Here is a 40795-nt window from a genome sequence, read left to right as displayed (position 1 = left end):
CGAAGGCGTGCAGGCGCGACATCAGCCAGGCGGCATGCCAGCCGGCTTCCCGGTCCTGGTCGTAGAGGGCACCGAGTGCCGCTGCCGGCGGGTAGTCGGGCGCCAGCGGCGGGCGCAGCCGCTGCACGCGCCCACCTTCCTGATCGATGAAGACCGGCGCGTTCTCCCGTCCCGTACTGTCGCGCATCGCAGCGACGAGATCGCGCACCTGCTCCACCTCGGCGATGTTGCGTGCAAACAGGATGAAGCCCCAGGGGCGCTCGTCGCGGTAGAAAGCCGCTTCGTCGCGCTCGAGCCGGGTGCCGGCGGCCCCGAGAATCATCGCCTTTGATTCGCTCATGCCAAAAGCATAGCCGGATCTGCCCGGATTGGACACGCCCGGTCCTGCCGGCCTCCCCGCCTGAGGGACAGCACTACTGCGAGACGAAGCAGTTTCCGCCGGCGGATTTCAACTGGCTGCAGAGCCGGACGGCTTCGTCCTTGGAGGAGGACGGGATGCGCACCCGGTAGTATGTCCCCTTCCCGGCAATGTCGGCCTTGACGATGTTGACGCCCCTGCCCTGCAGAAGATTGCCGTAACGCTGGGCCAGTTCCTGGTAGGACTGCTGCGCATCCTGCGCGGAGGGCTGGGAGGCGATCTGCACCGACCAGCCGGAAGCGGCCGCCGAGGGTGGGACCGGCTGCGATTCAGCGGCCGCTACCTGCGTCGGCGCCGAATTCGATTGCGCGGTCTGCGAAGCCTGCCCACTCGGCTGCTGCTGTGTATTGGCGATGTTGGCCGGGCGCGAGGGTGGAATGGGAGCCGAACTCGGGATCGGAGCGTCCGTCGTCTCGGGAGCGTCCGTCGTCTCGGTTGCGCCGGCGGTGTCCACCGCCGCCGTCTCGGCAGTGTCGGGCGCATTGCCCTCCGCCGCCGCACTTTGCCCTCCGGCAGGAGCCGATTGCCCTCCGGCAGAGGCCGAGGCAGTCTCCTGCGGCTCGGGCATTTCTCGTGGCACCATCGTGCCGTCGGGCCGCACCACCAGGGAGCGGACACGGCGCGGCGCGAGTGCCGCGACTTCCGTTTCGCCCGCGGCGGCTTCCTCGAGCGAATTGTCCAGACGGTCCTCGCGCTTGTCCGACCCGCCCTCCACCACGGCGGGGGTCGCGCCGGACGAACCCGTCACGCCCGGGAGGTCGAGCGGTTCCTCGGCGGTGGAGACGAGCTCCGCCTGCGCCGGAACGGCATCGCCCGCTTCCTCTCCGGAAACGCGCTTGTAGACCTGGTTGTCCTGATTGGGAATGACGGTCCCGCCGGGATCCTCCGGCTGCACCTTCACAGGCTCGTTGTCCGCCTTCACCAGCACGGGACCGGAGGATTCGCCGCCATTGAACGTCAGCGCGAAAACCGTCACTCCGCCGAGGATGACGACACCACCCGCCACGGCGGCCGCAAGGAGCGCCCGCGATCCGGAACGGCCACGTTCGGTTTCGACGGGAGGTTCGATCCCCGGCGCTGGCGCCAATCCTGCCCCGACAGGTTGTTCCGGCAGATGCTCCCAGTCGCGGGAATAGGTCTCGGTGAAATCGCCGTTCAGGTCTTCCGGATAGGGCGCTTCGGCCGGCCCGGAAGCGTTGGCCGCCGTGCCGGCGACCCCCAGCCCCGCCGCAATGCCGGCAGCCAGAAATTCGTCAAGACGTTCGTCCTCGGAAGGGGAAGCAGGCGCGGCATCGATCGCCGCCGCCTCGGTTTCTTTCCAGTTCGCCTCCGAAACTTCCGGCAGATCGCCCGTCTCGCCGAAGGCGCCCGCCAGCAGTTCGTCGATCTCGTCGAGTTCCGCCGCCGGCTTCACCTCCTCGCGATGGGGGACGTCCGGAACGTCGAGCGTGTCGGCAACAGCGACCGCCTCCTCGGGGACGTCGACGGTCTCGATCTCGGGGGGCAGTTCCGCAGCACCCGCATAAGGCAGCGCTTCCTGGGGATCGTCCGCTTGCGTGGAAAGTTCCTCGACATGCGGCTTGTCATTGCCGCCGAATATATGCTCCAGCGACCAGTCACCGAACGCTCCACCAGAACTGTCGTCGGTGGATTGGGGCAACGGCGCAGGCTCTTCTGCCTGTGCCGTATCCTCCTCCCGCCCGGTGGGAAGCGCCAGTTCCGGCGCCAGACGATAGGTCGCGGTGGCGGCATCGGCGGCGGTGAAGATGCTTGCCGGCAACGGCTCGGGATCGGTCTCGGCGGTCACGTCTTGCCGTTGCGGCGCCTCCGCCTCCTGAAAAGACGCGAACGACAGAGCCGCCTCCAGCGAAGCGGGCTCGGCTCTGTCGGCGAAAACTTCGTCACCAGCGCTTTCGGGAGAAGTGAAATCGGAATCGAGCGCGGCGAAATCCTCCTCGCGGATCACGAAGGGCTCAACCTCGCCATCGCCCTCCCCGAATCCCTCCTGCCGCGGCGCGCTCGCATCCGGCGCGCCAAAACCATCCTGAGGAAATTCCGGCTGGGCGGGAACGGACGCTTCATCATCTGCCGAGAAGGCCTGATCCAGGCCTGCCTCGAGGGCGGCATCCAGTTCGGAATCGGCAAACCCCGACATCTCCGCCTCGGCTTCCCGTGCGGGTTCGGCATACGCCTGCGCGGACGCAACATCTTGCGGCAAATGCGGCTCGACCGGCTCGATTTCGGAAATGCCTGACTCGACAGGCTGTTCTTCTTGCGGCACAGCAGGATGGAGGGTAAAGGTCTCGCCCTCCTGCGGTGCGTCGGGTTCGTTCTCGTCGAGCCCGCCCATCAGTTCGTTCTCGAGCTCGAGCGCGAGATCGTCCGCCGGCTGCTCCTCCGCTGCCGGGCGTGACTCCGGGCGCGGATTGTGCCCCATGATTCGCGTCAGTTCCGCGAAGGGGTCGTCCTGGGTCAGATCGTTCCGATCCGCCGCGTTCGAATAATTGCTGTCAGCCATGCCTTTTCCCACACTCGGTCGGACGCCGGCGACGTCACACTTGAAGTTGGCCCTATCAGCGCATTGTGGGCAAAAGGTGACAGTTTTCCGCCTGCGATTTCAGCGCATTTCTGCCGGCGCATCCACCCCCACGAGCGCCAATCCAGAACTCACCACGTCGCCAACGGCCTGCACCAAACCCAGCCTAGCGCGGGTTAACTCTGGATCGTTAACTTTAACAAATCGTAAGTCGTCTGTCTCGGTGCCCCGGTTCCACTGTGCATGGAACTGGCTGGCGAGGTCGTAGAGGTAGAAGGCGACGCGGTGCGGCTCCAGCGCCTCGGCAGCACTTTCGATCAGACGCGGGTACTCTGCCAGCTTGCGGATGAGCGCGATCTCGCCCTCGTCCTTGAGCCGGTGCAGCGCGCTGCGCATGGCCTCGCGATCGAAGTGGTCGACGCCGAGTTGCTCGCGTGCCTGGCGGAAAACGGAGTGGCAGCGTGCCGAGGCATACTGCACGTAGAAGGCAGGATTGTCCTTGGACTGCTCTGTCACCTTGGCGAAATCGAAGTCGAGCGGCGCATCCGATTTGCGGTAGAGCATCATGAAGCGCACGGGATCGCGCCCCACCTCGTCGATGACCTCGCGCAGCGTGATGAACTCCCCTGCCCGCTTCGACATGCGCACCGGCTCGCCGCCGCGATAGAGCTTGACGAGTTGGCACAACAGAACTGTGAGCTCCAGTTCGCCGCCGGAGATCGCCCGGGCGAGCGCTTCCAGGCGCTTTACATAGCCGCCATGGTCGGCCCCCAGCACATAGATCAGCTTCTCGAAGCCGCGCGCGTATTTGTCCTTCATGTAAGCCACATCGGCGGCGAAATAGGTGAAGCTGCCGTCGGACTTGATCAGCGGCCGGTCTATGTCGTCCCCCACCTCCGTGGAGCGGAAGAGCGTCTGCTCGCGATCTTCCCAGTCCTCAGGAAGCTGCCCCTTGGGCGGCGGCAGCTTGCCCTTGTAGACGTGCCCCTTCATGGTCAGGTCGTTGATGGCCGAACGGATCGCCCCGCCATTGCCGGCATGCAGCGAGCGTTCGGAGAAGAAGACGTCGTGGTGCACGTTGAGGGCCGCGAGATCGTCGCGGATCAACGCCATCATGGCATCGATGGCGCGGTCTCTGACGGTGGCCAGCGCGTCCGCCTCGGGCATTTCGAGAAGTTTCGTTCCGAACTCCTCGGCGAGCGCCCGGCCGACCGGCACGAGATATTCGCCCGGATAGAGGCCTTCGGGGATCTCGAGCACGTCCTCGCCCAGCGCTTGCCGGTAACGCAACATCACCGAGCGTGCCAGCATGTCGATCTGCGCACCGGCGTCGTTGATGTAGTACTCCTTGGTGACGTCGTACCCGGCAAAGGACAGGAGATTGGCCAGGGCATCGCCCACCACGGCACCGCGGCAATGGCCCACATGCATTGGGCCGGTGGGATTGGCCGAGACAAACTCGACATTGACCTTGTGCCCGGCACCCACCTGCGAGCGGCCGTAGTCGGTGGCCAATCCCAGCATTTCGCCGAGCCGCGCCTGCCAGAAACCGTCGCCGAGCCTGAGATTGACGAATCCGGGGCCGGCCACGCTGGTTTCGGCCACGTCCGGATCCTCGGCAAGGACCGCCGCCAGCCGCTCGCCAAGGGCGCGCGGGTTTTCGCCCGCGGCCTTGGAAAGAACCATCGCGGCGTTGGTGGCTAGGTCGCCGTGGCTGGGATCGCGCGGCGGCTCGATGGTGACACGCGAGAAGTCGAGCGTCCTGCCTTCCTGGGCCTCGAGGCCGAGCGCCTTCACGGCGTTGAGGACCCGATCGGAAAAATCGGCGAAAATGTTCATGGGGAGATGTCCCGGATCAAGATACCATCGGCTGGGCGCACGCCGCCGCAAGCCGCCTGCGGCCTATCGCAAATCCGGAGAACGGTCAAACAGGCGCTCGTGTTCTTTCAGGGCGTAGGTATCGGTCATGCCGGCCAGGAAATCGGCCACCGCACGCGCCTTGATGCGCGCCTCCGCCCGGTCGAGTCCTTCGCGCCACCCCTCCGGCATCTTGCGCGGATCGGCGAAGTAGGCATCGAACAGCTCGCGCACCACGCGGTCGGCGCGGCTGCGTACGGCCAGCACGTCCGGGTGACGGTAGAGATTGGCGTAGAGGAAGGATTTCAGTTCCTTCTCCTGCGCCGCCATTCGGGGAGAAAATGCGACGATTGTGCGTCCGGCATCCCGCACCTCGTCCACTGAACGAGGATTCAGGACGCCGAGATTGGCGCGCACCGTCGCGATCACGTCCTCGACCATCAGCGTGATCTGCCGGCGCATCAGCTCATGGCCCGTGCGTACCGGATCGAGATCGGGATAGCGCTCCTTGACCGCGTCGAGGATGCGGCCGGGCAGCGCCACCGTGCACAGCATGTCGAGCGTGATCAGCCCGGAGCGCAATCCGTCATCAATGTCATGCGCGTCATAGGCGATGTCGTCGGCGATCGCCGCGCACTGCGCCTCCAGGCTCGCGAAGCGGTCGAGCTCGAGATCGTGCAGCGCCGAATAGGCGCTTATGGCGCGCGGCACCGGCCCCTCCAGCCCGTTGCCGTCCCTGTCGGTCAAAGGTCCGTTGTGCTTGACGAGACCTTCCAGCGTCTCCCATGCGAGATTGAGCCCGTCGAATTCGGCATAGCGCCGCTCCAGCCGCGTCACGACGCGCAGGGATTGCGCGTTGTGGTCAAAGCCGCCCCAAGGCGCCATCTCGTCGTTCAGCGCCTCCTCGCCCGTGTGGCCGAAAGGAGTGTGTCCGAAATCGTGCACCAGCGCCACGGCCTCGGCCAGGTCCTCGTCGCAGCACAGCGCGCGCGCCAGCGCCCGGGCGATTTGCGCCACCTCGATCGAGTGGGTGAGTCGGGTGCGGTAGTGATCACCCTCGTGGGCGATGAAGACCTGGGTCTTGTGCTTCAGGCGGCGAAAGGCGGTGGAATGAATGATTCGGTCGCGGTCACGCTGGAAAGGCGTGCGGGTCCGACTTTCGGGTTCCGGGTGGAACCGCCCGCGCGAGCGTGCCGGATCGCAGGCGTAGGCCGCGCGCGGCCGGTAGCCGAAGCCGATGCCGTCGAGATCTGCCGGGCCTGCCATGTCTGCCGCTTGTTGACTTGCCGTCTCAGCGTTCATACCTATGATCCGTGTGTGAAAGCAAGGTGACCTCCCATGGGCATTGATGCGAAGACCGATATGAAGGGCGTCGATCTCACCGAGGCGGCGGCCAAACGCATCGTGCAGATTCTCAAGGACGAACCCGGCAAGATGGGGCTTCGCGTGTCCGTGGAGGGCGGCGGCTGCTCCGGCTTCTCCTATAAGTTCGACCTCGTGGAGAGCCGCAACGACGACGACTCCATCATCGAGAAGGACGGTGCGACGGTGCTGATCGACGAGCTCTCCCTGGTCTATATGGGTGGCTCGGTCATCGATTTCGTCGACGATCTGATCGGCCAGTCCTTCCAGATCAGGAATCCGAATGCCGTCGCATCCTGCGGCTGCGGAACGAGCTTCTCGATCTGAGCATCCTCAGCCCGGGCACCGGAAGCAACGCTTTCGCCTTTTCATTCAGCAACTTTGCGATCCATTTTCCCATGGAACTTCGGAACCGCGCCCCCGCACAGCGGTTATACCGAAGAGGAATACCGAGGAGTTTGGACCGATGCTGAAGAGAATGCTCAAAGCCGCCGTCTTCGCCGGTGGGATTCTCCTTCCCGGCGCGGCTTTGGCGGTGCCGGCCATGGTGACGGCGGATCTCAACGTGCGGAGCGGGCCGGGCACGCAACATCAACGCATCGCGACGATCCCCAACGGCTATCGTGTCGACGTGGACGGCTGCCTGCGCGGTTACAACTGGTGCCGCGTCGATTGGGCCGGCCCTTCTGGCTGGGTGTCGGGCAACTATCTCGCCTATCTCGAAGGCGGTTATCGGCAACCTTTGCCGCAAGTCGGCGTCGGGATCGGCGTTCCCATCATTCGTTTCGAGATCGACCGGGACCGGGATCGGTACGATCGCCGCTGGCGTCACCGCGACCGGTGGGACCGTGACCGGCGGCACCGGGACCGGGATTGGCGGCGGGATCGCGATCGTCATGCCGGGTGGCGTGACCGCGACCGTGGCCGGGACCGGAACCGGAACCGTGGCCGGGACCGCGAAGACACGCCGGACTGGCTCAGGGATTGGGTGCCACCCTGGGAGCGGGACTGAGGCGAAAGGACCGCCCCGGCGGTCCTTTTTCAATCGGTAACCGCCCGCAGTTCGTCCAGGTTTTTCGCGTTTGAAAGAAAGAGCGCGATGGGCTGCAACGTTTTCACCCGCGCGAAGGCGATGGTGATAGCCATCGTCATGGGAACGGCGAGAAGCGCACCCAAAAGCCCCCACACCCAGGTCCAGAACATCAGAGCCACCAGAACCACAAGCGGCGAAAGCGACAATTGCCGTCCCTGCAGCCTCGGGTCGACATAGTTGCCCATCACCTGCTCGATGACGATCAGCCCGGCGGCAATGATCAACGCCGTCGCGGGATCACGTTGAAGAAAGGCAAGTCCCACCGGCAGGGCCCCGGCGATCAAGGAGCCGATCGTGGGAATGAAGTTCAGCAGGAAAGCCAAAAGCCCCCACACCAAAACGAAATCGAGCCCCCACCACCAGATCCAGGACATATACAGAAGCGCCGTTGCAACGCCGAGCACCGTCCGCACCACGAGGTAGCGGCGGAACCGGGAGGCCGTCGCCTCGACCACGTGGTATAGTGTCCGGCCTTCGGTTTGTGATGTTGCGGCTGAGACTTTCGCCATAAAGGACGGCGTCTCCACGAGCATCAACAAGACCAGAAAGAAGAGCAGGGTCAAAATCCCACCGGAACTCCAGATCGACTGCACGACGGTGGTCGCAAGCGACATCAGCGGATCGATCAGGCGTTCGACGACCGGCGTGTCGCCACCGCCCTGCTCTTCGGCAACGGCCATCCACTGGCCGATCCGATCGGCGAATTGTTGCAACGCGGTCTGATAGCGCGCGAGCCCGGTTGCCAACTGGCGCGCGGCAAAGAGAATGCCCAGCGAGAATAGCGCGAAGACTGACACCATGACCGCCAGCGCGGCCGCATGGCCGATCCACGCGAGCGGGCGCGGCATGTGCCGGCTGATCCAGGTGTCGACCGGCCAGATCGCAAGTGCGGCAAAGAAAGCCATTGCGAATGTCGAGGTGATCCACGCGGTCTGACGCAGGGCTGTCACGATCAGAATGGTTGCGATGGCAAAGAGCAACCAGAACGCGGCGCCCGGCGCCTGCGGTCCCTCCGGCCCTCCACCGGCCCTGGTGGTCGCCTCTGTCAACGCCTACTCCTCTCCGGAGGAATTACCACGCCAGCGCTCGTCACTGCTGCCGGTCTGTTCGGTGACGCCAAAGCGCTGCACCTGGGCGGACCGCGGAAAGCGGTCGGGCAATTCCGCCGCAAGGAGTCCCTGGAGCAGCTTCATCGCACGCTCGATGGTGCGGCTGCGGCCCATCTCGCCACTGCCGGAAGACGGACAGGCCAAACGCACCGAGACCGTCTCACCGCCATCCCCGACAAAGACGACATTGGCCCAAACGCTGTTGTCGCCTTCCCGTGCGATGACTGTATCGACGATACGCAAGTCCCTTCCTCCGCTCGCATGGTCTCAACTGACGAATGGCTGCCGTCGTTCCAGGCGTTGCTCATTCGTCTTGCGGTGTCGTGGGACGCGTCTCCTCCGTCTCCATCGGAGCGCTGTAGCGGGCATCGGGGCCGCCCGAGGTGGTATCGGGAGCGGTGCGGTAGCCGAAGTCGAAGAACAGGAAAAGCGCGAGAACAACCACCACCACAATCGCCGCTGCGACCAGCACCCGCCTGTCCATTCCCCAGCGCCTCGGCCCGCGGTCGTTGGCCATCTTCTCGTCCTTCCTTCTCGTCAGCCGGTGGCCGGCCTGTCCCGCACCTCCGTCTCGGGCCGGTCCTCTCCCGGTTCGGTTTCCTCATGCCAGCGACCTTCACCGTCCTGGTACTGGATGAACGTGTCGCTGCCGGCACTCTCATGGGCGGCCGCTGCCTGACGGGCGGCGCTGTCAGCCTCGCGCCTTGTCGCGAAGGTTTCGGAATAGACGTCGTCCACCTTGTAGGCCCAGCCACCATCGTGCTCGACCACCTCATAGGTGACATGCACCGGCGCTGCGCCGCGCGGTCCGCCTTCCCCGCGCATGTCGGAAAGAAGCGCCGACCGCCCGTGGCGCTCCTTCCGCCACTTGAGGAAACGATAGAGCCCGAAGGTCCCGAGTGCGAGCAAAACGAACCGCATATCCTTCTCCTGCCTGGGGCCTGTCTCATTCTGGCCGCGCAGTCCAACGCCGGCGGGGAACGACATGTTCCCTTCCGTGTCGGTCGTCTGGCGGGAGCGTGTCGGATAAGCGGTTTGACGGCCGGGGCGATTGGATTACTGTGCGCGGCACTGCCGGCATACGAGGTCAATTTTCATGAAGATCGCCACCTGGAACATCAACGGCGTGAAGGCGCGCATCGAGAATCTCCTGCACTGGCTGGGAGATGCCGATCCCGACATCGTCTGCCTGCAGGAGATCAAGTCGGTCGACGAGCAGTTCCCGCGCGAACCGATCGAGGCGCTCGGCTATCATGTCGAGACGCACGGACAGAAGGGCTTCAACGGCGTGGCGATCTTGTCGAAGCTGCGTTTCGACGAGGTCAGCCGCGGGCTTCCCGGCAATGACGGCGACGAGCAGGCGCGCTTCATCGAAGGCGTGTTCTCCACCGCCTCGGGCGCCCTGCGCGTGGTCTCCCTCTACCTTCCAAATGGAAATCCCGTCGCCAGTGAAAAGTTCGCCTACAAGCTGGGTTGGCTGGATCGGCTCGAGCATTGGACGAAGGCGCGGCTCAAATTGGAGGAGCCGCTGGTGCTTGCCGGCGACTACAATGTCATTCCCCAGCCTGATGATGTCAGGAACGCCGAAGCCTGGCTGGACGATGCACTGTTTCAGCCGGAAAGCCGGCAAGCCTTCCGCAGGCTTGCCCATCTTGGCCTGACCGACGCGGTGCGCGCCGTCACCGACGATCCGGGCACCTACACTTTCTGGGACTACCAGGCGGGCGCCTGGCAGAAGAACAACGGCATCCGCATCGACCATCTGATGCTGTCGCCGGAAGCGGCGGACAGCCTCTCGTCCGCCTCCGTCCAGAAGCACACCCGCGCCTGGGAAAAACCGTCCGACCACGTTCCGGTGGTTGCGGATCTGGCGCTTGCGGCCGCCTGACCCGACGCTTGATCGTCCGGGCTTACTTCAGGCCGTTTTCGCGAATGTCGTCTGCAAGCGCGATCGCCGTGCGCCGGTCGGCTTCGCCGGCAAGCGCGAAAGCCCGTTCCTGCATGTCGCGGATCCAGGGCACATCAGCCGGCGCGGCATTTTCGAGAGCACTCGTCAGCAAGGCCAGCCCGCGGACGATCTGCTCGCTGTTGCCGCTCTGAAACAGGAGATTGCCGAGCGTCGCCTGGGCGCCGGCATGCCCCTTTTCCGCCGCAAGCTGAAGCCAGCGCGCCGCCTGTTGGACATTGCGGGTGCCGCCCTCGCCCGAGAGCAGCATCTGGCCGACCTCGTACTGCGCCTCACGATTGCGGTAGGCGGCCGCGGCACGCATGAAATATTCCTGGGCGGCGGCGGGGTTGGCCTCCACGGGTGTATCCGGGATTCCGTTCTTGAGATAACGGCCGATGGCGACCAGCGCATCGGAGATATAGGTCTCGTCCCGGCTTCCGGGGTGCACCTCGTGCTGGATCACCGCGGAAAAGAACTTGAAGGCCTCGTAATGGTTACGTGGTACCCCGTCGCCTTCGGCATACATGCGGGCGAGCTTCCAGCGCGCACCCACCTGGCCGTTTTCGGCGGCGTAGCGATAGGCTTCCACCGCTTCTTCCTTCTTGCCCTTCTTGTAGGCCGAAAAGCCGAAGCGGAAGACGTCCCAAGGGCTGCGCTCGGATTCCTTGACGACGGCCTTCTCGTCAAGGGCCGCCGCCGGTCCCACGGCCCCGAACAGCACCAGGGCAGCGACCAGGAGGCTTCCGGCGAATTGCTCAGATGTCCGCATAGCAGTGCGTCTCTTTCTCGCCCCCCGGATGCGTAACGGCGCCGTGGCGGGCGGAGCCGACCGTCTGCGCGTATTTCCAAAGCGCCCCCGACCGGTAGTCCGTGTCACGCGGTGTCCAGCCTTTCAGCCGTGTAGCCAATTCCTCATCCCCGAGCGCGACATCGATCGTGCCGGCCACCGCGTCGATGGTGATCACGTCGCCATCGTGCAGAAGACCGATCGGTCCGCCGATCGCGGCCTCCGGCCCCACATGGCCGATGCAGAAACCGCGTGTCGCGCCGGAGAACCGGCCGTCGGTGATGAGCGCCACCTTGTCGCCCATGCCCTGGCCATATAGGGCGGCGGTGGTGGCCAGCATCTCGCGCATGCCCGGGCCACCCTTGGGACCCTCGTAACGGATGACCAGCACCTCGCCTTCTCGATAGCGGCGCTCGTTGACGGCGGCAAAGCACGCCTCTTCCGAATCGAAGCAGCGCGCCGGGCCGGAAAAACGCAGGTTCTTCATGCCGGCGACCTTCACGATCGCCCCGTCGGGCGCCAGGTTGCCCTTCAAGCCGACGACGCCGCCTGTCGGGGTGATCGGTCGGTCGGCCGGACGCACCACATCCTGCGCATCGTTCCAGCGCACATGCGCCATGTTCTCGGCCAGCGTACGGCCGGTGACGGTCATGCAATCGCCGTGCAGGTAACCGTGCTCCAGGAGCGTCTTCATCAGAAGCGGAATGCCGCCGGCCTCGAACATGTCCTTGGCCACGTATTTGCCGCCCGGCTTCAGGTCGGCGATGTAAGGCGTCTTCTTGAAGATCTCCGCCACGTCGAAGAGGTCGAAGGCGATCCCCGCCTCATGGGCGATGGCCGGCAGGTGCAGCGCCGCGTTGGTCGAGCCGCCGGAGGCAGCGACCACGGCGGCCGCGTTTTCCAGGGACCTGCGGGTGATGATGTCGCGCGGGCGGATCTGCTGGGCCACCAACTCCATCACCTTCTCGCCCGAGGCGTAGTTGAAGCGGTCGCGCATCTCGTAAGGCGCCGGCGCACCGCAGGAATAAGGCAACGCCAGACCGATAGCCTCGGCGACGGTGGCCATGGTGTTGGCGGTGAACTGGGCGCCGCAGGAGCCGGCCGACGGGCAGGCCGCCTGTTCGATTTCGGTCAGCTCTTCATCCGAAATGCCGCCCACGGAGTGCTGTCCCACGGCCTCAAAGACGTCCTGCACCGTGATGTCGCGGCCGCGATAGGAGCCCGGCAGGATGGAGCCGCCATAGATGAAAACCGAAGGCACGTTGAGCCGCACCATCGCCATCATCATGCCCGGCAGGGACTTGTCGCAACCGGCGAGACCGACCAGCGCGTCGTAGCAATGACCCCGCATGGTCAGCTCGACCGAGTCGGCGATCACCTCGCGCGAAACCAGGGAGGCCTTCATGCCCTGGTGTCCCATGGCGATGCCGTCGGTCACGGTAATGGTGGTGAATTCGCGCGGCGTGCCATGGGCCGCCGCCACGCCCTTCTTCACCACCTGTGCCTGGCGCATCAGGGAAATATTACAGGGAGCCGCCTCGTTCCAGCAGGTCGCAACACCGACCAACGGCTGCGCGATCTCCTCCGGAGACAGGCCCATCGCATAGAGATAGGACCTGTGTGGCGCACGCGTCGGTCCGACCGTCACATGACGGCTGGGGAGTTTCTGCTTCAAATTTGCCCATGCGTCCATGATCACCTTCACCGCGAACGGCGGCTTCCTGACACGCTAATGGTTTCGTTGCGCGCCGAGGTGAATTTCGGTGCGCCTGTTTTATGGCGGGAAGTTGGCATTTCCGCCCCCGCCGCTTTCTACACCGTTGCATCTTTAGAAACTGTTGCCTTTGCAACACAGTTGGCAAATGACAGTTTTAGAGGGGTTCTGCGCGTGCGAACGGCCGGCCTGAAGACGCAGGCAAGAGAGCAGTTCCAGGAAAAGTGGAAGCCGGTCTTCCGTCCGGAATTGGCTGGAATAATGGTTGGATCAGTTCACCGTTTTCCGCGAAACGGTGAACTGATCTAAGGAAAAACCCGGCGTTGCCGCCGGGTTCGGCTCGGGCGCGTTCGAGGCTGATCTACCAGCGGACGGCGTATGAGGCCGAGAAAATGGCCGCCCAGCCCGAATCGACCGCGGCGCCCGTCTCGAGCCCTTTCGTGATGTCGACCGCGGCCAGGTGCGAAACACCGGCACCGAGGCGCAATTCACCGCCCATTTCATCCTGAAAACGGGCGCCGGCCGCAACCAGCCACTTGTCGCCACGCAAGTCGTATCCCGTGCTCACGCCACGATCCCATTGGACGCTGAGGGAACCCGAGATGTTTTCGGTGAAGGTGTGCCCGATCCCCGCGGTGATGGTCCATCCGTCACGCCAGTAGTACTGGTTCAGGCTGTCGAGGCTGCCGAGTCCGAGCGCGCTGGCATCGACCACAAGATCGAGCGTTTCGTTGACCGACCAGTCAGTCCATTTGACCGACCCGAAGGCAAGCCAGCCGGGGGCGATCCCCGACTGCAGCTTCAACTCGACGCTCTGCGGCAGTTCGCCGGAACCATAGGCCGGCAGGCTGCCCGGGAAAAGCGGTGTGTTGCCCGAACCGGTGGCGGAATGCGTCGTACCCGAGCGGTAGAGAAGCTGTGCGCGGAACGCGATATCGGGAATTTCATAGCCGACGCCGGCACGCCAGCCATAGGCCCGACTATCCAGGCCGACATTGACGGGAACCGCCCCGAGAACGGGCAGCGTGGGCATGGCCTCCAGCGAATAGTCGAAGCTTTCGAGGAAAGCGCCGCCCAGGACCGACAGCCGGCCTCGGCCCATATCGAAAAACACCGCGCAGGTGGCCCCGAACTCGGACACGGTGAATACCTCCGAGAGCCTGCCGCTCACGCCGTAGGGAACGTCATAGCTCGAGGATGCGCCGTTCGAGTGGGTATAGGTGCCGGCGCAAGCCAGGTTCTCGGAAAACCCGAACTTCACCGCTGCCGTGGGAATGACGTATGTGTCGAGATAGTTTTGGCCCACGACCCCGCCGCTCGTGCTCCCCCCGGGGTTGGCCGTGTATTCTTGCCTCGGCGCGGCAATGATCGCGCCGGCGCGGAAGCTGAAATTCCCCTCGTCATACAGGATATCCGTGTCCGCCGTGCCACGGGAAAATCCCCCGGCCTGCGCACTGGCCGCAACGAGCGCGACCCCCAAGAAGGAATACCCGAAACGGCTGAAACGCATCCGTACCTCCCGTGTCTCGCCATTCGTGGAGACAGGATAGCAAGGGTCTCTTGCCGCACAATTACCATGAGTCGGGTCCGGCTCGCCGAAGCGGTGTCTTTACTTTAACGTAAGCCCCGTTTCCTGTTTCGAGCACGGCCTCCCGCCGCGGAATAAACACAAGTTTGAAGGAATTACATATATGAATCAGTTAGTTGAAGAGAAACCACGTAAGCCGCAGAAAGATTTGTTGTGAAAATGTCACAATCAGCAAGAAAGTCGCTCGCGCATGGGCAGACAGCGCCCGGGACGAGGGGAAAAAGCGCAGGGCCGACCCGGCGAATCGCGTTTCGGGAGAGGAATCGGTCTCAGCCGGCCTCCCGAACCCGCGCCAGCGCGGCCTGAAGGCGCGTCCGCGTCTCCTCGAAGTCGGTCAGTTTCTCACGCTCGCCGGCGACGACCTCCTCCGGAGCGTTGGCGACGAACTTCTCGTTGGCGAGCTTCTTCTCAAGACGCCGGATCTCGTCATTCGTCTTGGAGACCTCTTTTTCCAGCCGGGCAGCCTCGGCATCGAGGTCGATCAGCTCGCCCAACGGCAGGCAGAAGGTGGCTTCGCCCAGGAGAATCTGCGCCGAGCCCTTGGGCGGTTCGCCCGCGAAGCCGACCTCACCGACACGCGCCAGGCGGCGGATCGCGGGCTCGTGGCGGGCAAGGCGCGCGCGCGTCGTTTCGTCAGCACCGATGGCGACCAGGGGGGCGACCGCCGCCGGCGGGATATTCATCTCCGAGCGCACCGAACGGATACCGGAGACCAGATCGACCAGCCAGTTTATGTCGGCGGCCGCCTCTTCGTCCTCGAAATCGGGCATCGGCCAGCGGGTCAGCGCCAGCACGTCTTCCCGCCCCGCCTTGCTGCCGGTTAGCGCCCAGAGCTCCTCCGTCATGAAGGGCATCATGGGATGAAGGAGCTTGTAGATTTCGTCCAGAACATGGGCCGCGCAGGCGCGCGCCTCCGCCTTGGCCGCCTCGTCTTCGCCGGCGAAGACGGGCTTCAGGAGTTCCAGGTACCAGTCGCAGAACAGGCTCCAGACGAAGCGGTAAGCCGCCCCGGCCGCATCGTTGAAGCGGTAGGAAGTGATGCCCTCCGTCACCGTCAGCGCCGCCCTTGTCAGCTCCGTCAGTATCCACCTGTTGATGGCGAGCCGCGCGTTTTCCGGCCGGAAATCGGAATCGCGCTCGACGCCGTTCATCTGCGCAAAGCGCGTGGCGTTCCAGAGCTTGGTGCCGAAATTGCGGTAGCCGGCGATGCGCGCCGGGTCGAGCTTCACGTCCCGGCCCTGGGCCGCCATGATGGCGAGCGTGAAGCGCAGCGCATCGGCGCCATATTCATCGATCAGTTCCAGCGGATCGATGACATTGCCCTTGGACTTCGACATCTTGGCGCCGTTCTTGTCACGCACCAGCGCATGGACATAGACGGTGTGAAACGGCTCCTCGTCCATGAAGTGCAGGCCGACCATCATCATCCGGGCAACCCAGAAGAAGATGATGTCGAAGCCGGTGAACAGCGCCGAGGTCGGGTAATAGGTCTCCAGCGCTCTCGTCCTGTCCGGCCAGCCGAGGGTGGAGAAAGGCCAAAGCGCCGAGGAGAACCAGGTGTCGAGCACGTCCTCGTCGCGGGTGAGGATCTCGCCGGGGGCGAAATTCTCCAGCTTCTCCTCCACCCAGGCCTTCCACGGTCCCTCATGGGAAATATAGTGCTGGACGGCTGCCTCGAGCGCCGTCTCCTCGTCCTTTTCCACGAAGACCTGGCCGTCGGGGCCGTACCAGGCGGGAATCTGGTGCCCCCACCACAATTGCCGCGAGATGCACCAGGGCTGGATGTTCTCCATCCATTCGAAATAGGTCTTTTCCCAGTTCTTCGGCACGAACTTGGTGCGTCCCTCGCGCACGCTGGCGATCGCCGGCTTTGCGAGAGTCTTGGCGTCGACATACCACTGGTCGGTAAGGAAGGGCTCGATGGGCACGCCGCCGCGGTCGCCGTGCGGCACCGTATGGGCATAGGGCTCCACCTTGCCCAGATGTCCGCCCTCCTCCATCATCTCGACGATGCGCTTGCGCGCCTCGAAACGGTCGCGCCCGTGGAGTTCCCCCCAGAGGCGGAGCTGCGCCTCGCTCGGCTCCAAGCCTTCCAGGAAGTCGTCATTGTCGAGGATGTCGATGGCCGCTGCGACGGTCATGATGTTGATCGCGCGCAGGCGATGACGCTTACCGACCTCGAAATCGTTGAAGTCGTGCGCCGGCGTGATCTTGACCGCGCCTGTCCCCTTCTCCGGGTCGGAATATTCGTCGCCAACGATCGGGGCCTTCCGCCCGACGATAGGCAGGATGACGTTCTTGCCGATCAGGTGTTTGTAGCGCTCGTCCTCCGGATGGACCGCGACCGCGGTATCGCCCAGCATGGTCTCGGGTCGGGTCGTGGCGACCGTCAGGTAGGTCCGCTGGTCCTCGGGGTCGAATCGCAGCCCCTCGATCGGGTAGCGGAAGTGCCAGAGATGGCCGTTGGTCTCGACCTGCTCCACCTCTAGATCCGAGATCGCCGTCAGGAGCCTGGGGTCCCAGTTGACCAGCCGCTTGTCGCGATAGATGAGCCCTTCCTTGTAGAGCGTGACGAACACTTCAACGACGGCGCGCGAAAGCCCCTCGTCCATGGTGAAGCGCTCGCGCGACCAGTCGCAGGAGGCACCCAGGCGCTTCAGCTGATTGATGATGACGCCGCCGGACTGCTCCTTCCACTCCCAGACCTTTTCGATAAACTGTTCGCGGCCCAGCTCGCGCCGGTGGATCTGCTGCTCCATGAGCTGCCGCTCCACCACCATCTGCGTGGCTATGCCGGCGTGGTCCATGCCCGGCTGCCACAGCACGTTCTTGCCGCGCATGCGCTCGAAGCGCACCATGATGTCCTGCAGCGTGTTGTTCAGCGCGTGGCCGATATGCAGGGAGCCGGTGACGTTGGGCGGCGGGATGACGATGGTGAAGGGCTCGGCCTCCGGTTCGGCACCGGCGCCGGCGGCAAAGGCGCCCGCCTCTTCCCAGCGTTCGGCGATTCTCTTTTCAACGCGCGAGGCGTCGTAGGTTTTCTCGAGCATCAGGATATCCGCGCTTGGCCAGCGTAACTTCGCTGTCCGGTGTAAAGCTGAAGGGTTTGGGCAAGTCAACCGCGCTTTCCAAAGCGACGCGCCGCTGCTCAGTTCGGCGCCGACGTGCGCTTGCGCTGCAGCAGGATGAGTTCGAAGCCGGTGTCGGGATCGGTGCGTGAGCCGTCCTCTTCAAAACCCGTGCGCCGATAAAAGCGCCGCGCGCCCTCGTTGCGCGCAAAAACCTCCAGCCGCAGGTCTCCCTTGAGCGTGACCGCGTGCGCGATCAGTTGTCGGCCGATTCCCTTCCCTTGCGCTTCCGGCGCGATGAAAAGCCCCCCCGACTTCCGCGGCCTCGTCCGTGGAAAGCAGCCCGAGAAGCCCGACCACCTTCCCATCCCCGTCGGTGGCCACCCAGTTCTCCGCGTGAACGAGATAGACGTCGCGCAGGAGGCGCAGCCGTTCCCCCTCGCCTTCGCCGGGAATGAAGGGGTGCGCGGCCTTCGAAGCCCGGCTCCACAGATCGGACACCTGTGCCTCGTCACCCGCGCGGTAGCGGCGTATTGCGATTTTCATGGGGATCGAATGCTACGGCGCGCTCGCCTCGGCCGCGAGGCGAGCGCAAAAAGTCAGCCGCGGGCGATGCGCTCGATCTCCTCGCGCACCAGCTTCTCGACGATCTGCGGCAGATTGTTGTCCAGCCATTCCTGCAACATCGGGCGCAACATCTCTTCGGCGGCCTCCGTCAGGTTCTTGCGCCGGGTCGCTTCGAACGCCTCGCTGAGTTCACCGAACGCCGCGGCAACCTTGCGCCCGGTATCCTCCGACAGCATCGACGGCCTGGCATCGGCCTCCTCTTCCGTCCGCGCGGCGCGTTCGACCGCGTGCGGCGCGTGCTCGGACAAGCCTTGCCGGGACGGGATATCCCGGTGGAACGCCCCGCCACTGTAAGGCGCTTCCGGCGCTTCGCTCGAGCGCATCGGGAAGGCGGAATGGTCGGCGGACGGCGCGTCGTCCTCGGCGGGCGATCCAGCATCCGCCTCCTGGTCAACCAGCGCGTAAGGCTGCGCCGATGTCGCGCCGGTCTCGGGCGTTGTGTCTTCGCGCCACGAACTGTCGAGGTCCTCGGTCGCCTCTTCAAAGTCCTCGCTCACCGCCGTGCCGGCGGGCGGGGGTTGTGCGTTGGCCGCAGCCACTCTCAACTCGGCGTGGAAGCTGTCCACATCTGCGGCGGTGTTCGCGGGCGCATCGGAAGCGGCCTGCCCTCTCTCCTCCTGCCGGCCCGTTTCATTGTCCTCAATGATGCGCCGGATGGAGGCCAATATTTCTTCCATCGAGGGTTCACGCTGCGCGCTGCTTGCCTGTGCCATTCTATAATATCCGCCGCTTCTGTTCCGCCGCAGTCCGCTCGACGCGGACGTTCGCTGCGGCCGGGGGGCCCTTACGAATCAAGGCAAGGGTAGCGGAGGGACCGTCGGGTGAGAATCCCCCAAGCCGGATTTGACATCTTTTCGCACAGGATTGCCGGTGACAGGCCGCGCGGGTGTTCAGCGCCCGTCCGGCGTACGCAGGCCGAACCACTTGTCCTTGACGGCGTTGTAGTGCTCTTCGGGCTTGTAGCTCGCCACGTTCAACCCCAGCCGGGAAGACGAGAGCCGGCCGATGGCCGAAGCAATGGCATAGCTAGCCGAGACCACGTTGCTCTGGGCGGTTGCCAGATCGATCTGCGCGTTGATGACGTCTTCTTGCGCATCGAGCACGTCGAGCGTGGTGCGCTGGCCGACATTGCGCTCCTCGATGACCCCTTCGAGGGCGAGTTGCGCCGCACTGACCGTTTCGCGGTTTGCCGCCACGCTCTCGACTGCCGCCCGATACTGCGCCCAGGCGGACGTGACGGCATTGCGCACCTGATCGCGGCTGACGTCGACATTGATGCGGGCCCGCCCCAGCGATTCCTTCGACCTGCGCACACGCGCCGACGTCTCCCCCCCCTGATAGATCGGGACGGTCAGACTGAGCCCGATGGTGGCCGAATCGGTGGTGTTGTCGGCACCGGGCGTGGTGGTCGGGTCGGTGTAGCTCCTCTCCACGCTGGCATTGGCCGAAACATTGGGCAGGAGTGCCCCTTCCGCGGATTTGACGGCGAAGGCCGCCGCGTCGACCTCATGTTCCCTGCCGGCGATCGCCGGGTGCTCGGCAAGGCCGATGGCCAACGCCTGATCCAGGCTCGACGGCAGAAGCGACGTGAGCGGTGAAGGCATCTGCAGGGCACCGGGCTCCTGCCCCACCAACTGCCTGTACTGAGCTTCGCTCGCTTCGACCGCGGCACGTGCGGCGGAAAGCTGCGCCTGGGCCGCCTGCCGGCTCGCCTCGGCCTGGGCAAGATCGGTCCGCGTGCCCTCGCCCACCTCCAGGCGCGAACGGGCGGCCCGCACCTGCTCCTGCAGGAACTCGAGATTCTGCTCCCGCAAGGCCGCGATCCGGCGGTCGCGGATAACGGTCATATAGGTGTCAGCGGCGTCGAAGAGCGTGTTCAGTTCCTCGTTGCGCAGCCCCGCCACCGCCGCGCGCACCTGCGCCTCGGCGGCACGCACATTGTTGTGTGTCTGAAATCCGTCGAAGATCGGCTGCCGAAGACTGATCCCGAAGCGGCCGGCCCTGATCTCATCGCCTTCGCGATTCTCGATGCTGAAACTGCCGGTCCCCTGGATCCGCGGGCGCAGACCGGACTTGGCGATCGCCACATCCTCGTCGGTCACGCGGACCCCGGCGCGGGAGAGATTGAGGCTGGAATTGTTCTGATAAGCCATGCCCAGCGCTTCCATCAGCGTCTCGGCGCCGGCCGGTACGGATGTCAGAGCGATTGCGGAAGCAGCCAGCAAAGGCAAAATGCGACGACGAAGGAATGACACGACCAATCTAAACCCCTGTTCGCGTGCAGATTCCGACCGGCCCCTCAGGCTGCCGACGTCCCACGCGGATTGCCTTTTGGCCTCAGCGGCCATGAGCACCCCTCCCCGAATCGCACCCCCGTGATGCGAATCCGGCAGGACAGCACGTTACATCATCCGTTCGATCAAATCCGTTGCGCAAAGGCAACAGACCCGACATCAAAATACAAACCCCTCCTCACGCCTGAAACCGGGCAGCGGCTGCACCGCGGCATTGAACTCCGCGCGCGAGGAAACCACGCCGTCCTCCTTGAGGAAAAGATGTGCCCGGGCGGCATTGCCGTAGCCGATCACCGCAACCAGCCGCCCTCCCTCGCCAAGCTGGTCGAGAATCGCCTCGGGCACATATTCCACGGCACCTCCCACGAAGATCACGTCGTAAGGTGCTTCTTCCCGATAACCTTGCTCCAGCGGCCCGGTAACGGTCGTGGTGTTGACGCAGTCGAGCTCGGCGAGCCTGCTCGCCGCCATTTCCGCGAGCGTCGGATCACATTCCAGTGCCACCACGAAACTGGCGACCTTCGACAGGACGGCCGTGGAGTAGCCGCTCGCCGCGCCGATATCGAGAACGAGGTCGGACTGCCGGACACCGGCAAGCTGGGCCAGCCGGCCGAACTGGGCGGGCTCCATGAGGTAGCGCGCGGGCGCGCCACCCGCCGGCGCTGCGATCTCCAGATCCTCGTCCATATAGGCCAGGTTGCGGCGCCTTCCCGGCACGAAAAGCTCGCGGGGTATCTCGCGGAAGGCCTCCAGGAGCGCGACATTCGTCACGTCACGCGTACGCAGCTGCCCTTCGATCATCTTGGCGCGCTGCAGGGAAAAATCGGCGTTCATCACCCTCGTTCCCGTTTCCGGCGCGCCGACGCGCACCCCTGATCGTCGAACCATATGCACGGAAGGTGAACAGACATCGACCCGCCTCCCACCCGCGCACAACTCGGCTGCGATGTGGCAAAATTCTTTCCGATCGTCAATCAGCGACTTGCAGGGTGTGCCCGCCCGGCTCTGCGAATCCTTCTTTGCCCATTACCCGGATCTTGCGGAAACCGGCATCGGCTGATGCCGCATCAAAGGTCCATTCAAATCCGCAACGTCCGATGAAGCTTGCCCCTTTTCACGCCTTCCGCCACCTCGCGGTGCTCGTTTTGGCGGCGCTCGCCCTGCCCTCGGCTTCACCGGCCTGGACAGAGGAAACATCCGCGGCCTATCCCTACCTCCATCAGGACCTGACGAGCCCCCGAGCCACGCTTGAAACGTTCAGATCCGCGGCGGCCGAAGCAGGCAGCTTGGTGATCGAAGCCCATCGGCTGCGCCTTGAGGAAGGCGGCCTGTTCGCATCCCGGCAGGCCAAGGCGATGGCCGAGCGGGCGGAAATCCTGATCGACACCGCCGCCCACGCGCTGGATCTGTCTCGGATTCCGCCGGCGATCCTGGCGCACACGAAGGTGGAAGTCGTGCTGCAGCTCGAAGAGGTGCTCGACCGCGTCCCGCTACCCGAGACGATGGAGTTTCCGGATCTCCGGGCCGTGCGGGAAGCCAGTGCCGCCGGTCGGCCTCTCCTGCACTGGAGAGTGCCGGATACCGGCATTCTCATCGTGCAGCAGAACGAGGAGAGCCATGCGGGCGAGTTTGCCGTGTCCGCCGGCACGGTCGATCGCATTTCCACGATCTACAAGGCCGTCCATTCCCTGCCGAGCCGATCCGGGAGCGCTGACGCTTACGCCCTCTACAGCCTCTCGCCCGGGCGGATCCTGCCGCCGGTCTGGTACGTTTTCATTCACGATGGACCGGAATGGCTGACCGCATCGATCGCCGGCAACGCGGTCTGGCAATGGCTTGCACTGGTCTTGTGGACGGCAGCGGCCGGGCTGGCCATTGCACTGGCCGTAAAATGGCGCTGGCGACACACCGGGGAAGAGGAGGAGGTGTCCGTCTGGGGCACTTTGCACCAAGCCGTTCTGCCGCTCGTGCTGGCCGTTCTGGGAGCCCTCTTCCTGACCGCGGTTCTCGACCTCGTCAGCCTCACCGGCACAGCCTACTTCATTGCCGATGCGGCCACACAGCTTCTGATCGCCGCCAGCCTGGGCTGGCTCGCGGTGATTGCGTGCCGGACGATCGCGGAGCTGATCATCAAATCGCCCTCGATCCTGCCGGGCAGCCTTGATGCACATCTGCTGCGGGCCGGCTTCCGGGTCCTGGGCCTGGCACTGGCGGTGCTTCTGTGGAGTCACACCGCTGCGGCCATAGGGATTCCACTGTTCGGGGTTCTGGCCGGTCTCGGCATCGGCGGGCTGGCGATCGCGCTGGCGGCCCAGCCGACGATCGAAAACTTCATCGGCGGCGTGATCCTTTTCGCCGACCGTCCGGCCCGTACGGGTGACTTCTGCCGTTGCGGCGACATCCTGGGCACAGTGGAGGAAATCGGCATCCGCTCCACTCGGATCAGAGCGCTCGACCGCACCCTCGTCAGCATTCCCAACTCGGAATTCGCGAAGGAAAGAATCGTCAACTATACCCGCCGCGACCAGCACATGTTCGACACGGTCATCGGCATCCGCCTGGACACCACCGACGGTGATTTCCAAAACCTGCTCGCCCGGTTGCACCAAGTCTTTGAGGACCACCCTCTCGTCATACCCGACATGAGTTGGGTACGCTTCAGAGCAATCCGCAGCGACCGGCTCGAAATTCACCTGCGCGCCAACCTGCGGATCGCCGATTACGACACGTTCCTTCTGGAAAAAGGGAAAATGCTGCTTTCGGTGAAACAGTGCGTGGAGGCCAGCGGCTGCGCGTTCGCGCTGCCCGCACGCAGGCTCCACCCGGCCGACCCCGGCGGCGCGATCATCTCGCGCCCGGAACGGGATACGCCATAAAATTAGGAAATCCGTTGAACCCGGCCGCAGAGAATTTGGAGGCCTCGCCCGGGGCTCAGATTTCTTTTCTTCTCAGCTGGTTGTGAAGCAGTGTGGCTACAACTTGCATCACCGCAGATCAATGACTTACGCGCGGTACTGCCACACCAAGATGAGCGAATCCGGGTGCCAACGGCTTGCCCCCACCCCCCTCGGCTGATTGTCGACCGAGGGAGGGTGAGGAGCCCCCCGGATCTGCGAGCCGCAGCGCGGGCATCTCAGCCGCGTGTGCAGACGTCCGGAACTCGTTAGGAAGAGTCTGTGCGGCAGCTCTGCGCCTTCATATCGGTCATTCCGATCGCCCTTGCGAACAACCAAAAGCGGACATGCTGCTGCGGATCCAAGAGCAACATTGTGCCATGAGGAGCCGAGTGGCCTCATGCGCCCCGCTAGTAAATTGCCGCAATGTTTTCACCACCAAACCAGCCGGATATTGTCTCCAAGGCGCCATTTGACAGCTCCTGCGTAAAAAGCAGCGCGAGCCGCACTTTCGGTCGGGAGCACGCAACGTAGAAAAGGTTCCTGTTGTCCTCGAACCCTTTTCGCTCCTTCTCATTGAGGGTATTCTGACCGGGCACGTTTTCTAGCATCTTGCCGAAATTGTACTTGTTCCACCCGCGCCCCACGACCACGAGCACATTCTCAAACTCGGCGCCCTTGACGCCATGCTTGGTCTCAAAGGGTGAATACCCTTCAAGGTAATTCGTCACAGATACGATCTCCTGATACGGAATCTCATGCAGCTTCTCCAGCTCTCGCAGGGATCGGGGCATATCTTCGCCCGCCGAAGGATCAAAGGCTTCAAGCCGCAGCTCCAATTTCTCGGCACTATCGCCAAGTCTTGGAATTTGAGAGTCGCGCAGATGTTTGACCACGTCGCTGACGGTGCCGGTCTCACGCAATTCCATCAAACGGGTCATGGAGCCGGACCATCGCTTTTTGTCTCCCGCCTCCAACAAATAGCTCTTGTTCGCCCCCAGCGCGGCAAACATTTCTCCATATCGCTTCTCTACAAATGCCCGGCACGCGGGCTCCAGATGATCGACAAAGAAGGCAATGTGGGCCTGCTCCTTCTTCGTGAATGCGCTCTTGTCCTGGAACACGGACGGCAGGCTGCCGTAGCCCTGCTGTTTGCCCAATGACCGGTGAGTGAGCATCAGGATTTTCGTTTTGTCGCTCGAAAGGTCCCATCCGCAGTCTACAAGCCGCGCTTTGACTTCCGAGAGAGCATGATTGGCCTGCTCTTCGGGCAGGTCACCGCCATAGTGCGGTCCCGACAATCGTTGGCCCGTCCACCCGTTCGTGTGGAATACGTGCACCTCGCCAGGCGCTTTCGGATCGACGACAAACTGTTTGAGCTCGGGCCTCATGCGGTTGAGGCAATCCACGATAGGCTTCACCGAGCGAAAATTGGCCTCCTTTCCGATTTCGGTGATTGTTTCGTCGGAGAGCTCGCCGCAGCCGTCTCCATAGATCTTCTGCCAGTGATCACCAAAGAATCCGAACAGCGGAGGTCCATCTTTCCCGAAGAAGTGCTCACGGAGCGTCGCCACCCAATCGGCATTCGTATCCTGATACTCGTCGATCAGCATGATCGGATAGCGATAGCGGAAGATGTTGCGGAATTTCTCATAGCCGAGCAGCTTAATCGTCAGCGGTAGAATGTCGTTGTGATGGAGCGAAACTGCATCGTCGGAGATGCCACGGTATCCGAGAGTATATTCGATAGTGCGCGTGCCGACACCTCCATGTTCATGAAGGCGATCGGCCCAGGGATCCCCCGCCCACGCCTCTAGTTCCGGAAGATGCGCGCGCAGGTGCGACTGAAAACTCGATATGACAGACCAGCAGAACCCATGAATCGTGTCGCAGTGGATCACCGGGCTGCGGTCTGTGCGGAGCTCGATCTGCGCCTTTGCCACGTTCGTAAAGGTTATGCAGGCAATGCGCTGGTTGAGACGCGGTAGCCGCTTGCCCTGCCGCTCGATCAGAAACTGCAATGCCTTGATCAGCGAGTAGGTTTTTCCAGCTCCCGCACCGGCCTCCAGCTTGAAGCTTATTCCCTTTTCAATGGCTTCGCGGACCGCGGCGAGAGCCTTTTCGCTCGCTTCCTCCGCCGGCGATAGAGTAGACTGCTCAGTCATGGCATGCAGCCTTTGCGACGTCTGACTCATCTCCACCGGTATCCGGACACGCCAAAGACCCGGCGAGCCATTTCAGGCCGTCGGCTATATATTTCGGGATGATCCAATCTGTATCGTCGATTGCATATTGGAGTGCGAATGCGGACTTCTTGTAGGCTTCGGCTTTGGTCTTCGCATCTCCGGCAATGGCGTCCGGTGTATCGCCGCTCACCCCAAATTTTTTGGCATTTGCCAGAAGAAATGCATCTTCGAATGTCCTGCCGCACGGGCCGTCGGATACCTCGCGACATTGATACGCGATTGCGACGCGCCCTTTGATCCGTTCGGTCTCCGGCTTTGCAAGCAGGTCGGTTGGAACACAGGGGCCACCCCCAAACCACTCATTGATGCAGGCGTTGCTGGTGGCCTTCGCCTCATGAACAAGGCATTTTGATCCGCCCGGCTCCAGAACTGGGTCGAGATCGGTGACTACCAGAGTCTGGAGTTCTAGAAAATTCAGCAGAGCGAAGAATTTGTGGGCGTAGGCACCGCCAACTTCCATGATCGTGAGATATTGGCTGCGAAGCTTGGCCACGGCCGCTTCCGACTGATCATGCTTTTCGATCATGACCGGCAGCATGAGCCGTTCGCTTGTCCCCTCAATGAGAATGGCTTTGTCGGCAAAGAAGAGGTCGCAACGGGTGAGGGTCAGATATTGATGCAGAAAGTCCCGGTCGGATGACGAAATGCTGGATGTGCCCTGTCGCAAATCCTTGATCTTTGTTTTCCAGACCTCTCCGCCTTCGCTTGCGGGAGACGGCAGGAAATAGCGGATCGCTTCGAAGCGCGCCTCGTTCGCCACGTGGGCTGAATGTGTGGAAATAAGAAACTGGACCGGCCACTTCGGATCGTCCTTATGCTCGCTGTTCAGCTTCTCGACAAGCGCACCGATTTGACGAATAAACACCTCCTGCATCTGTGGATGCAGATGGGCTTCGGGTTCCTCTATGAAGATAAGATGGCCCCCGCTCGCCCGCGCTTGGGCGCGAAACTCGCGATAAAAGCTCACGATCTGGAGGAGGATGAAGATGAGGTTTCTCATCCCAAGCCCGTTGTAAGTCTCCGGGAGGAGAACGCCATTGTGCCCTTGATACCGAATCTTAGTGTGATTTGTCAGGAGACGCTGGACGTCCAGTCGCGTCTCGGTGGTCAGTTCGGAACCGCCAAGTCCGGGATAGCCGAATGTCTGGAAGGTGGGCAGCAATTGTTGCAGTTGCTCGCGAAAATCCCCATCGATGCTGTCCTGAATTGTACGAACCGCATCCTCAAGCTGACCCGCTATCTTACGTTCCTTTTCATCTGCGGTTTCAAGCGATGCCGTGCTAACCAGGCCTTCCAGTACTTTGGCGAGAATATCGCTTTCCTTCGTCGTAATGTCGTCCAGCCCGCGCTGCGCATTGATGAAGCCCGTGTGCAGGAGATTTCTGACCTGCACCTGTGAGCTTTCTTTCCGGTTTGTCGCATCGTGGGGGTCCTCCGCCCAAACCCGGATGCCGTAAAATCTGGCGATGCGCTCCGCAATTTCCCGAAAGAAGGAATTTCTCGTCTCGTCCGACACCGCTTCGACCGGGAAGTCTTCAAAAAAACTATCGACCGCTCCATCGGCTGGCTCGAAGCGCATGACTGCGAGAGCCTCGTCGCAAGCCATGTCGAGATCGACCACGAACTCGCCGAGCGGACCAAGCTGCGGTTGTGCGGGGTCATATTGGAAGAACATGCGCATCTCGATGAACGGGAGCAACGCCCGGACTTCATGCTCCTCCTTGCCGTCCTTCATTGCCTCAAAAGCGGCACAGAAGCCGTCGTAGGATTCGGTCGAAAAGTCCTGCAAAGAGAAGGCCGCAGCCTTCTCCGAAGTGAACCTGCGGATGACCTCTGTTAACGATGTTTTACCACTGTTGTTGCGGCCGACGACCACGGTCGTTTGATCCTCGAAGACAAGCTCGACGTCTCGCAAAAGGCGGAAGTTCTTTATCTTTGCGCGCCGCAGCTTCATAGCCTCACTAATTGCACCTCGGCATGCTGGTGAAAGTCCGTGTTCCGACCGCATTACTATTCCCCCCTATGAACCCGAAAATTGGTTTAGTTGCACTCATTCTTCGGTCAAAGTGATAAATTCTGGTCGGCTCGCGCAAGTAGGGAGAGGCTTACCGCGAGCGACAGAAGCTCATCTAAGCCTGCCTTTATCATCACAGATCGGCGAGTTGGTCCGAGAGGTCCTCCTCGGGCTTGTCCGGTTTAGTCGACAGGAATTCGTGCAACGCTTTTAGCTTGGCCAAGAGTTCGTCGAACGTGACGATCAGCACATCTCGTTGACTTCCGCGGTAGATCTCGAACGACCTCTTCAAGTCGTGCGTTTCCGGCAGCCTGCCGATGATCAGGATGCAGGGAACCGACCAGGCCTGAATGTGGGGCTGGTCGTCTGCTTCCTTCTTTGCCGCGATACCCTTGATCAACCTGAGCTTCTGGTCGAGGAGCTGGTTCACTCCACCCGACAAGTCAGTGGATGGGCCATAAAGTGTCGGCGGGCGGTAAGGGTCTTTTGTCAACAACGGGGTTTCGGTCGTTTTGATCTCGACGATACCCAGATTGCCTAGCATACCCGCCTCTAGGAGGTAGTCCGCATATTTCTCGCCGGCACGCTTGAGGCCCATGCCTCCGACAGATGCCTGGTCAGTGTACATAATCACAGGCAGGCCGAAGAGCATTTTCAACACGAAAGGGTTCTGGACGAAATACTTCTGCCAAAATCCCTCCTTTCGTCCGTTGAGAAGTTCCTTTGACATGTCCTCTATAAGAACTTGCAGCGAGACGAGTTCGATCTTCTCGCTCAACTCAAACAGCTGCACGGGGTCGTCCTTGGCGATCTTGTCGACCTGACGGATAACCGTTCGGACGGCTGCAGCAGTGTTGGAATTGCGGGAGCGTGGGGTGCCTTTTTTGACGAGGGCAGACCGCACCGTGTCTTGCAAGTCTACGGCTGGTCGCTCGAAATCATCGGGCTCGAAATTCGGTACGACGGATGGCAGGAGGCGGTTGCGGAGATAGCTCACCTTCTCCCCGTTCGCGAACCTCACAGCTGCCTCATGAGCACGATTAATGTCCAGCCGTACGTCGTGGTAGATATGCTCCGGCAGCCGGATCTCTTCTCCGTTGATCGAGATCTCTTCGTCGTTGCAGATGGTAAGCTCGGCGGCACCTTCCACTTCGTCGAACGCACTTATGATGTAGCGTATCCGGGAATCGACACCGAAGCCTTCGAACGGCCCGCGGTGGAAACCGGTGGGCAGGTCGAAGAACATTCCGAAGCCGACCTGAAAATCCATCGGCGGCTGGTCCTCGAAAGATATACGTTTAATAGACCGGTATTTCATCTTGGTGAAATTGCTCTGATTGGACCGGAGCCATATCGGGTAGGTGGTAAGTAACCGCGTGGGGAAATCGTACTCGGCAATCAGAAGAGGCCAATGATCGTCAGCGAAGTTGACGCCTGAGGCCTTGCCCCGCTTGAATGCCTTTTCGCTCAGGTAATAGCTCAGGTATTGGGTTCCCTCATCTGGAGTGAGCTCGATCACCAAAGACGAACCGTCCTCAGGATGAACACCGGCATCCACTATCGTTCCGCCGTATGCGGGCTTGTCCTGTAGTTTCCAAATCTCAGGCACGCGCTCACCTCTACCCCAAGTCTTCGAAGCAAAATGCCCGACCCCAACAAGGATTTCAAAATAATCCCTTCACGGGCACTCGAACGGTAGCTTATCGCGCCGTTATTCTGAAAGCGGAAGTGCTGCTGCCGGCCCCACATACGACCTTCAGTGGCTCGCAGTCGAGCGTGAGCAAGTAGTGGTCTGCGCTTCAGCCGGGAGAGCTACCGCCGCTTTCCAGGCACGTAGGGCTGGCCTGGCGCTCCCGTCGGCGGCGACAGCCGCAAGCCGATGTCCTTGCTTCCGCACTTCGAACAGCAGAGCTTCGGCACCAGGTCGTTGCGCATCCAGCTGTGGTCCCGGCCGAGGCGAGCGGCGAGCGCGTTAAGATCGAGATCGGCATTGTGGTTGCAGCCGAAACGGTAGCAGTATGCTGTGAGGGTATAGTTGCCCTCGATGACATCGCCGATCGTGCTGACGGTGAGCGGCATGTCACTTCAGCCGTTGTTGCATCCAACCGACAACGCGCCTTTCCTTAAAGATCGGCTTGTCGATCGAAACACGCGGAGGCCGATCCCAATCGACCTCAACGAGCGAGATGCGCGTCTTGGGACGGCAGCGCGTGCATCGGAATTTGAGCGTGATCGGATCGCGGCCGCCGCCTAAGAGCATCATGAGGTCAGTGGCAAGGAAGTGCCGGACATTCCCGCACGGGCATTCCGCACGCACGAGCATGCCGAGCCGGGCTGCCTTTCCCAAGGTGTCGATCGGTTGGGCCATGAGAACGAATTAGGAACAAATCCCCATTGCCGTCAAGCAACCGCCGTGGCAATCTTCAGCCCATGTGCAACCTCTATAACGTCACGACGGCCAAAGAGGCCATCATCCGCTGGACGCGCGCCATGCGCGACAACGCCTCGTGGAACGAGCCCTCGCTGCAGATCTACCCCGACCAGCCGGCGCCGATCGTGCGCAATGCGACCGATGGTGAGCGAGAGCTGGTGCGTGTGCGCTGGGGTTTGCCTTCATCCAGCCAAGCCCTGTTCCAGGCAGCGAAGAAACGGGCCGACAAGCTCCGCGCCAAGGGCAAGGAAGTGGATTTCGACGAGCTTCTGAAGATGGAGCCTGACCGCGGCACGACGAATGTCCGGCGTGTCGAGAGCAGGCACTGGACACGATGGCTGGGCGTGCCCAACCGCTGCGTCGTGCCTTTCACCAGCTTTGCTGAGCCCGACCCGGCAAGCGCCAATGGCGGTCCGATCCCGAACGCCTGGTTCGCGCTGGATGAGAGCCGGCCGCTCGCCTTCTTCGCCGGCATATGGGTGGCGGACTGGACCTGTGTCCGGAAGGTAAGGGATGGCCTCATCACCCTCGACTTGTTTGGCTTCCTGACCACGGAGCCGAACGGCGTCGTCGCGCCGATCCACCAGAAGGCGATGCCGGTCATTCTGAGCACGCAGGAGGAAGTCGAGACCTGGCTGACGGCGCCGTGGGAGGATGCAAAGGCACTGCAGCGGCCGCTCCCCAATGAAATGCTGACGATCGTCGACGCGCCGGCCCTTCCGGAGGACGAACCGGCATCTGCCCAGGGATCCTTGCTGTGAGCGACAGTCCGAACGGCCCCGAGGCGCCTTCCTCCGTCACGCCGGCCGGCATCGTCGAACACTATTGTGAGCATCCGGACTGCACCGCATGGGGCGGCTTCGGCTATTCGCGCGGCAAGGATCAGGCGTCGAAGTGGTTTTGCCGCGATCACAGGTCAGCCGGTGAACGTTACATCGGCAAATCATGAGCGGCCGCAGTGAGTGAGGAGCGCTGTCATGCCGGAGTTCAAGATCCCCGACACCTTCGATTTCGAAGTGGACGTTGAGCCATACAACGGCGACCTGGTCGGCATTCTCTCGTTCGTCACGCACGACAGCCGAGACCGGTATCTGATCGACAGAGAGGACGCCGAACGGCTCGTTGCCACACTCAACACCTTCATAGAGGGCCGATTCCGGTTTGCCCGGCGCCAGGACAGCGACGGCTTGTGGGAGGTCTATGAGATCGCGAACGGAGCAACCGTTATCACGGAGGGGCCTCTGACGGGGCTCGACGAGCATGAAGCCCGAGAAGTGATCGATCTCCTCCACGAGGGCATCGTGGAGCCTGGCGGCTGAAATGAATGCGATCCGTGCGCCCGAACCGAATGATGAGAAATGCCCGGTCTGCAAGGGAAGCTTCTGGGTCTGCGAAAACCATCCGCTGCTATCGTGGCCGGATGAATGTGAGTGTGGTGCGGCGGCTCCTTGCCCGATCTGCAATATTGCCGAGCCGCCGCGGCTTTCTCCCGGTTTTGAACCGGATGAGCAGAAAAGAGGCCCCCGCCGGCTGACATGGAGAGCGAAGTTGAGTTCGCGCAGGTATGAAATTGTGGTAAAGTCTCCAACATCAGGTTTCGCGTGGTAAATGAGCGCACTGTCGCTTTCCCATTACACCGCTTCGACTTCTCTTCAGGGGAAACGGCCTAAGGAGCAGGTCTATGCCCAACCCAATCCCGCCGGATCATGAATCTTCGTGGACACCAAAAGTTCGCCAGCTACGCTCCAAAGCAATAATGGATGTTGAGCAAGCGAATTTCCTGGTTCGAAGAGTTTCTGCTGAAGAGCGCGAACCGTACGAAAAACAAGCGCATTTGCAAAGTCTTACTCCACAGCATCTGGACGCCTTATTCCCAAAATCAGTCGAACCGATAAAGGTGTTCTCATTAGATACGCGCTTCCGCTTCCAAGATAGTCAAAGAAATTATGATCAGAACGCATACTGTTCTACTATGTTAATACCAATTACGCCGAAACTGATTGATTATTTTCGTCGCTATTTTTATCCAGACAATATAAAAGGGGGCGTTCCGGGGGAGTACAGAGGTAATCCTGCTTTTAAAAAGGAAAAAGAGGAAATTACAGTTGTCATTCGCAAGGCGGGCTGGAGCGACTTCTGGGAGTTGATAGACGATATCGAATATACACCCGGATTTATGCGTTACGGTAATTGTACTGGATTCTAGAGTTATGGTATTTAATTGCAAACGCTAGCGGGTTGAAGGCACTACTGATCAATTCAGGAAGCTACGATTTTGAATATAGGTAAGGTGAAGCTGGAGTGGGAACGATGAGCGACGCCCTCCAAGACACCGCCCGCATCCTATGCCGCTACGAAGGCGGAAAGGAATGGGAGGATGCGAGCCAGAATGAGCGCGATAAGTGGCTCAAAGCAGCCAAGGAAGTGCAGGACATTATTAATGCGCCTTGGCCGACGCATCTCACAAAACGCGGATTACACTAGTCGGGCTGGAGTTGCTGAGCAGATCCTCAAGAATCAAAAGAGCCCCGCCGGCCGGAGCCAGCGGGGCGACAAAAGCAGCGCAAATTATTCCCAGAATTATTCCTAAGGCGGTGGCCGCCCCGTCAGCCAGGTGTAGGCAGCACCAAAGCCCGCGGCGGCAGACAGTACGACGCCACCGATCCGAAACAACCAATAGCCGAAAGTGCCGGCGCCCCGAACGCGCTCCCGCATCTGAAGGTACTCTTCGCTAGTCGGCCGGATCGTCGTCACTTCCTTCTCGACCGCTTCAAGCCGGTGGCCGATGTGGATCAGATCGCGCGCCGTCGCTTCCTGGACCTCATAGACCTTTTTGCGGCTCTCACTTGCGGACTTCATCTCATCGACGACAGTCGCCAGCAACCGCTCGATCGAGTTAAGCCGCTCGTCGAGCCGCGCTACCTGTGCTTCTGTGCTGCCTGGCATTCAACCCCGCTCCTCGTGATCCTGCTGCTTGATGTCGTCGTACCAATCGGCGCAGCGGATGACGCGGGCATTGGCCCGACCAAGAGCGCGATCGGTTTTGATGAGTGCCACGTCGAGCCGGTCGCCCACTATCACGCCAGAGTGCTCGCGCACGCGGCAGTCGGCAGGTTGGTCGGGCAGTTGTCGCGCCGACTCGATCGCCTGTTCCACGAGGCCAGCGTCGGCCTGCCTCTTTCCCGCCGCCGCCATGCGGTCCTCAGCGGTTACGCAGCCGCTCAAGAACATTGCGGTCAACGCTGCAATCGCCGGCCACAGGGCGAGCGAGGATGTCATCGATTTCATGGGAAAGTTCCTGCTTTTCCTGCACGGTCTCGGCAAGGCGCTCGGCGTAAAGCCTGTTTGCCCGTTGCGCCGCGGCAAGGCGCCGCTCGCGTTCGTCGGCGATGGCGGATAGTGCGGCGACTTCCGCCGATGCGGCAGCAAGCTCTTCGGCCGCCACAAGCTCCGTTACGGCGTTATCGACGGCCTCCCGCACAGCGGAGGACTTATCGAAATGAAACCATGCGCCGGCGGCGAGGAACGCCCACAGCGGCAGGGTGATGCCGAAGGTCAGGATCTTGCCGAGGACGGCGATGGCCTTCGCGCCATATGCTGCTAGCCACGCGGGGATCATCCCACCCTCCCATCGAATTCGTCGCCGTGAGGCGCAGCCACGTCTTGCGGCCAATGGGACGGCCGATAGCTGCGAGGGGGCTGCGCCTGCCGCCAGGCTTCCTTGTCGTGCTCGAGCTTGTAGGCGCCGGCGACTGCGAGGATCGCCGAAGGCCAGATGATGACAAGCACCGCAGTCATTGCCTGGACCATTTCAAAGCCGGCCCACATCGCGCCGAGCGTCAGGCCGAGGGCGATCGCGATCAGCGCCCAGGCCGCCTCGCGCTTGCCGGTCTTGCCATCGTTGGGGGTGACGCCAAGGAGGCGCAGGAGATGGACGAACATCAGCGCGTCGCCACCAGGTCGCCGGCGCCGGCAGTGGCGCGAACCGGAGGGTAGGACTTGAACGGGAACGACTTCGGCCACCGGAAGGCGATGAAGTCGTCGAGGTCGAACCAGGTGTAACGGAGAGAGTTCGACTGGTTGCCGCCCAGGAGCTTCACCCGCCGGCGCGCCGCGTCATACTCGGCCACCGTGCCGACATGGCCAGCATTGGCATTCCATCGAATGACGCCGAGGGCGCCGACCTTCGGCCCCCCGGCATCGATGCCGAAGTCCGCCCAAGCCTGGGCCCAGAACGGATTGTTCGGCACCGGCTCATAGGGCAGCGTCTTGACGATCGCCGTCTCAATCGCATCGCCACACCAGGGCAGCTTGGCGGGGTTGCCCAGAAACTTGCCGCCCCTCAGCCACATAGAGAGCACCGCGTTGTCGCGCCTCTCGTGGAGGCCGACACGCCGATGCAGCTCCGCCATCCACGGCGGCATTATCTCCTGCGGCGCGTGGCCAGCCTCCTTGCTCGGACGCCCGGGCGCCATGCGCAGCGCTTCGACGGTCTGAGCATCGGCAACGCCCGACTGCTTGAGATCGTTCGCGCGCTGAAATGCGACGAGCGCCCTGCGTGTCTCGCCGCCGATCGCGCCGTCCTGCGCAACGCGGAATCCGTGCGCGCTCAAGCGGCTCTGCAGCCACTCTGCAAAGGTCATGGTATTCCCTCTCGATTTTCGGAGAAATCAGGTCAGCGGAGGCGCCAATGCATGGCGTCGATTTTCTGTCCGCTAACGCCTATGGCCACTGGAACGGCGGCAGTTCGGCAATGAAGCCGTCGACCGTCGGCGCCGCGCGTTCACCGGTCGTCACCTTGTCCAGCTCGCCCAGCGCATAGCCCCACACCTGATCGCGCCAGGCGACGAACGCCTGTGCCTCGGCGGCCCAGGCGACGTTGGTGCTGCTGACATAGGTTGTGAGTGTAAAGGCGTCGTCGTACTGCCGCTCTTGTGCCTTCGCGTCCAGATGCGATTGAACGGCGCGACGGAAGTCGTCAACGCTTGGGCCGACCGGTGCGGCCGGCGGGTTGATCGTTAACTCCACGAGTGCTGGGATCTCGGATTCGTCTAAGGTGCTGACGTAAAACACGCGAGGTTCAGCATCCGAGTCAGACGGTAGAATCTCCGTTATCTTGTAATGTTTGCCGAGCGCGCCGTAGTCCGACACGAGTTCTTGAGTGTAGTCCATCATGCCGCTGTCCTTGTCTGGAGTCCCAAGAAGCCAAACGGTGCGGCATTCGGACCATTCACGAAACCATAACCGTTCTGCGCAGGTGCGTATGTCCAGCTTGATCCGCTGCCTACATCTCCGACGCTCCCGATGACAGTAACGTTTCCACCACCACCAAGAGCAACCTGTACGCCACCTGTATTATGATTGTTCACGATCATAAGACCTGAAAAATTGTTGAATATGAGTGCGGCACCCGCTCCAACACTATAAGGAAAATCCCCCGTGCTTATAGCGGCAGCATTATTAGTCCATGCTGTCGGCTGCACTTTAAGAGTGCCAATTACTGTCCCACCGCTCTTTGGGAGAGGGTCAATATTTCCCGTATGCCAAAAGCCGTTCCACGCCTGCCAGGACGGCGCAGTAGTTCCCACGCGGAAGGCTATTTGAGCCGTGTCGAAGTCAGACACGATTTGCAATATCGTGTCACTTCCTCCCCCTCTACACACTATCAACTGACCAAAGTCATAGCCCGGCGGACCATTCGTGTAGTTGTTAATACGATAGAATCCGGAATTGGTGACGGTATCCAGGTCCGTCGTTCCGGGGAGATCGGCAGTTACGGGTGCGCCGATCGTCCCGCGCATCGCTTCTGCGTCAGCGTCGTCGAGCAGCGTCCGCGCGAACGCTGAGAGGACCGTCAGATCCATCGTGCCTTCACCGGTGAAGTACGGCAGCTTATCGGCCGCGCCGGTCAAGCCAACCAGCGCATCCAGATTTGCGCCGTTCACCGTCTCCATCGCACCTGGACCGGTGCCGCGGAGATAGTTCCCCTCGGCCAGCGTCAGCCCTGCCAGCGCATCCACATTGCCGCTCTGCAGCAAGCCGAGAATCGTCTGCACCGCCCGCCGGAACGCCACAAGGTAGGGCGTGAACATCACCTCGTAGGGCGCGGCGGTCTGATCTGGGCCAGCCCAGGGATAGGCGAGCGTCACCTGGCTGTTGGCCTCATCCAGCGCCTTCACGCGCGTCGGCCTGCCCACATGCGTGCCAAAGAAGTCGCCCACGCGCAGGACATTGAAGAGGCCGCCATAGCTCTGGAATGTCACCACCGTGTCGCCATTGTCGATGGTGGCGGTTCCTGTGTCGAACCAGCCGGGACCGATGTCAGCCGCCATTGGTACTCTCCTCGTTTGCGTCGATCGTCTGGGCGCCCTGCCCGTCCGCAGCCGGCGCATCGCCGCACCGCTCGCGCAGGCGGTCGATCAGTTCGCCCTGCTTGGCGATCATCTCCTTCTGCGCCTCGTCGAGCGCGCGCAGCCGCTGGATCTGCTCCGTCTGGAGGAGCAGTTGCTTTTCGAGATTGGCGACATGCAGATCCTGCAAGCCGCGCAGCGTCGACAACCCCTGTGCCATAGCCGCAGAGCTGATCGACGCCTTCTCAGGCGTGTCGGTCATGGGAGGTCTCTTGGTGTTCAGAGGTTAGAGGTTCTTCGGAATCGCGAAGATGTAGTAGTGGATGCCGATCGGCTTATCGTCGTTGGAGTGATCCGGCACAATCTGCCCCTCGTCCAGACGGTATCTGTAGGGATGACCCAGCGCGAGATGGAACTTGACGGACGTGTCCGTGACGAGTGCGACGGTCCCGTCGCTGCACTGAATGTCCTTCTGGATCCCCGAGATCCCCGACTTCAGAACAGCCGCCCAGGGCTCTGTAACTTGACCGTTAGCGCCGCCCTGACGCCGAACGTAGTACTTCACGAACGGGTAGAAGTCTCCAGGATTCGCGAAGCTGACGGTCTTTGCGCGATCTCCGTAGGCCTGGGAAGTAGCGGACTCCACGAACGCATCCTGATGAAGATAGCCGCTCGACACGATCGACGGATACGCGAAGCGCGTGTCCAGCAGGATGTCACCGCTCAGCGGGTTGGCATCTGACGATCCCGGACGCTTCAGCTGCTGGTGGCCGGAGGGAAGGTTGCGAAACACCTGTACGCCGCCGCTCGTGGTACGTCCGTCGTCGGCGCAGATCATGTAGCGAACGCGCAGCGTCTGGCTTCCGCGATTGAATATCCGAACACGATCCCCGTAGATCACGTACGACATCTTGAAGAACTGGTCTCCGATGCTGTCGTTCGTGATGGCCTGCGGGATGGTCAGGGCCTGACCGTCCCTCCACACCATATAGTCCATATACGTGCGATCGGTCAGCTCTACGGGTGTCAGTACATCCGAACTCCCGCTCGCCGCGACGACCACTTCCCCGGCGCGCACCACCTTCATTGGGACGCGAGTGCTGTCTATGATGAGACCGTCGCGCCCCACTGTGTCAGCATCCACGCCGCCGCGCCCGACACGCACGAGAGTTGGCGAAATTAGCGTGTTCCGCGTTCCCGGCGCACCGGCCGGCACGGCAGGAATCGACTGCGTGTAGCACGGAAGATCCATGACGGTGAAAAGCGATGGGGTGGTGTCGGAGCGAAAGTAGTCGATGCTGCTTCCACGCCGCTTGTCGGGCCATAGTCGCATCGCGACAGGCTCGGCGTAGTTGTGCCCGCCATCGATCCCTGAGCGCAAATCTGTGACATAGGTCATCCACGCTCGGTTGTATCCGCCCCTTCCCCCAAACTCGTCCTCCGCGGTCTGCCAGTACCGAGCGGCGGGACCCTCTATCTCCGTGCCGAGAGGGTAGGCGCGTCTGGACTCGGCAATCACCGGATACGAGCGGTTGATGATGCGATTCGGGTATACCCAGACCGTCTGCAGATCACCGCCCCCTCCGGAGCGAGATATGACCTTGAAGCATTCGTCCGGGCCGGAGCCGCCAGGATAGAACGTCAGGGCACCGACCGAGGCGCTGCCGTCCCAGCCGGCATACTCCCAGTGATCCAGGTGGGCAATTTCGCCGGTCTCCGAGTTGAACAGGAACTTGCCGTAGTCTGTGTTCGGCGTCGCGAGCGCATCATCGGCGTTGTTCGCCATGACCTTCACAACGCCGCCAACACCCGGCTTGTGTCCGATGAAGAGCTTGGACATCAGTTCCTGATTTCCAGAGAGGCGTTGTTGCCGTCGCCACGGATGTCGAGCTTGCCATTGTTCGACCGAAGGCGGTCGAAGAACAGATCACCGATCCGGGCATTTGCGAGGTAGGCGGTCCCGTTCTGGAAGACGAAGGGCGTCGTGTCGTTCGTGCCGTCCGTGACGACGAACTGCTGAGCCACGAACACAGCTCGGGTCAACGATCCGTTGGTGTCGAGATAAAAGGCCGCGGTCGACCAATCGTCACCGGATCCGGTCTTCACTTCGACGCCCCAGCGCGCCCATCCGCCGCCGGGCGACGCCTGGGCCTGGCCGCGCACGGTCACGCTTGCGGCGACATCGCCGACTTCTGTCTCGAGGAGTTGGATGGATTGGGCGTTCGCCTGAATTTCGCCGTCTACCCTGGAGATTTCCGCTTGGAGGAGCTGGGTGACGCCAGCGATGTCCTCGTTTACGGTCGCCTCAAGCCGGATGAGTTGCTGTGAAAGCGCCCGTGTCTCGCCACTGAGGATCGTGATCCGCTCGCTGTACCGCGCATTCGACGCTGCCAACTCGCGCCGGATCTCCTGCTTGTCCTCATACGCGTTCTCGGCATCCGAGATATCCATTTCGGCGTTGGCAAGTGCTTCCTCGAGCTCCTCGCGCGTGTTCCAGCTCGTCCACTCCAACGCCTCGTCTACGAAGTCTTCTATCTCGCCATAGTCGACATCATCCGACCCGAGCTTGACGGGCGGCGTCATTACGGCAAACCAGAACGACCATTCTTCGCGCCGGCCGCTGTAGGGCACATAAATGCCGCGCGCCTCGTACAGCGTGTCCGGCAGAAACGTGCCGTTGAGCACAACCGAGCGGATAGGGTTGGCCGGATCCGGGTCGCCATAGGGGATCTCGCCGTCGAAGATGTGCACCCCTGTCGCCGCCAGGCGCACCTGCACGCGCACGGCGCGAACATCATCCAGGTCGCCGTCGAAAAAGACCTCGATCGAAGGCCGGCGCGCCTTGCCGTCCGCGTCGAGGATCGTCGCCGGCGCCACCTGCCATCCCGTCATCAGTTGCGCCGGCGGCCGCACGGGCCCGATCACGCCGCCCACGCCGGTCGGCTGCTCGTCGGTCGCGGGGTTCCAGTCGTAGTCCGCCGGGTCGATTTCCTTCAGCACGACCAGCTGGTTCATGCCCGCCTCGCCGACGATCTGGTCCACCCGGAACTTCTTGTTGATGTAGCCGTTGCGCGCCGACGTCCAGGAGACGACATCGTTCTGCTCGAGAAGCCAGGCCTCCGGCGGCAGATAGAAGGAATGGACCCGGAAGCGCCGCTCCTCCTCGATCATCGGCTTCAAGAGCCGCTGCACCTGTACCGCATAGGGCACCGCGGCGAAGTTCACGCCCGTGGCGAGCCGCCGGTCCCCGTCTTCCGCTTCGAAGGCGGCGGAATAGCGCGCCGGGGCATCCTTCGTGCCCCATGCCTCATCGGGCTCGGGATAGGTCGCCTCCACCCCGTTATAGGTTTCGTCGAGCGAGGGCCAGGGCCGGAGGCTCTGGCCTTCGGTGACGACGATATCCTCGTCGGTGAAGGAATAGACCGCCGCGCCCGGCGCGCCGACCTGCATCTTGAAGATGCCGCCCGCCTCGACCACACGGCCGGAACACGCCTTCTCCATCTCTTCGATGACGGAGAGCGGCTCGAGGCTGCCGCGAATCTCGTAGCCCGCCCGGAACTGCGGCTCCAGCGTGCCGTCCTCGCGCTCGACCAGCACGTCGCATTCGTTGGCGGCCGCCATCCAGTTCGCCGCCGGCAGGCGGAAGGCGGGCAGGTTCTGGCCGCCATACATCCATTCGCCCTGCCCCGGAACGCCGTAATAAACGCCGCGGATGATGTTGTAGATGATGACGGCGGGGTTGCGCGTCGGCTCCCAGGTCGAAGGATCGTGCCAGCGATGCGGGCCGCTACCGCCCACACTCGAATCCTTGCGCACATCATAGAAGGCGACGGGCGGCGGCATGCCGATCCACTGCACCTGCCCGGGAAAGAGATCGCGGTTGAACTGCGCCGTGACGATGAGGATCGGGCAGCCGCGCCCGATCATGTCGCTTTTCCACGGCCGCTCGGGATCGTTGCCGAACTTGTCGAGAAGGAAGGCGTCCGCCGCCTCCTGCGTGCCGTCGAGATACTTCACCCACAGGTGGTTGTTGCTGGAGCCCGTACGGTATTCCAGCACGGGAAAGCCCTGCTCGTAGGAATCGTCGTCCCAGTCGATCGTGCACAGCTCGCCGTTCACCCAAAGCTCGGGCGCGCCGGGCGCCGGCAAATCGCCGATCTGGATGACGTCCGTCAGATAGGCGTTCGGCGTCTTGTCCTCACGCCCCCATACCCCGATATATTTCCGAGTGCCGGCACTGGCGTAGTCGCCGACGATGAAGCCGATCGGCGCATCGTCGCCGACTTCCACGTCAAGCTGGACCCCCGGCGGGATCGGCTCCTCCTTCTTCATCAGCGCCCGTTCGAGCAGGCTGACGCCGACCTTGACGGCGACCGCCAGCGCCGTCTTCAGCAGGAGCGCCCCGAACCCGGCCGCGCCGATCGCGCCGGAGATCGCCGAGGCGATCGCGCCGATCGCG

General features: G+C 62.4%; 40 protein-coding genes and 1 pseudogene. 10 read left to right on the top strand and 31 right to left on the bottom strand.

Going from position 1 to position 40795, the window contains the following annotated elements; genetic code table 11:
• The 4 genes and pseudogenes from ACFP9U_RS08915 to ACFP9U_RS08900 form a co-directional block, all read right to left on the bottom strand.
• Positions 1 to 340: pseudogene (locus ACFP9U_RS08915) on the bottom strand (beta-hexosaminidase); the annotation flags it as partial.
• A gap of 73 nt (positions 341 to 413) precedes the next feature.
• Positions 414 to 2936 (bottom strand): SPOR domain-containing protein, encoded by a 2523-nt coding sequence (locus ACFP9U_RS08910; RefSeq protein ID WP_378620724.1) that lies wholly within the window; start codon positions 2934 to 2936, stop codon positions 414 to 416.
• A 99-nt stretch (positions 2937 to 3035) separates the two neighbouring features.
• Positions 3036 to 4793 carry an arginine--tRNA ligase gene (argS, locus tag ACFP9U_RS08905; protein WP_378620722.1) on the bottom strand — a complete coding sequence of 586 codons (1758 nt, stop codon included), beginning with the start codon at positions 4791 to 4793 and terminating at the stop codon, positions 3036 to 3038.
• Positions 4794 to 4856: 63 nt separating this feature from the next.
• Positions 4857 to 6077 carry a deoxyguanosinetriphosphate triphosphohydrolase gene (locus tag ACFP9U_RS08900; protein ID WP_378620720.1) on the bottom strand — a complete coding sequence of 407 codons (1221 nt, stop codon included), beginning with the start codon at positions 6075 to 6077 and terminating at the stop codon, positions 4857 to 4859.
• A gap of 72 nt (positions 6078 to 6149) precedes the next feature.
• Here ACFP9U_RS08900 and erpA point away from each other — a divergent pair, with 72 nt between their 5' ends.
• Positions 6150 to 6500: an iron-sulfur cluster insertion protein ErpA gene (gene erpA, locus ACFP9U_RS08895; protein WP_378620718.1), complete on the top strand. Its 351-nt coding sequence runs from the start codon at positions 6150 to 6152 to the stop codon at positions 6498 to 6500.
• A 139-nt stretch (positions 6501 to 6639) separates the two neighbouring features.
• Entirely contained in the window at positions 6640 to 7185 is a 546-nt protein-coding gene (locus tag ACFP9U_RS08890) for an SH3 domain-containing protein (protein WP_378620716.1), read from the top strand.
• 29 nt (positions 7186 to 7214) lie between these two features.
• Here ACFP9U_RS08890 and ACFP9U_RS08885 read toward each other — a convergent pair whose 3' ends face one another.
• The 4 genes from ACFP9U_RS08885 to ACFP9U_RS08870 all read right to left on the bottom strand — a co-directional run bounded on the left by ACFP9U_RS08885 (position 7215) and on the right by ACFP9U_RS08870 (position 9296).
• Positions 7215 to 8315, bottom strand: coding sequence for an AI-2E family transporter (locus tag ACFP9U_RS08885; RefSeq protein ID WP_378620714.1), 1101 nt, complete (start codon positions 8313 to 8315; stop codon positions 7215 to 7217).
• Positions 8316 to 8318: 3 nt separating this feature from the next.
• On the bottom strand, positions 8319 to 8618 hold the full coding sequence (locus tag ACFP9U_RS08880) for a hypothetical protein (RefSeq protein WP_378620712.1): 300 nt from the start codon (positions 8616 to 8618) through the stop codon (positions 8319 to 8321).
• 61 nt (positions 8619 to 8679) lie between these two features.
• Positions 8680 to 8892 carry a hypothetical protein gene (locus ACFP9U_RS08875; protein WP_378620710.1) on the bottom strand — a complete coding sequence of 71 codons (213 nt, stop codon included), beginning with the start codon at positions 8890 to 8892 and terminating at the stop codon, positions 8680 to 8682.
• Between the two features lie 20 nt (positions 8893 to 8912).
• Entirely contained in the window at positions 8913 to 9296 is a 384-nt protein-coding gene (locus ACFP9U_RS08870; RefSeq protein ID WP_378620708.1) for a DUF2188 domain-containing protein, read from the bottom strand.
• Between the two features lie 175 nt (positions 9297 to 9471).
• Between ACFP9U_RS08870 and xth the strand changes: the two genes are divergently transcribed.
• Positions 9472 to 10263 (top strand): exodeoxyribonuclease III, encoded by a 792-nt coding sequence (gene xth, locus ACFP9U_RS08865; protein WP_378620706.1) that lies wholly within the window; start codon positions 9472 to 9474, stop codon positions 10261 to 10263.
• 22 nt (positions 10264 to 10285) lie between these two features.
• Here the strand turns inward: xth and ACFP9U_RS08860 are convergent, their stop codons facing one another.
• Together ACFP9U_RS08860 and ilvD are read right to left on the bottom strand one after the other, a co-directional pair.
• Positions 10286 to 11092: a tetratricopeptide repeat protein gene (locus ACFP9U_RS08860; protein ID WP_378620704.1), complete on the bottom strand. Its 807-nt coding sequence runs from the start codon at positions 11090 to 11092 to the stop codon at positions 10286 to 10288.
• Complete coding sequence (gene ilvD / locus ACFP9U_RS08855; RefSeq protein WP_378620702.1) at positions 11079 to 12803, bottom strand: dihydroxy-acid dehydratase; 1725 nt, start codon at positions 12801 to 12803, stop codon at positions 11079 to 11081. Before ilvD ends, ACFP9U_RS08860 begins: the two co-directional genes overlap by 14 nt.
• A 39-nt stretch (positions 12804 to 12842) precedes the next feature.
• Here ilvD and ACFP9U_RS08850 point away from each other — a divergent pair, with 39 nt between their 5' ends.
• Positions 12843 to 13133 carry a hypothetical protein gene (locus ACFP9U_RS08850; RefSeq protein ID WP_378620700.1) on the top strand — a complete coding sequence of 97 codons (291 nt, stop codon included), beginning with the start codon at positions 12843 to 12845 and terminating at the stop codon, positions 13131 to 13133.
• A 52-nt stretch (positions 13134 to 13185) separates the two neighbouring features.
• Here the strand turns inward: ACFP9U_RS08850 and ACFP9U_RS08845 are convergent, their stop codons facing one another.
• The 6 genes from ACFP9U_RS08845 to ACFP9U_RS08820 all read right to left on the bottom strand — a co-directional run bounded on the left by ACFP9U_RS08845 (position 13186) and on the right by ACFP9U_RS08820 (position 21235).
• Positions 13186 to 14334, bottom strand: coding sequence for an outer membrane protein transport protein (locus ACFP9U_RS08845; RefSeq protein WP_378620698.1), 1149 nt, complete (start codon positions 14332 to 14334; stop codon positions 13186 to 13188).
• 347 nt (positions 14335 to 14681) lie between these two features.
• The gene (locus ACFP9U_RS08840; protein WP_378620696.1) at positions 14682 to 17462 is read right to left on the bottom strand and encodes a valine--tRNA ligase; all 2781 of its coding nucleotides are present in this window, start codon (positions 17460 to 17462) and stop codon (positions 14682 to 14684) included.
• A gap of 98 nt (positions 17463 to 17560) precedes the next feature.
• The gene (locus ACFP9U_RS08835; RefSeq protein ID WP_378620694.1) at positions 17561 to 17848 is read right to left on the bottom strand and encodes a GNAT family N-acetyltransferase; all 288 of its coding nucleotides are present in this window, start codon (positions 17846 to 17848) and stop codon (positions 17561 to 17563) included.
• Between the two features lie 231 nt (positions 17849 to 18079).
• On the bottom strand, positions 18080 to 18820 hold the full coding sequence (locus tag ACFP9U_RS08830) for a PopZ family protein (protein ID WP_378620692.1): 741 nt from the start codon (positions 18818 to 18820) through the stop codon (positions 18080 to 18082).
• 177 nt (positions 18821 to 18997) lie between these two features.
• Positions 18998 to 20362 (bottom strand): TolC family outer membrane protein, encoded by a 1365-nt coding sequence (locus ACFP9U_RS08825; RefSeq protein ID WP_378620690.1) that lies wholly within the window; start codon positions 20360 to 20362, stop codon positions 18998 to 19000.
• A gap of 198 nt (positions 20363 to 20560) precedes the next feature.
• Entirely contained in the window at positions 20561 to 21235 is a 675-nt protein-coding gene (locus ACFP9U_RS08820) for a protein-L-isoaspartate O-methyltransferase family protein (RefSeq protein WP_322450839.1), read from the bottom strand.
• Between the two features lie 263 nt (positions 21236 to 21498).
• On the opposite strand from ACFP9U_RS08820, the gene ACFP9U_RS08815 reads away from it, so the two are divergent.
• Positions 21499 to 23277 (top strand): mechanosensitive ion channel family protein, encoded by a 1779-nt coding sequence (locus ACFP9U_RS08815; RefSeq protein ID WP_378620688.1) that lies wholly within the window; start codon positions 21499 to 21501, stop codon positions 23275 to 23277.
• A 428-nt stretch (positions 23278 to 23705) separates the two neighbouring features.
• Here the strand turns inward: ACFP9U_RS08815 and ACFP9U_RS08810 are convergent, their stop codons facing one another.
• The 5 genes from ACFP9U_RS08810 to ACFP9U_RS08790 all read right to left on the bottom strand — a co-directional run bounded on the left by ACFP9U_RS08810 (position 23706) and on the right by ACFP9U_RS08790 (position 29923).
• A complete protein-coding gene (locus tag ACFP9U_RS08810; protein ID WP_378620686.1) occupies positions 23706 to 25460 on the bottom strand; it encodes a UvrD-helicase domain-containing protein in 1755 nt (584 codons plus the stop codon).
• On the bottom strand, positions 25453 to 27495 hold the full coding sequence (locus ACFP9U_RS08805; RefSeq protein ID WP_378620684.1) for an ATP-dependent nuclease: 2043 nt from the start codon (positions 27493 to 27495) through the stop codon (positions 25453 to 25455). Before ACFP9U_RS08805 ends, ACFP9U_RS08810 begins: the two co-directional genes overlap by 8 nt.
• Before the next feature lie 193 nt (positions 27496 to 27688).
• Positions 27689 to 29164, bottom strand: a complete 1476-nt coding sequence (locus tag ACFP9U_RS08800; RefSeq protein WP_378620683.1) for a Shedu immune nuclease family protein — start codon at positions 29162 to 29164, stop codon at positions 27689 to 27691.
• A gap of 203 nt (positions 29165 to 29367) precedes the next feature.
• A complete protein-coding gene (locus tag ACFP9U_RS08795; RefSeq protein WP_378620681.1) occupies positions 29368 to 29634 on the bottom strand; it encodes a hypothetical protein in 267 nt (88 codons plus the stop codon).
• A 1-nt stretch (position 29635) separates the two neighbouring features.
• A complete protein-coding gene (locus ACFP9U_RS08790; protein ID WP_378620679.1) occupies positions 29636 to 29923 on the bottom strand; it encodes a hypothetical protein in 288 nt (95 codons plus the stop codon).
• A 62-nt stretch (positions 29924 to 29985) separates the two neighbouring features.
• On the opposite strand from ACFP9U_RS08790, the gene ACFP9U_RS08785 reads away from it, so the two are divergent.
• The 5 genes from ACFP9U_RS08785 (at position 29986) to ACFP9U_RS08765 (ending at position 32470) form a co-directional block, all read left to right on the top strand.
• Complete coding sequence (locus ACFP9U_RS08785; RefSeq protein ID WP_378620676.1) at positions 29986 to 30747, top strand: SOS response-associated peptidase; 762 nt, start codon at positions 29986 to 29988, stop codon at positions 30745 to 30747.
• Entirely contained in the window at positions 30744 to 30935 is a 192-nt protein-coding gene (locus ACFP9U_RS08780) for a hypothetical protein (RefSeq protein ID WP_378620674.1), read from the top strand. The genes ACFP9U_RS08785 and ACFP9U_RS08780 overlap by 4 nt, the downstream gene beginning before the upstream one ends.
• 28 nt (positions 30936 to 30963) lie before the next feature.
• Complete coding sequence (locus ACFP9U_RS08775) at positions 30964 to 31305, top strand: hypothetical protein (protein WP_378620672.1); 342 nt, start codon at positions 30964 to 30966, stop codon at positions 31303 to 31305.
• Between the two features lie 362 nt (positions 31306 to 31667).
• On the top strand, positions 31668 to 32192 hold the full coding sequence (locus ACFP9U_RS08770) for a hypothetical protein (RefSeq protein ID WP_378620669.1): 525 nt from the start codon (positions 31668 to 31670) through the stop codon (positions 32190 to 32192).
• Between the two features lie 104 nt (positions 32193 to 32296).
• Positions 32297 to 32470, top strand: coding sequence for a hypothetical protein (locus tag ACFP9U_RS08765; protein WP_378620667.1), 174 nt, complete (start codon positions 32297 to 32299; stop codon positions 32468 to 32470).
• 102 nt (positions 32471 to 32572) lie between these two features.
• Here ACFP9U_RS08765 and ACFP9U_RS08760 read toward each other — a convergent pair whose 3' ends face one another.
• The 10 genes from ACFP9U_RS08760 to ACFP9U_RS08715 all read right to left on the bottom strand — a co-directional run.
• Complete coding sequence (locus ACFP9U_RS08760; protein WP_378620665.1) at positions 32573 to 32932, bottom strand: hypothetical protein; 360 nt, start codon at positions 32930 to 32932, stop codon at positions 32573 to 32575.
• A complete protein-coding gene (locus ACFP9U_RS08755; protein ID WP_378620663.1) occupies positions 32933 to 33181 on the bottom strand; it encodes a hypothetical protein in 249 nt (82 codons plus the stop codon).
• Positions 33182 to 33188: 7 nt separating this feature from the next.
• The gene (locus ACFP9U_RS08750; protein ID WP_378620660.1) at positions 33189 to 33605 is read right to left on the bottom strand and encodes a hypothetical protein; all 417 of its coding nucleotides are present in this window, start codon (positions 33603 to 33605) and stop codon (positions 33189 to 33191) included.
• Positions 33602 to 33928: a hypothetical protein gene (locus ACFP9U_RS08745; RefSeq protein WP_378620657.1), complete on the bottom strand. Its 327-nt coding sequence runs from the start codon at positions 33926 to 33928 to the stop codon at positions 33602 to 33604. The genes ACFP9U_RS08750 and ACFP9U_RS08745 overlap by 4 nt, the downstream gene beginning before the upstream one ends.
• On the bottom strand, positions 33928 to 34629 hold the full coding sequence (locus ACFP9U_RS08740) for a peptidoglycan-binding protein (protein ID WP_378620655.1): 702 nt from the start codon (positions 34627 to 34629) through the stop codon (positions 33928 to 33930). Before ACFP9U_RS08740 ends, ACFP9U_RS08745 begins: the two co-directional genes overlap by 1 nt.
• 79 nt (positions 34630 to 34708) lie before the next feature.
• Positions 34709 to 35161, bottom strand: a complete 453-nt coding sequence (locus ACFP9U_RS08735; RefSeq protein ID WP_378620653.1) for a hypothetical protein — start codon at positions 35159 to 35161, stop codon at positions 34709 to 34711.
• Positions 35158 to 36318: a pyocin knob domain-containing protein gene (locus ACFP9U_RS08730; RefSeq protein ID WP_378620651.1), complete on the bottom strand. Its 1161-nt coding sequence runs from the start codon at positions 36316 to 36318 to the stop codon at positions 35158 to 35160. Before ACFP9U_RS08730 ends, ACFP9U_RS08735 begins: the two co-directional genes overlap by 4 nt.
• Positions 36308 to 36598, bottom strand: coding sequence for a hypothetical protein (locus tag ACFP9U_RS08725; protein WP_378620649.1), 291 nt, complete (start codon positions 36596 to 36598; stop codon positions 36308 to 36310). Before ACFP9U_RS08725 ends, ACFP9U_RS08730 begins: the two co-directional genes overlap by 11 nt.
• A 24-nt stretch (positions 36599 to 36622) precedes the next feature.
• A complete protein-coding gene (locus ACFP9U_RS08720; RefSeq protein ID WP_378620647.1) occupies positions 36623 to 38176 on the bottom strand; it encodes a hypothetical protein in 1554 nt (517 codons plus the stop codon).
• Positions 38176 to 40795 (bottom strand): phage tail protein (locus ACFP9U_RS08715; RefSeq protein WP_378620645.1); only part of this gene is annotated, 2620 nt, incomplete at its 5' end. The genes ACFP9U_RS08715 and ACFP9U_RS08720, both read right to left, overlap by 1 nt.

Origin of the sequence: Nitratireductor sp. GCM10026969, assembly GCF_042660605.1 — a bacterium.
Lineage (GTDB): Bacteria > Pseudomonadota > Alphaproteobacteria > Rhizobiales > Rhizobiaceae > Chelativorans.
Note: the sequence above shows the minus strand (reverse complement) of the source record. Positions and strands in the feature narration are given on the sequence as shown.

Coding starts and splice junctions, on each gene's coding strand:
- ACFP9U_RS08850 (WP_378620700.1), top strand. CDS start 12,843: ATGGTTTCGTTGCGCGCCGAGGTGAATTTCGGTGCGCCTGTTTTATGG.
- ACFP9U_RS08720 (WP_378620647.1), bottom strand. CDS start 38,176: ATGTCCAAGCTCTTCATCGGACACAAGCCGGGTGTTGGCGGCGTTGTG.
- xth (WP_378620706.1), top strand. CDS start 9,472: ATGAAGATCGCCACCTGGAACATCAACGGCGTGAAGGCGCGCATCGAG.
- ACFP9U_RS08860 (WP_378620704.1), bottom strand. CDS start 11,092: ATGCGGACATCTGAGCAATTCGCCGGAAGCCTCCTGGTCGCTGCCCTG.
- ACFP9U_RS08730 (WP_378620651.1), bottom strand. CDS start 36,318: ATGGCGGCTGACATCGGTCCCGGCTGGTTCGACACAGGAACCGCCACC.
- ACFP9U_RS08870 (WP_378620708.1), bottom strand. CDS start 9,296: ATGCGGTTCGTTTTGCTCGCACTCGGGACCTTCGGGCTCTATCGTTTC.
- ACFP9U_RS08795 (WP_378620681.1), bottom strand. CDS start 29,634: ATGCCGCTCACCGTCAGCACGATCGGCGATGTCATCGAGGGCAACTAT.
- ACFP9U_RS08875 (WP_378620710.1), bottom strand. CDS start 8,892: ATGGCCAACGACCGCGGGCCGAGGCGCTGGGGAATGGACAGGCGGGTG.
- erpA (WP_378620718.1), top strand. CDS start 6,150: ATGGGCATTGATGCGAAGACCGATATGAAGGGCGTCGATCTCACCGAG.
- ACFP9U_RS08805 (WP_378620684.1), bottom strand. CDS start 27,495: ATGAAGCTGCGGCGCGCAAAGATAAAGAACTTCCGCCTTTTGCGAGAC.
- ACFP9U_RS08840 (WP_378620696.1), bottom strand. CDS start 17,462: ATGCTCGAGAAAACCTACGACGCCTCGCGCGTTGAAAAGAGAATCGCC.
- ACFP9U_RS08735 (WP_378620653.1), bottom strand. CDS start 35,161: ATGATGGACTACACTCAAGAACTCGTGTCGGACTACGGCGCGCTCGGC.
- argS (WP_378620722.1), bottom strand. CDS start 4,793: ATGAACATTTTCGCCGATTTTTCCGATCGGGTCCTCAACGCCGTGAAG.
- ACFP9U_RS08835 (WP_378620694.1), bottom strand. CDS start 17,848: ATGGGAAGGTGGTCGGGCTTCTCGGGCTGCTTTCCACGGACGAGGCCG.
- ACFP9U_RS08755 (WP_378620663.1), bottom strand. CDS start 33,181: ATGGCGGCGGCGGGAAAGAGGCAGGCCGACGCTGGCCTCGTGGAACAG.
- ACFP9U_RS08815 (WP_378620688.1), top strand. CDS start 21,499: ATGAAGCTTGCCCCTTTTCACGCCTTCCGCCACCTCGCGGTGCTCGTT.
- ACFP9U_RS08725 (WP_378620649.1), bottom strand. CDS start 36,598: ATGACCGACACGCCTGAGAAGGCGTCGATCAGCTCTGCGGCTATGGCA.
- ACFP9U_RS08775 (WP_378620672.1), top strand. CDS start 30,964: ATGCCGGAGTTCAAGATCCCCGACACCTTCGATTTCGAAGTGGACGTT.
- ACFP9U_RS08830 (WP_378620692.1), bottom strand. CDS start 18,820: ATGGCACAGGCAAGCAGCGCGCAGCGTGAACCCTCGATGGAAGAAATA.
- ACFP9U_RS08745 (WP_378620657.1), bottom strand. CDS start 33,928: ATGTTCGTCCATCTCCTGCGCCTCCTTGGCGTCACCCCCAACGATGGC.
- ACFP9U_RS08760 (WP_378620665.1), bottom strand. CDS start 32,932: ATGCCAGGCAGCACAGAAGCACAGGTAGCGCGGCTCGACGAGCGGCTT.
- ACFP9U_RS08890 (WP_378620716.1), top strand. CDS start 6,640: ATGCTGAAGAGAATGCTCAAAGCCGCCGTCTTCGCCGGTGGGATTCTC.
- ACFP9U_RS08845 (WP_378620698.1), bottom strand. CDS start 14,334: ATGCGTTTCAGCCGTTTCGGGTATTCCTTCTTGGGGGTCGCGCTCGTT.
- ACFP9U_RS08790 (WP_378620679.1), bottom strand. CDS start 29,923: ATGGCCCAACCGATCGACACCTTGGGAAAGGCAGCCCGGCTCGGCATG.
- ACFP9U_RS08900 (WP_378620720.1), bottom strand. CDS start 6,077: ATGGCAGGCCCGGCAGATCTCGACGGCATCGGCTTCGGCTACCGGCCG.
- ACFP9U_RS08810 (WP_378620686.1), bottom strand. CDS start 25,460: ATGACTGAGCAGTCTACTCTATCGCCGGCGGAGGAAGCGAGCGAAAAG.
- ACFP9U_RS08770 (WP_378620669.1), top strand. CDS start 31,668: ATGCCCAACCCAATCCCGCCGGATCATGAATCTTCGTGGACACCAAAA.
- ACFP9U_RS08740 (WP_378620655.1), bottom strand. CDS start 34,629: ATGACCTTTGCAGAGTGGCTGCAGAGCCGCTTGAGCGCGCACGGATTC.
- ACFP9U_RS08785 (WP_378620676.1), top strand. CDS start 29,986: ATGTGCAACCTCTATAACGTCACGACGGCCAAAGAGGCCATCATCCGC.
- ACFP9U_RS08750 (WP_378620660.1), bottom strand. CDS start 33,605: ATGATCCCCGCGTGGCTAGCAGCATATGGCGCGAAGGCCATCGCCGTC.
- ilvD (WP_378620702.1), bottom strand. CDS start 12,803: ATGGACGCATGGGCAAATTTGAAGCAGAAACTCCCCAGCCGTCATGTG.
- ACFP9U_RS08910 (WP_378620724.1), bottom strand. CDS start 2,936: ATGGCTGACAGCAATTATTCGAACGCGGCGGATCGGAACGATCTGACC.
- ACFP9U_RS08820 (WP_322450839.1), bottom strand. CDS start 21,235: ATGAACGCCGATTTTTCCCTGCAGCGCGCCAAGATGATCGAAGGGCAG.
- ACFP9U_RS08765 (WP_378620667.1), top strand. CDS start 32,297: ATGAGCGACGCCCTCCAAGACACCGCCCGCATCCTATGCCGCTACGAA.